The organism is Specibacter sp. NPDC078709 (assembly GCF_040686795.1).
Classification (GTDB): domain Bacteria; phylum Actinomycetota; class Actinomycetes; order Actinomycetales; family Micrococcaceae; genus Specibacter.
In genome coordinates this window covers 344,343-402,013 of sequence record NZ_JBFBLU010000002.1, presented here as the reverse complement: position 1 = coordinate 402,013, position 57,671 = coordinate 344,343, and the positions used below count along the sequence as shown (strand labels likewise).

Below are 57,671 nucleotides of genomic sequence, written 5' to 3'. Positions count from 1 at the left end.
ATAAGCGCTGGGATACCAGGACTCGAACCTAGAATGTCGGTACCAGAAACCGATGTGTTGCCAATTACACCATATCCCAATGGCTACGTTCTGCCGTGAAATCCGCGGGTTTCCCCGGTCTCTCTGCGGCCCTCGCGCCGGGATAAAACTATACCCGAGAGTTTCCGGATCGCCAAAACGAAAAGGGTCTTTTAGCGTGAGGCCTGCGTCACATCAGCCGTGCAGGCGCCGGGAGCCCCAGCATCACTCCAACTTCAGCCAGAGTCAGCACCTCTTGGATACCATCCAGAACATCAGAGCCAACTCCAAGCGCTCCGGGAGCCGGCACAGAATCCCTGTTCAACCACACACTGGACAGGCCAGCACAAACGGAACCAACGCCGTCGAGCATGTAGTTGTCCCCCACATAGAGGGTCTCTTCCGGAACAGTGCCCAGCTGACGGCACCCTTCCAGGAAAATCGCGGGGTTGGGCTTCGCCACTCCTACAGTGTCGATGCCAACCAGAACAGCAATGCGTGCCAAGCCTGCCTGGTCCAGCTTGGCGCGCTGGTAGTCGTGCACGTTGTTGCTGACAGCGCCGTAAGGGATCCCAGCGGCGTCCAGAGCGTCCAGTAGCGGCACCACATCGGCAAACGCGCGGATGGAGCGTGGCTGGGCCGCTTCAAAGTCCGCGATCCACTGCGCTTCGGTGTCAGCTGAAAAGTCCACGCCCAGTTTGTCGAAGACCACCCTGGCACGCAGACCACGCTGCTGGTGGAACGTGAATTCGCCGGCGACGTAGCGATCGTAGTAGCGCTGCTGATCAGCCATATACAATGCCGAAAAGTCATCCCACCCCGCGTCAGTGCAGCCGGGCAACAAGGCTGAGGAGGCAAGCACCATGGCGTCCTTCATGGCCGCCACAAGGTCTACGAGGGTTTCATCGATATCAAACAAAACACCGCTGACCCGCCCAACAAAAGGGGCGGGGTCAATGGTGTTCTTGTTGTAGGAAGCACTAAGCGTCAAAGCGTTTAGCCTTTGAACGAGCGCAGGCGGGTCAGCGAGGATTCCTTGCCCAGGATCACCATGGACTCGAAGAGCGGCGGTGAAATCTTACGCCCGGACAGTGCCGTGCGGACGGGGCCGAAGGCGAAGCGTGGCTTGATGCCAAGGCCCTCAACCAGTGCGGACTTCAGCGCGGTCTGGATGGACTCGGCATCCCAGCCCGGAAGCGCCTCCAGAGCTGCCAGGGCAGCATCCAGAACCTCAGTCAGGTTCTCCGGCATGCCCTTGAGGGAATCCTCGGCGACGTCAACGGCGTCGTCCTTCTTGAAAAGGAAGGCAATCATCTCAGGAGCCTCGCCCAGCAAGGTGATGCGCTCCTGGACCAACGGGGCGGCCTCGGTGAGGATTTCCTCCTCGCGCGGTGTCAAAACATCCCCCACCAGACCGGCAGCCTGCAGGTACGGAACCAAGCGGTTGCGGAAGTCAGTTGCTTCGAGCATGCGCACGTGCGTGCCGTTGATGGCCTCGGCCTTCTTGATGTCGAAGCGTGCCGGGTTGCCCAGAACATCGTGGATATCGAACTTCTCCACGAGCGTCTCCACGGTGAAGATGTCCTCATCGGCAGAGAGCGACCAGCCCAACAGCGACAGGTAGTTCAGCAGGCCCTCGGGGATGAACCCGCGGTCACGGTGCAAGAACAGGCTCGACTCGGGATCGCGCTTGGAAAGTTTCTTGTTGCCGGCGCCCATGACGTAGGGCAGGTGGCCGAACAGCGGCATGTACGCAGCAACGCCCACCGCGTACAGGGCCTCATACAAGGCAACCTGGCGGGGCGTGGAGGAGAGCAAATCTTCGCCGCGCAACACGTGAGTGACGCCCATCAGGGCATCATCGACGGGGTTCACCAGCGTGTACAACGGCGCACCGTTGGGGCGGACAATTGCGTAGTCCGGGACTGATCCTGCCTTAAAGGTGATCTCGCCCCGGACCAAGTCGTTGAACGTGATGTCGCGGTCCGGCATACGCAAGCGCAGCGCCGGTTGGCGACCCTCGGCCTTGAAAACAGCAATCTGCTCGGCGGTGAGGTCACGGTCAAAGTTGTCGTATCCAAGCTTAACGTCCCGGCCGGCAGCCTTGTGACGATCCTCCACCTCTTCGGGTGTGGAATAGGACTCATAGGCGTGCCCGCCGGCAACCAGCTTGGCGATGACGTCCGTGTAGATGTCACCGCGCTGCGACTGGCGGTACGGCTCGTGCGGGCCACCAACTTCAACACCTTCATCCCAGGTGATGCCGAGCCACTTCAGGGCGTCGAGCAGCTGGAGGTAGCTTTCCTCGCTGTCACGCTTGGCATCGGTGTCTTCGATGCGGAAGATCATCTTGCCGCCGGTGTGGCGGGCGTAGGCCCAGTTGAACAGGGCCGTGCGGATCAGCCCAACGTGGGGCGTTCCCGTGGGCGACGGGCAGAAGCGCACCCGGACAGGAGTTTCGGCGGTGACAAGGGGGATTAAGGCAGCGTTAGTCATGATGGAACCCAGTTTAGCCGCCCTGTCGATGCTTGCCCGCATTGGCTCCCCAGTTTCGAGTACGACGCCGGACCTTCCCACCTTGGGTGCCACGGCGCCGGCCGACTTGGGTGGTGCGCCCGAAAAAGACCTTGACATGGTTTTTCCGCGGGAGTAATCTGCAACCAAATGGTTGTAGATCAGCTCAGTGAAGAAACCGTCGACCGCCTGTTCCAGGCCCTCTCGGATGCCACCCGGCGCGACATTGTCCGGCGTGTTTCCGGTGCCTCGCTTTCAGTGTCCAGCCTCGCCGCGTTGTACGCCATGAGTTTCGCCGCGGTCCAAAAGCATGTGGCCGTACTGGAGCGCGCGTCCTTGGTCACCAAGGAAAAGCGCGGACGCGAGCAGCTGGTCCAGGCCAACCCGGACGGTTTAGTACTGGCCCAGCGACTGCTCGATGAATTCGAAGAGATCTGGCGGCAGCGCGCCGCGCGGATCACCAACATCCTGATGGAAGATCCCAAATCTCACACTAAGGAAATGTCATGACCGTCACCAGCTCCATCAAAAGCCCAGAGGCACTCACCCTCGCCATCACGGCAGAGTTCACGGCCGCCGTCGAACGCGTCTGGCAGATCTGGGAGGACCCGCGCCAGCTCGAGCGCTGGTGGGGCCCGCCGAGTTATCCGGCAACTTTTGAGGCCTTCGACTTCCAGCCTGACGGGCTGGCCAGTTACTTCATGACCAGCCCCGACGGCACGAAGCCGCGCGGCTGGTGGAAGTTCACAGCCATCACAGCGCCCTCCCTGCTTGAGCTCGACGACGGTTTTGCCGACGACAACGGCGATCCCATCACCGACATGGGGACTGCGCACATGGTCGTCTCCTTGGCGGAGCTGGACGGGCGCACCTTGATGACCATCACCACCACGTTCGAAAGCACCGAGCAGATGGAGCAGATGGTGGCCATGGGCATGGAAGAAGGCATGCGCGATGCCATGGGCCAGATCGACGCCATCCTCACGGAATAGCAGCCTTCACGCGAGCGTGACGGCGGCTGGCATCTCGCAGGCCTTTTTAGACAAAAGGGACGGCGCTTGCGGGAAAAGACGGTTGTCTACCGCCGTCTTTTCCCGCAAGCGCCGTCCCCACGAAAGTCCCCTTTGAAAAAGCATCCCGAACCCGGCAGGGTGACAAGAACGCTGCCAGCAACCGCTCCTGGCCGTCGAGTTGCGACATCAATGGCAACGGGCGCAAGGCAATTTTGGTAACAATTACATAACGGCCAACTTAACTTCAGCACCCTCATGTAGGTTACTCGTCAGTAGCTTAAGTTGTTAGCTACATCACATGCTGCCAACTTTCGTGAGGAACTGCCCATGCCCCGCAGCACTGCAGGCGCACCGTTGCATAGGTCCGCCAGACACCATTACATTGCCCACGCCATCCTTGGCCTGATGGTGCTGGGGCTCATCGTGTTCTTCGCCCTGACCACAACCAAAATTGCCACTGGTGCTTCACAGCTTCACGATGGCACCAAGCTCACCTCCGCAGGCGCCAACAAACTCAACCAGGGAGCCACCGACCTGGACGATGGCGCAGCGGCCTTGTCAAAGGGTGCAGCCACTGCGGCGGAAGGAGCCACGGCAGCCAACGACGGCGCCGCCAAACTTGCCAGCGGGGCAACGGCACTGCACCAAGGCATCGAGGACAAACTGGCACCGGGACTTGCCAGCGCCAACGACGGCGCCCTGGCCTTGTCCAACGGAGCAGCCAAGACTGCCGCCGACGTGCGCAACAAGCTTGCCCCTGGCGTCTACTCCGTGGACGACGGCGCAGATCAGCTTGCCGCCGGCGGGACCGAACTCAATGCCGGCGCAGCAACCATCGCCGACGGTGTGAAGAACCAACTGGCCCCGGGCATCTTTACGGCAAACTCCGGCGCCAAGGAACTCTTTGCCGGATCCAAGACGCTGAAGTCCGGTGCTGCCACCTTGGCCAACGGCGTTGCCACCCAGTTTGCCCCCGGCCTCGGCGCAGTGGACACAGGTGCGGGCAATGCGGCAGCCGGAGCCGGCACGCTCAATGCCGGCGCGCAACAATTGCGTGCAGGCGCCGCAGCAGCCGCCACCGGCGCATCAGCACTGGGTGCCGGGGCCGCGCAGGCCAATGCCGGGGCACAGCACGTTAGTGCCGGTGCGCAAGGGTTGGCAGCCGGCGTCGAGCAACTCTCGGCAGGGCTCACCCCCACTTCCACCGGTGCGGATCCGCAAAACCTTGCCGACGGCGTGAACCAGCTGGCGGCAGGGGCAATGCAATTGGCAGGCCACGGCTCCACTGCGGATGCTCCCGCACAGGGCGTCGCCGCCCTGAATGAGGGATTGTCCCAGCTCCTCGCCTATTCCACGGCCAATCCCGGCACGCCTGTGGGCGCGTTGCTGGACAAACTGGCGGCGTTGGAGGCAGGAGCCCAACAGGCTGCAACGGGCAGCTCCACTCTTGCTGCCGGAACCCAGCAACTCAAAGCCGGCTTTGGCGTATTGGGCCAGAAACTCAACAGCACCGACGCGAGCAATCCCGGACTTGTGGCGGGTGCACAGCAACTCTCAGCGGGAGCCCAACAGCTCGCCGGTGGCATGACACAAATATCTGCAGGGCTCAACGGTGTGCCCAATGACGCCACACAGCCCGGACTCGTCGCAGGCACCCAACAGCTCGCCGACGGCGCCTTGGAAGTTTCCAACGGAACCAAGCAGCTCGCCGAGGGCACCACGGCACTGCATGCCGGGACCCGGCAATTGATGGCCGGCCTCCACGGCCAGCCAAACGATGCCTCGCAGCCGGGCATTCTCAACGCAGTGAAAGCCCTCGCCGCCGGATCCAGCTCACTTTCCACGGGTACGGGGAAACTCTCCGATGGAACCGAACAAATCGCTGCAGGTTTGACAGGCACGGCGGGCAAGCCGGGTCTCATTGACGGCACCGCCGACCTTGCCGCTGGCAGCTCGACGCTGGCAGTAGGCACGCAAAAGCTCTCAGCGGGCACCCAACAACTGGTCTTCGGCATGAATGGCACTCCCGGAGATCCCGAGAAGCCCGGACTGCTCTACGCGACCCGCAACCTGGAATCAGGATCGGAGAAGCTCTCAGCCGGCACGCAGGCGCTCAATGAGGGCGTGGCGGGAACACCGGAACTCACCGGATCCGGCCTTCTGGCCGGCAGCAAGACGCTGTCCGACGGAGCCGGAAAACTCGCCGAGGGCACCACGGCCTTGGCAGAGGGAAACTCCAAGCTCGCAGCAGGCTCCACCGCGCTTGCCGACGGGGCAAGCCTCCTGTCTGAAGGAGCCGGAACCTTGGCAGAGGGCAACACCCAAGTGGCCGACGGCACCTCGGAACTGTACTCCGGCGTATCAGCGGTCACCCCCGCCGCAGCACCGGCACCCATCCTGGCCATCCTCGGCGTCATTCTGGTCGCCATTGCGCTGACGGTGATGCTTCGCCGCCGGGGCGCAACCCGCAAGGAATGAGCACCAACGCACGGCTGTAACACCCGCAGCTCCTGCCCACTTGCTCCGCACCAGCGGAGCTGAGGGCAGGAGCTGCGGCGTTGTGGGCTCAGCTCCCGGGCAGCTCCCGGGCCGTCCCCCACCAGGGAAACATCAGCTGAACAGTTCGCTCTTGGGCTCGTTCTTCTTCACGAACTGCCAGCCGAACCACAGCACCAGAGCCAGCACCGGAACCGTGCAGAGGGTCCACAGACCGAGGAGGAATTCTCCGCCGTCGGGCTTGGCCAGGGTGTCAAAGCCAATCAGCACGGTGATGACCAGCAGCGCACCGAGCCCGATCCAGCTGGTCCACGGGGAACCCGGCATCGGCAGCGAGGAGACCCTGCCCTTCTTCTTGCGCAGCATGATCTGGCAGGCAAAAATGGACGACCATGTGAAGATGACGCCGATCGATGCGGTGTTCAGTGCGAGGTCGAACGCATAGCTGCCGCCCAGCCAAATGTTCGCCAGCACACCCACCGCATACACGCCAGCGATGCTCAAAATCGCCGCGTACGGGACATAGCGCCCGGACATGCGGGTCAGCCAGGCCGGAGCGTGCCCGTTGTTGGCCATGGTGCGGAAGATCCGGCCAATGGAATACAGCCCCGAATTGCAGGACGACAGGGCCGCGGTAATGACCACGAAGTTCATGACCGAGCCCACCCAGTCCAGCCCCATCGTGGCGAACACCGTAACGAACGGACTCTCCCCCGACTTGTACTGATCCGAGGGCATCAGCATGGCCAGCAGTGAGACCGAGCCAACATAGAACACCACAATGCGAAGCACGACGGCGCGGATCGCCTTGGGCACTTCCCGTTCCGGATTCTTCATCTCACCTGCCGTGATGCCCACGAGTTCAATGGCATTGTAGGCAAAGATGACGGCGTTCAGGGCCAGGATCATGACGAGCCCGCCCTTGGGGAACATGGTGCCGCCATGGAACAAGTTGTTCACGGTGGCGTTCGTTTCCCCCACCTGGGCGTTCATGAGAACCATCGCGGCGCCCACCACCAGGAAGATCACCAGGGCGCCGACCTTCAGGCAGGCCGCCCAAAACTCAAACTCGCCAAACGCCTTGACGCTGAGCAAGTTCACAGCGACCAGCAGCGCCAGGGCACACAGGGCACTGATTTCCACCGGCACGCCCGGGAAGAAGTACTGGAAGTACAGGCCTATAGCGATCAGTTCGGCAATGCCTGTCATCGCCCAGTTGATGAAGTACATCCAGCCGGAGAGGTAGGCACCCTTCTTGCCAAACAACTCGCCCGCGTAGGACACAAAGGACCCCGACGTCTGCCGGTACATGATCAGCTCGCCCAGCGCCCGCATCAGCAGGTACGCGATGACCCCGGCGATGGCGTAGGAGAAGATCAGGGCCGGGCCGGTGCTGGCCAGCCGCCCGCCCGCCCCCATGAAAAGTCCGACGCCGATCGCCCCGCCCATGGCGATCATGGTCACGTGCCGCCGGGACAGCGTCTGCTGGTAGCCCTCCGCGGAAACTTTGTCTGCGTCTTGTCCGGGGCCCGCACCGTTCCCGGGGCTGCCTTTTCCGGTCCCGAATGGTGTGGGAGCAGTGTCGATGACGTCGTGTGACACGCAAAATCCTTAGGTTGGCGATCGTCCTGTCATGCACATCCCCGGGTTTTCGCGGAATTTCGCCACCTGGCGGGCAAAGGACTTGGAGAGTCTACTCCCGCAACCTTGGGGTCCCGGGCCCGCCTGCACGCTGAACCGTGCGCGTCAGTGGCGCGAATCGCGGAATAGCAGCGCCGCCTGCACCCGGTTTTCCAGCTCCAGCTTTGCCAGTATGCGCGACACGTGCGTCTTAACGGTCCCCTCACTCAGAAACAGGCTGCGCGCGATGCCGTCATTACTCATCCCCTGCGCCACCGCGTCCAGCACCTCCGCCTCACGCGCGGTCAGCAGCTCCAGCCGCGCCACGGCAGCGTTCGACCTCACCGCCGCAGCCCTCTCCCGCGTGCGCTCGATCAGCCGTCTGGTCACCGTCGGCGCCAGCATGCCCTCCCCCGCCGCGACCGCCCGGATGGCGTGGAACAGCCGGTCCGGATCCGTGTCCTTGAGCAGGAATCCGGCGGCGCCCGCCTCCAACGCGGCCAAAACATAGTCATCCAGGTCGAACGTGGTCAGCACCAGCACCTGCGGCGGGGTTGGCAGGGCGCGGAGATGGCCGGTTGCCGCGATCCCGTCCCCGCCTGGCATTTGCACGTCCATCAGTACGACGTCGGTCCGTTGGGTCTGCGCGCACCTCACCGCTTGCGGTCCGTTGGCGGCCTCCCCCACGACCTCCATATCGGGACGGGAATTGACCATCTTGACCAGGGCGGCCCGGACTAGTTGCTCGTCGTCCGCGACGATGACGCGGATCTTTTCCGTCACGGTGCACTCAATTCCTGATTGTCCCGACCCCTGGCAGCCTGCATCTTGAACGGGATGCGGGCCACCAGGTCAAAGCCGTTTTCGGCGAGTCCATGGGAAAGCGTGCCACCCAGCAGCTGGATGCGCTCGGCCAGGCCGACCAGTCCCAGACCCGCACCCAGCGCCGGTTCACTCATGGTTGACTTCCCGTTGGACACCGTGATGCGGAGTTCGGTCGCACGTGGTTGCACGCGGTGCAGTACAAGGGTCGCTTCTGCCGGTGCGCCGGGCGCATGGCGGGCCACGTTCGTGACGCCTTCCTGCACCACCCGGTAGGCGGCCCGGCTGACGGCATCGGGCAGCACACCGTCGAGGTCAGGGTTCGGCGCATAGTCAACGTTGATCCCAGCCAGCCGCCATCCCTCCAGTAGGCCCGCAATTTGTTCCACACCTGATGGCGCCGTGCGGATCGGACCGCCATCGGTCAGGCCGGCGTCCGTCTGACCGAGGTCGCCAGCCGGGTTGCCTACCGTGCGCCACTGCGAGGTGGTGGCGCCAGCTGTTTCACCGGCGCTGCCGTCCTCGTGCAGCACGCCGAGCACATCGCGCAGTTCGCTCAGGGCTGCGTGCGCTGTTTCGCGGATCAGCCGGGCCGAGCCGGTGGTTTCGGCGTCCGGGGCATCCACCTCCAGGGCCGCAGCCTGAACAGCAACCAGCGACATCCGGTGAGCCAGGGTGTCGTGCATTTCACGGGCGATCCGGTGGCGTTCGGCCAACTTGCTGCGTTCGACGTCGGCGGCGTGCCCGGCTTCGGCCTGTTCGGCGCGTTCCTTCAGCGATGACACCTGGTTTTCCCGGAGCCTGGCCCGCTGGCCGCGGTAGGCTCCCCACACCGCAATGGCACCCCATCCCACGGTGCCAAACAGAGCCACGTCCCAAGCCATGGGCTCACTGCCAACCAGCATTTCGGCTGCAACGGCCAAGGCAATGACAGCTGCCACCCACCAGTCGAGGCGGCGCCGGGCCAGCATGAACAAGGCAACGAAGAACGCGATTCCACTGAACGAGAGCGCACCCAGCACGGCCGCGGCGGCGGCCACGGACTTCGGGAAGCGGCTCCGCCAAATCAGCGCAACGGCGCCCAAGGGGGCAAGCACAGGCGCGATTCCGTAGCGGACCCACTCCAGGCCGGCACTTTCGGAGTCCGGGACCGTTCCGGATTCCAGCCCGAAACCGAGCACGGCCATCGAGAACAGGACATCGGCCGCGGCCACGACAAGGACCAGCAGTACTGTGCGCCAGGAACTTCCAACGGGCAACATTTTTATCTTCATGCTTCGAGCCTAATTTTCAGTGCGGTGCTGCCACATCCAACTAAAGTTGTCTTCTGCAGCACCCAGCATTCAGCTCCGGAGCTGCCGGGCGATAGGGGTGCCTCCAGCTATTTTCGGGCCCGGGACTTCGTCCACCGACGCAGCCGCAACCAGAAGCTGGCTGCCGCCAAGACCACGGCAATGCTGATCAAGACTTGAGCCAACAGCAAAGGCCCATCAGTCAGGAAGATGACCCGGGCGACAACACCCAAGATCGCGGCAGCCGCAAAAAACCACCCGGCAAACGCTTTAGGCGGCGGGTTTTTCAGGCGCCGTTGCGCCGCCTCGTTCATCGCCTGAGTGAAGCCGCGCCCAAAGGCGCGCTGCCCCCTCATGCCAAGTCCCGGCGTCGTGCTTCAACGACACCGGGACTTTGGATCTCAATCACCAACGAAGTCACTGCTAGCGGCGGACAACCGGGTTGGAGAGGCGGCCGATTCCCTCAATGTCAACGTCATAGCGGTCCCCGGCCTGCAGGAGGTCGACGCCGGCGGGGGTGCCGGTCATGATGACATCGCCCGGGAGCAGCGTGAACGCATGGGAGACGATCGAGACGAGTTCGCGGACGCTGCGCACCATCTGGTTGGTGCTGCCGTTCTGGCGCAGTTCGCCGTTGAGGAAGCCCTGGATGTAGAGGTCGTCGGGGTCCAGCTCGGTTTCGATCCACGGGCCGAGGGGCGCGGAGGTGTCGAATCCCTTGGCGCGGGCCCACTGGCCATCGCCGGCCTGAACGTCGCGGGCGGTCAAGTCATTGCCGCAGGTGTAGCCGAAGATGACCTCGTCGACGCGCTCTTCGGGAACGTCCTTGCAGATGCGGCCGATGACAACGCACAGTTCTGCTTCATAGGAGACTTCTTCGGAGAATTCCGGCAGCACGATCGGCTCGTTCGGGCCGATCACGCTGGTGTTGGGCTTGAGGAACATCAAAGGGCTTTCGGGGACCTCGTTGCCCAATTCGCGCGCATGATCGGCAAAGTTACGGCCAATGCCGATGACCTTGCTGCGCGGAATGATCGGGGCCACGAGGCGCACATCGATCAGTGGGTGCTTGACGGCGGTTCGTTCCACACCATTAAAGAAGGGATCGCCCTTGATGACAGTGACAATTTCACTGCCGGACTCCCCCTCCACAATGCCGTACATGGGGTCATTATCAACAACAAATCGGGCTATACGCATGTGTTTTAGTGTATCGGCAAAGTTGCGGCGGGCCCGCGTTGGGCAGGCGGCGACGTTGACTCATTACCTCACTACTGCGCGGACTTCTCCATTGCCCGGCGCTTACTGTCCTTTTTGAGCTGACTGACCCGGCCACTGGAAATACCAAGAAGGGCGGCCGCATCATTGGTTGTGATGTCCGCTGCCAGAATCATCTCGAGAACAGCGCGAGTTTCCTTAGCTGCCTGTTCCTGGGCTTTCTGTGCTGAGACAGAGGCCTCGCGAGATTTACGGATACGGTCCGCCAGCTCATCCGATGAAGGCTTGAGCTGGATCTTCCAGTTGGAATGATCCACTTCAGGGTGGAGAGTGTCGAGATAATCGCGCACTTGGCCAGCTGCTACCCATCAGCTGGCACGCGGGTCCCGATCGGTTTAGCGGTTGCGGGTCTGTGTCGCGGGGTCCAACTTGGGTGCGGAAATCGGCGTCGTTCTTGAGCGCGGTAGGGAAGGCCGGGACGGGACGAACTTGGACGGGCAGAGTGAATCCGCACTCAGCACAGGGTAACCCCGGAGGCCTTGGCGTTGAAGTTACTCCCAGAGTTCTCTGTCAGGCTCGACGGATGGATTCATTGGAAACAAGCATCATGCCCGTCCTGGCGATTGTGGCTGCGATCGTCGCTGCAATCGTGCTGACCTTTCTTTTGCGCTTCGCCGCCAATCAGACTTTCCGCAAGATTGCCGACTTCAAAGAACGCTCGAAGCTCGCCAGGGCCCCCGTGTTCGTGGTCCTATTGTCCTTAGGGTTGCGCCTTGCGCTGGGAGCAACAGCCACCGGCTACCCCTGGTTTGAACCAGTGGACTTTGCCCTGACTGTCGGTTTAATTGCCGCCCTGTGCTGGCTGGTGCTGGCGGCTCTTGTGGTGGCAGAACGGCTGGTGCTACGCCACTTCACGAGACGTGTCACCGATGGCAAACGCCGCCGCCGGCTCACGACCCAAATCAGTCTAGGCCGCCGCGTCATCAGTGCGCTGGTGATCACGCTTGCCGTGGCCGGGCTGCTGCTGACCATTCCCGAAGTCAGGACGCTGGGGACCGGAATTCTGGCCTCTGCCGGGCTGATCTCAATTGTTGCCGGTCTGGCCGTGCAAAGCTCGCTCTCCAACGTCTTCGCAGGCGTCCAACTGGCCTTTACCGACGCCCTCCGCATTGACGATGTGGTTGTGGTGGAGGGGCTGTGGGGTCGAGTGGAGGAAATCACCATGACCTATGTGGTGGTGCGTGTTTGGGATGAGCGGATGCTGATTCTGCCATCTACCTACTTCACCAGCACGCCGTTTGAAAACTGGACCAGGAACAGTCCCAAGATTATGGGCAGCGTGGAGTTCGACGTCGATTGGCAGGCCCCGGTGGACCAACTCCGCCAACATCTTCAAGATCTCTTATCCGGAACCCCGTTGTGGGACGGCCGCACCGGAAAGCTGGAAGTAACCGATGCCATCAACGGCCAAATCCGGCTGCGCATTGTGGTCAGCGCCAACGACAGCGGTGATCTCTGGGACTTGCGTTGCCTCGTGCGCGAATCGATGCTGGCGCACATTCAAAGGCTGCATTCAGTGTCGATCCCGCGTCAGCGCTGGGAATCCGAACCCCGGGCAGCTTAAAACCGCGCCCGTCCCCCAGTTCCGCGCCCGTATGAACGGGCGCGGAACTGGGGGACGGGCGCGGACAGTGCAGCCGGCCAGAAGACGAGCCGGCAACTAGCCCAGAAAGCCTAAGCCAAGCGGGTCAGCCAGCCGTGGAGGTCCTCGACGGCTCCGGTCTGGATACCCAGCAACTGCTCGCGGATGGCGGCCGTGACTTCGCCAATGCCCTGAGCCGGCGAGGCGATGGTGCCCTCGGCGGTTTTGAGCTCGCCGATCGGAGTGATGACGGCGGCGGTGCCGCAGGCAAACACCTCGGTGATATCGCCTGATGCCACCCCGGAGCGCCACTCGTCGATGGTGATTTTGCGTTCCTGTACAGACATACCGCGGTCAACAGCAAGCTGCAATACCGAAGAGCGCGTGATGCCGTGGAGGATGTGGCCGTTGAGTTCTGGCGTGACTAGTGTGCCGTCCTTGAACACGAAGAACACGTTCATGCCGCCGAGTTCTTCCACAGCGTTGTCGTTGAACGGATCCAGGAACAGCACCTGCTTGCAGCCGTTGGCCTCAGCTTCCATCTGGGCGATCAGCGATGCAGCATAGTTGCCACCACACTTGGCCTCGCCCGTGCCACCGGCGCCAGCGCGGGCGTAGGTGGTGGTCAGCCAGATCGAAACGGGCTTTAGTTCCCCGCCAAAGTAGTTACCGGCCGGGGATGCAATGACACGGTAGGACACTTCGCGGGCCGGACGCACACCCAAGAATGCCTCGGTTGCGATCATGAATGGACGCAAGTACAGCGCCTCGCCATCGCCCGACGGAACCCAATCCTGATCCACCGACACCAGCTGGCGCAGGGATTCCAGAAACGTCTCCGGCGGCAGTTCCGGCAACGCTAGACGGCGGGCCGAGGTGTTCAAGCGGGCCGCGTTCGCGTCGGCGCGGAACGTCCAAATAGAACCGTCGGCGTGACGGTAGGCCTTCATACCCTCAAAAATTTCCTGACCGTAGTGCAGCACCGCAGCGGCCGGGTCCATGAGGATGGGTCCGTACGGCTCAATGCGCGCGTTGTGCCAGCCGCCCTCGCCCTGGGCATCAACCTTGAAGTCCACCACGGCAGTGTGATCCGTAAAGTAGTCGCCAAAACCGGGGTTGGCCAAAATGGCGTCACGGTCTGCGCTGCTCTTCGGGTTCTCATTGAGCCGCTGGGAAAAGCTCAGCTCGCTGGCGTTCTGGGTCATGCTTCCTCCACAAGGTTATTCTCGCCGCTGCCATTGCGGGGCGGGATTGTGTGCCGTTCTGAGCACGTTGTCAGTGCCAGAAACCCTTCAGTTAGTGTGCACTCACTCTATTGGTTAAGCCTACTCCTGCCTAACACCTGTCCCGGGCCACGCCGGGCTCGCCACCCGCACCATGTACGACGCCGTTAGAGGGCTGCCGCGATGGCGTCACCAATCGCGCTGGTTGTGCGAGGGGACGACGCATCGCGGGTAGCGACGTCTGCAGCGACCGCGGCCTCGATCTTGGCCGCTGCGCCGTGGTGGCCCAGGTGGTGGAGCAACAGAGCCGCCGACAGGATGGCCGCCGTGGGGTCGGCCTTTTGCTGACCGGCGATGTCCGGGGCTGAGCCGTGGACCGGTTCAAACATGGAGGGCGCGGTGCGGTCCATATTGATGTTGCCCGAGGCGGCCAGACCAATTCCGCCGGTGACGGCTGCAGCCAGGTCGGTGACGATGTCGCCGAACAAATTGTCAGTGACAATGACATCAAAGCGGGCCGGATCGGTGACCAGAAAGATCATGGCTGCATCCACGTGCAGGTAATCAACGCTGACATCCGGGAACTCCTTCGCCACAGCCTCGACCGTGCGCTTCCACAAGTGCCCGGCGTAGACCAGCACATTGTGCTTGTGGACGTAGGTGAGTTTCTTGCGAGGACGCTCGTTGGCGCGGCGGAAACCGTCACGCACCAAGCGCTCTACGCCGAAGGCTGTGTTGACGGAAACTTCGGTGGCAACCTCGTGCGAGGTGCCCTTTCGCAGCACGCCACCGTTACCAACATAGGGACCTTCGGTGCCTTCGCGAACCACGACGAAATCGATGGTGCCCGGGTTCGCCAAGGGTGAGGCGACGCCGTCGTACAAGAAAGAAGGGCGCAGGTTCACATAGTGATCCAGGCTGAAGCGCAGCTTGAGGAGCATCTCGCGCTCAATCAAGCCGGACGGGATGGAGGTATCGCCGGGGGCTGCACCGACGGCGCCGAAGAGGATGGCGTCGTGACCGCGCAGGGCGTCAATGGTGGATTCGGGGAGCGTCTCTCCGGTGGCCAACCAGTGCTCGGCGCCGAGCAAGTAGTTGGTCAGTTTGAGCTCCACGCCTTCTGCGGAGGTAACCTTCTTCAGAACCTTCACGGCCTCTGCTGTTACCTCGGGGCCGATACCGTCGCCGGCAATTACGGCAATGTCAATGCCAGCTGTTTCAATGGTTGCGCTCATAGATTCAGCCTAGCCAAACTATCCACATGATGGGCAACTCATCTTACATAATGAGATCGCCGCTTGATAGATTAGGACGTGGTGGATTCAGCCTCGATGGAGGGCGTCTTGATGGAGGCATAGTCAGCAAGGGCATTCCGCCGACTTTCTTGCAGGTCCACCACAGGTTCGGGGTACTCCGGTGTGGCGATTTCTGGAACCCAAGCCGTGACGTAGCGGGCCAGGGGATCAAACTTCTTGGCCTGAGTCACCGGGTTGAAGATCCGGAAATATGGCGCAGCGTCGGCCCCCGATCCGGCTACCCACTGCCAGTTTGCCGGGTTTGACGCCGCATCGGCATCTACCAGCGTGTCCCAGAACCACTGCTCACCCAGCCGCCAATCGAAGCCTAAATTCTTGATCAAGAAACTGGCCACCACCATCCGAACCCGGTTATGCATGGTTCCGGTGTGCCACAACTCGCGCTGCCCGGCATCCACCAGCGGAATCCCGGTGGTGCCGCATTGCCATGCTGAGAGCTGCTCCGGCGCGAGATCGTCGGACTCGGCCGTCCGCCAGGGGAACGTATCAAACTGCGAGCGCAGATTCATTGTTGCTAGATCCGGATGGTGGAAGAGCTGGTGCCAGCAGAATTCTCGCCATCCGAGCTCGGCGGCAAAGACCTTCGCGCCAGGTGTTGCCTCTCCCACTCCCCCGGTTGCTGCCGAACCTCCCTTGCGGGACTCGGCGAGCGCCGCCCACACTTGGAACGGACTGATCTGACCCCACCGTAGATAGGGCGAGAGTCCGCTGGTGCCACGCTGGTCAGGGCGGTCGCGCGCATCCGAGTAGTCATTGACGGGGCCGTCGAGGAAATCGGCCAGCCGTTCTTGGGCCGCCGCTGCCGTGGGCCGCCACGTTTCACGCAGTCCGCCTGCCCAATCGGGTGAGGTGGGCAGTAGGGCCCAGCTCTCAAGCGGGTCGCTCGCTGGAGCGTCACTAAGTGGCAGCCTTCCGCTAAGTCCGCGTCCGGCGTCGGGCGTCCCTAGGGGTGCCCGAAAATCATGGCCCGAGACGGTGCGCCAGAACGGGGTGAAGACTTGATAGGGGTTTCCGGCTCCCGTGGTGACCGTCCAAGGTTCGTGCAGGAGGCTGGCCTGAAAACTCTCGGCGTGCAGGCCCTTTTCCAGCGCCCACTCCTTCAGTGCACCATCCACGGCACGTTCGGGGCCGCCATAGCGGCGGTTCCAATAGACGGCCGTGGCCCCCAACGTGGTGAGCAGCTCCGGCACAACGTAGGTTCCCGGGCCGCGGCGCAAAATGAGCGCGATCCCCAATGTTTGCAACTCGGCACGCAGATCTGCGAGCGCATGATGGAGCCACCACTTGGCTGCCCCGCCCAAAGGCCGGATGCCCTCCGACTCCTCATCCAGCACGTACAGGGCCACGGCACCGCCGTCGGCCGTGGCCGCGAGCAAGGCGGGATTGTCGGCGACTCGCAAGTCATCACGGAACCAGACCACTGAGACGTTCATGGTTGACCTTTCGGGGCGCGGGATTGTTGAGGGAATTGAACGGTTTTAGGGGCAGTGGTATTTAGCCGGTTGTCCGCAAGACCATCCAGATGAAGATCATGGTCACCAGGAATCCGGTCAGGTAGTTCAGCCATAGGAAGCGTTTCCATGCCTCGTTGGCTCGAGCCGAAGTGGCGTCAACCAGAGGCAGCGAAGGTGCAATGTTGATCAAATACGGTATGGCCAAGAGGGCGGCCACCGGAACTGACGTCAACAACATCAGCAAACCAGCACAGGCGTACGCAGCGAACGCGAACCAGACGGTAAAGCGCGCACCCAAGACTGTCCCGATGGAGGCAATTCCACCTTCCCTGTCGGGCACAATATCCTGAACCGCCCCGAAGGCGTGGCTGGCCATTCCCCAGAGGAAGAACGCCACCAGCACGGCCCAGAGTCCGGAGGTGAAATCCGCCTGCACCAGGACTAGCCCATACACGGCGGGAGAAACAAAGTGCGTAGCAGAGGTGATGGAATCCAGGAAGGGACGCTCCTTGAAACGCAGCCCCGGTGCACTGTAGGCAAGCACGGCAAAGATGGAGATCGCCAAGACAATATTGGCTGCTATCCCACCTTGCGTAGCGAGAACTGCTATGAAGGGCACCACCCCAAGGATGGAAGCCCACAGGATGAAACGATGGTGCTTGCGGTCAAGAACAGCACCCTCCACCCCGCCCTTGCGAGCGTTGAGCAGGTCAGATTCGTAGTCGAACACATCGTTGATGCCGTACATCAATAAGTTGTAAGGGATCAGGAAGAAGAGCGTCCCCACCACAAAGACCCAATCAATGCGCCCTGTCACCAGGAAATACGCGGCCGCAAAAGGATAAGCGGTATTGACCCACGATACCGGCCGGGAGGTCACGAACAAGTTCTTCATCGCTTCCCCTGACTAATAAACAAGATCCACAGCCCACTGAGCAGGAGCGCCCCACCCAGGGGATAAGCAAAGTCCTCGATGGGCGCCAGCCCCACACGGAAACCGTTGAGGGTGTGCCCCGCGTAGTCAAAGAGACCTGAAGCGATCATGACGTTGTCAAAAATGACCGTCAGCACCATAAGCACCACCACCGTGGATACCGTGGCAATCACCAGGTGGCCCTTGCATCGGCTACGCCAGAGACCGGCAAGGAAGACCACGGCCGCAACGGTCAGGAAGATGGCGTTGAGTTGGGCAAAGTTCACAGCTCGCCCCTGCCGTTGGGACGGCCACGACGGCGGCTGATCTGCAGAAAGCGCTGGGCCCCTGTAAGCAGGATCATGGTTTGGTAACACAGAAACAGCAGGAAGAATGCCTCCTCCAGGGGCAACTGCGGAGCAATCATGATCCCAGTCATGAGCGGGGAATCGCGGTGTAAGAAGATGCCTGCCTCGATGGCCGCCACGTCCCACAAAAGGAAGAAAGCAGTGCCTAGCAGCAGCACCAGTAAACCCGCCACAGGGCGGACAAAGACGAAGAGTTTCCACCGCGCATCGATCAAAACCATACATCCCAGAAGGAGCAATAGGATCAGCAAATAGATCATGAGGCGACCAACTCAGTAAGAGGTCCTGCACTGCTATCTCCGCGCACTAGTTTGAGCACAATCTCGGCACTGATCATGCACATGGGGACCCCGATCCCTGGCCGTACGGAACTGCCCGCATAGAACAGCCCCTCGACCTTGGAGTTAGCGTTTCCCGGACGCAGAAAAGCGCTTTGTGGCAGCGTGTGGGCAAGGCCCAAGGCACTGCCTTGCCACGCATTGAAATTGTCTTGGAAATCGGCGGGACCATAACTGCGCCGGACCACAATACGATCGGCGAGGTCGGGAGTATTGGTCCACGCAGCCACCTGGGCGATGGCAGCGTCGGCGACCTTTTCAATCTGAGCCGAGCCGCCGCCGTCGTACCCGCCTTTGCCCCACTGCGGCAAGGCTGGGGACGGGATCAGCAAGAACAGGTTTTCGCTTCCCTCAGGCGCGACCGAAGAATCAGAGGCACTGGGCTTACAGACGTAAAGGGATGTGGTGTCTGCGAGCGCGTGGCCGTCGGTGATGCGGGCAAAGTTATCCGCCCAATCCTCGGTGAACAGAAGATTGTGATGGGCAAGATCGGGCAGGGTGCCCCTGATGCCCAGGCAGAGCAGGACGGCGCTGATGCCAGGATCGGCTTTCTTCCACTTCTTGGCGCTGCGCATCTGTAAAGCCTCAGGAAGCAGAGCGGTTTCTACATGGTGCAAATCCGCGGCCCCCACCACCAGAGCGGCCTCGATGATGCGGTCCTTCCCATCGCTATCGCGCCAAGCAACAGCCTCGCAGCGGGGGCTGCGCTTCGGCTTGTTCAGCTTTAGCTCGCTGATTCTCGAGGTGGCCAGACCCGGATTGCCTGGCTCCGGTTCGGCCACGTGAATCTTGGTCGCCGTGGCTCCAGTAATGATCTCCACACCTGCGCCCCGCGCGACCCGTTCCATGGCATCCACCAGCGCGGCGAATCCACCCTGAGGGTAAAGCACCCCATCCTCTAGATCCAGATGGCTCATGAGGTGATAAATCGAAGGCGCCTTGTACGGGCTAGTGCCCAAGAAGACGGCCGGGTAGCCCAAGATCTTTTGTTGCAAAGGATGAGTGAAACTCGATGCCACAAAACTGTTCAGGTTCTGGGTCAATAGTTTCACTAACCGTGGGGCATGGCGCAGCACGGCCCGGCTGAGGAGCCCGCGCAGGGTTCCGAAGGGGTCGTACAGGAAGTGCTTCTTGGCTAAGTTGTAGGCTAGTTCTGCAGAATCCAAATACTGACCCAGCGCCTCCCCTGAACCCGCCTGCTGAGACTCGAAAAGGGCTTGTGTCTGCGTGCGTCCCGTGCGGACCTCAACGGAGGTGGCTGCCGTGTTCTGCGCCGCCACGCTCGACGGCGTGATTTTCGACGGCGCAGATGCGGCCGGCGCATAAGTCGCCGGCGCAGAGTTCCACAGTTTGTACGCCGGGTCCAGATGTGTCAGCTCCAATTCCGCTGCAGCGCTGGTTCCCATGAGCTTGAACCAATGGTCGATGACCTCCGGCATGAGGTACCAGCTGGGACCGGTGTCGAAGCTGAATCCATCGCGCTCAAAACGGCCAGCACGGCCACCCAATTGCGCTTCCTTCTCCAAAATCGTCACGCTGTGGCCGTCTTTTGCCAGCAAAGCAGCCGTTGCTAGGCCAGAGATTCCACCGCCAATCACCACAGCCTTCTGCGCTGCGAAGCTACGCTTGCCGCTCATGAGGAAACCGCTTGGGATAGTTCCTTGGTGGCGCTGGAAGATCCGGGGTTGGCTAGGACTCGCAAACCTATGAGGGCTTTGTGCCACCCAGGAACCCGAACCCTCCCCTGCGCTAGTTCGGCAGCAGGAACTTTATCTATCCGCTCCACCAGCGCCAAGAAAAGATCATGGGCCAGCCGCACCGAGCGTCGAGCCGGCGGCGCTAGAAACACCATGCCAGCCCGGGCGGCGGCAAGATCACTGCGAATATCGTTGAGAAGTTCGCGTTTGTGACTGTCGTTGAACGCGTCCGGATCAAGGCCGGGGAAGTAGAAGCGTCCCAGATCGGCACTGTCTGCACCCAGATCACGCAGGAAGTTCACCTTCTGGAATGCAGCGCCCAAGCTACGTGCCGCATTGACTAGCTGTGCATCATGGCCACTGGTGGCACCGGGCATAACTTGGAACACCTTCAAACACATTAAGCCCACTACTTCAGCAGAGCCATAAATGTAATCTGCCAAGGTGTCAGCGGAATGCACCGTCTTCAAGACATCGGTGCGCATAGATTCAAAGAACGGGCGTGTCAGGGCCGTGCCAATACCGGTTTCCCGTGCGGTGAGAGCGAACGCGTGCACCACCATGTTGGTGCTGTAGCCACAGCCCATGGCCCGCTCAGTTTCAGCTTCCAAATTATCTAACTGCCAGCACACGGCGTCAGTGTTGAGCCCTGCAGCCGCAGCTGCGCCGTCCACCACTTCATCAGCCACCCGCACCAGGGCATAGATGTTTTCTATATGGCGGCGATTCTTGGTGCCCAAAATCAAGCAAGCTAAGCCGAACGACGTCGAATAGCTGCCAATCACCACGCCGGCGCTGCGGGTGGCTGTGTCAGAATAATGTCCCAGTGGATCAAGTCTCATGTTCAGCTACTCCTTGTCAGCACGTAGTCGCACAGAGTGGAAAGTTCCGCATGTAGCGACGCCGGCAGATCAAGCTGCTGAGCCTTGTCTAGGGCATCTGATACCAACGATTCGGCCAGCCCCACGGCAAAGTTGGGCGCTCCCAACTGATGCAACACTGTCCGTAGGGCGTCAGTATCGACCTGTCCACGTCTAAAAGCTTCCGCCATTGATGTGAATTCTAGGGAACCGGCGGCGAAGGTGGTCAAGATGGTTCGCTTGCCCTCGCGCAGATCGGAGTCAACAGATTTTCCCGTCAACGTGGACTCACCAAAGGTGCCCAATACGTCGTCGATAATTTGGTAGGCGATGCCAATGTCACGTCCCACAGCCGCCAAAGCATCCGCGGTTGCAACTGACTCCCCGGCCAGAAGTGCGCCGGCTCGAAGTGGCATTTCAAAAGAGTAAACAGCAGTTTTCAGCCGTTCCATGTTCAGCACCTCTGGCATTTCTGCCCGCAACCCGCCCAACGAGAAAAGGAGATCATCCAACTCACCGGCAGCCGAGGCAAAAATTGCCTCATGCATGGTTTCAAGAATGGCACCACAATGGCGATGCCCCGCGGCGGCGGCCATGGCCATGCGCAGGGATCCGGTCAGCAATAAATCCCCGGCTATGATGGCCGCAGAATAGCCGGCGTGATCGGCGTCGTCCGCGGTATGTCCCAAGCCGGCTGCCACGTCACGATACTCCGCTCCTATGGTCGCGATGCCTCGTCGAACAAAATCCCTGTCGATGACGTCGTCGTGCACCAACAGTGCAGCATGGAGCAGCTCAAAGGCCGCGGCCAAATCCCCACACGCCTGGTGATCAGTTCCACCGAACGCCGAATACGTCAAAAAAACCAGGCGTGGCCGCATCCACTTACCGCCACGGGTGGTCTTGGACATGCTCGCCCACAACTGTTCAAAGGCCGGAGAGTAGGCCTCCGCCCGGGCACCATGGCTGAGGAAATACGTATCGAGCGAGGACTGAATCTGAGCTTTGAATCCCTCCCATTCGAGCGTTTCCGGCTGACGAGTTCCAAGGTTTTTCAGAGATTGCTTGATGGATGACATCACTGCTCGCCTTTCACTGTTCCTCTGTGCAGGTGATCGTACTTCATTTCAATCTCGCTCTCGAGGCTAGCAATCCGGCCGGTCATGGAATCGACCACTCCGGAGAGAAAATCAACTATCACGCGCTGTTCGTGTTCTTCATAGCCGCGCACTGCCTGGTCAACATCTAAAATCATCGGCATCAACATCTCCATGGCTGACTGCACCGACTCGTCGCTGGGGCTGATGACCCAGCGCCGTCGATCCGTCGGGTGTGGGGAGCGGTGCACGTGTCCCTTCGCCACCAAGCGATCAATCACGGTGGTGGTGGCGGCCGGGGTCAAATGCAGCATCTGCGAAAGCTCACTCGGTGACACGGAGCGCAGTTTCAGGAGGTGCTGCATGGCCTGAAAATCGGTTTCGTTGATTTCCATCTCACGCCGCATGATGAACTCCATGGTCTCGTTCAAGGCAAGCACCTGCCGCACAAGAGCCGACGCTGGATGCATCGAATCTCGAACGGGATCAACTTGTTCGCCACTCACGTATATCCCCTTGTTGATAATTAATCAATCATGTATATCAAAGTGTTGATAATAAGAAAATCTAACTACATAATGGAGGAAGAAAACAGATTTGTCGAGCTGGAGGCGCACCATGGCAAGAATCGCTGTCGCAGGAGCAACTGGTTATATTGGTGGGCGGCTCATTCCGCTACTCCTAGAAGCCGGGCACGAGGTACGGGTATTGAGCCGTAACCTGACAAAACTTAGAGATGTCCCGTGGCGAGATCAGGTCACCGCGGTGGAGGGATCCATTCAGGACTTCGAGACTGCTCGCGAACTCTGCCACGGCACGGAACTGGTCTATTACTTGGTGCACTCCATGTCTGGTGGAGCCGAGGCCGATTTTGAGCGGGTGGAACGTCTCTGTGCCATGAATCTGGGTCAGGCAGCCCGAGAGGCAGGCGTGCAACGACTGGTGTATCTATCCGGGCTCCACCCCCATGGAAAGCTCAGCCGCCATCTGGCTTCTCGCACCGAGGTAGGTAGTATTCTCATGGCCAGCGGAACACCCACCGTGGTGCTCCAAGCCGGGCTGGTGATCGGATCGGGTTCGGCCAGTTTTGAAATGGTCAGGCACCTGACCGATGTGCTCCCCGTAATGCCGGCCCCCAAATGGGTCATGAATAAGATCCAGCCCATAGCCATCCGAGATGCGCTGCACTATCTGGTGGGTGCAACATCGCTACCATCCGGGCTCAACCGCACCTTTGATATTGGCGGGCCTGAAGTTCTGCGCTATGCAGACATGATGCGCAGCTATGCGCAGGCCGCAGGATTCCGGCCTCCAACCATTATTCCTTTGCCGGTGTTAACGCCATGGCTGGCAGGCCAATGGGTCAATTTAGTCACTCCAGTCCCCCGTAGCCTGGCCATCCCACTGGTGGAATCCCTTCAGCATTCTTGTGTGACCAGTGAGAAGGACATTGCCGCCTTCATCCCCGACCCCGACGGCGGACTCACGCCCTACAAGCGGTCTGTAGAATTGGCGCTCCACAAGATCGAAACCGACGCGGTGGAGACAACGTGGGCAACTGCCCACGCCCTGAGCGCACCTGCCGAGCCTTTGCCGAGCGATCCAGACTGGGCCGGTTTGACTGTTTTCACCGATGAACGCAAAAAAACCACCAAGGTCCCTGCCCATCAGGTCTGGGCCGTGGTGGAAGGAATAGGTGGAGAGAACGGCTATTACTCTCTTCCATTCGCGTGGACTGTGCGTGGCTGGATGGACAAGCTCGCCGGTGGGGTCGGCTTGATCCGAGGACGACGCAGCCCCAATTCTCTCCAACTCAACGACACCGTTGACTGGTGGCGCGTGGAAACATTGGAGCGGGGCCACCTGCTACTCCTGCGTGCGGAGATGATTGTTCCTGGCAGGGCGTGGCTTGAATTTGAAGTCACGGATCTGGGGGAAGGACAAGGAAGCGAGTTCCGGCAACGGGCCATTTTCTTTCCGCGGGGCCTCTGGGGGCGGTTGTACTGGCTGGCTGTTTTGCCGTTCCACGGAGCAATCTTCAAGAATATGGCCAGCCGCATCACTGACGCCGCCGCACTCCGAGGTGGAGCGCAGTAGCGGCAACCAGAACCAGCCACCGCAAATCTCCACCCTGGGCAGGAGGCTATTGGAGGCGGTAGACCATAGGGTGGATACGTGATCATGCATTCCATTTACGACTGGTTCAGTCGGCACCGCTTCGCCGTGGACTTCGTTTTAATGTCGGTGCTGGGGCTCATGGTGATGCCCTTCAGTATTGCCGACGGCGGATATCGCCGAACCGGTCTGGAAATGCTGGTGGCGGGAGTCTTCGCAACGGCGCTGATTTTCCCGTTGGCGTGGCGGCGTACTCGCACAGTCATGGCTGGTTCCATCATTGCCGGCGTTGCCGTCTTGCAGTGGGCGCTCAATGTGGAGCCCATGGCGGCCAATATTTCTGTACCGCTCATTGTCTACGCGCTGGCGGCATTTGGCCCACGCTGGGCATCGCTGAGTGGGCTGGGCTTGGCCATGTTGGGCTCCATCATGCTGGTGACCCGCTACTTTTACGAGCTCACCATGGTCAGCTTGGCCGATCTGCCCTACACCATAGTCTTGATTCTCATGGTCTGGGTTCTGATCCTTTTCAGCTGGACAGCCGGTGACCTGACGCGAACCAAACGGCTCCGCGAACAAGCCCTTTCCGAGCGCGCCCACCGACTGGAAATTGAGGCCCAGCACGAACGTGAGCTCGCCGCCAGCGATGAGCGCGCCCACATTGCTCGCGAGATGCATGACATCGTGGCGCACTCGCTCTCCGTCATCATCACCCAGGCCGACGGCGCCCGCTACGCCGCAGTGGCCACCCCTGAAATCGCACCGCAAACACTAGCTACGATTGCCGCCACAGGCCGTTCTTCCCTCCAAGAAATGCGCCGCCTGCTAGGCGTTTTGCGTGGCGGAGACGAGGCCTCCACCCGGCCCCTCCCCGGCCTCGCGGACATCGACGAACTGCTGTTGGGCACCCGCGCAACAGGCCTACCGGTGGAGTTCACCGTCACCGGAACGGCCCGCCGCCAACTCCCACCCGGCGCGGAACTGACCGCCTACCGCATGGTCCAAGAGGGCCTCACCAACGTCATGAAGCACGCCGGACCCAACGTCCAATCCGCCGTCCACCTCGCCTGGAACGCGCGCGGCCTGGACATCACCGTGCGCGACGACGGCCGTGGCGCCACCGCCGCCCTGTCCACCAACCCCGTCTCGGTGCTGCCCACAAGACCCCCAGCGATTTCCGCCCAGGTGAGGAACGACGTCGTCCCTCACGCAGGCGGGCAGCCCACCACCGGGGCACTCAAGACTGCTTCACCCCAGACTGTGTCTCCCTCCGGAGCCCCGAGCGGAACCTCGGGCGGCAACGGCTTGCGCGGCATGGCCGAGCGCGTAAAACTCTACGACGGCAATCTTTCGGCCGGCCCGCTGCCTGGCGGCGGTTTCGGCATCAACGCATTCATCCCCTACACGGAGCAGTAACCATGACTTCCCTCTCCCCCATCCGCGTGGCCCTGGTCGACGATCAGCAGCTGGTGCGTTCCGGCTTTGGCATGCTGATCAATTCCCAGCCCGATCTGAGCGTGGTGCTGCAGGCTGGCAACGGCATCGAGGCGCTGGCCGGGCTCTCGGCAACGGCGGCCGATGTGGTCCTCATGGACGTGCGCATGCCCAGCATGGACGGGCTCGAAACTACCCGCCGGCTCATGGAACGCACCAAGGCTGCGCCGTCCGGATCGTGGTTGTCGGAGCTGAAGATCGTGGTGCTGACAACTTTTGACCTCGATGAATATGCTTTGGCCGCGATTCAGGCAGGGGCCAGCGGCTTCTTGCTGAAGGACGCCCCGCCGGAGGAACTACTCGGCGCCATCAGGACTGTTTTCGCGGGCGACGCCGTCATTGCCCCGTCCACCACGCGCCGGCTGCTGGATCATGTGGCGCCCATGCTCTCTGCCCCCAGCGCGGCCAACGACGCCCATGCCGAAGCGGTGGCCCGGCTTACGGCGCGCGAGCATGAGGTGTTTGTGCTGATCGCCAACGGTCTCTCCAACCCGGAGATCGCCGCGCAGCTGTTCGTTTCCGAGGCCACCGTCAAGACCCATGTGGGGCACATCTTGGCCAAGCTTAACGCCCGTGACCGGGTGCAGATTGTGGTCATCGCCTACGAGACCGGGATCGTCTCCCCGCGCTAACCGGCGCCCCTGCCCGATGCCGCACTTGCCGGGGCGTTTCTGCCGACGCCGCCGCAGGGACCCCGTCCGCCACTACTCCAGGGAGAGAAACACCGGTTTTAGCTTGGCCGAGTCGAGCTCGGCATCGTCACCGGCCAGGAATGTCGGCAGGGTGTGACGGGGGACCTACAGGTGCAGGCGGTAGAAGCGGAAGGCCGAGAATCCCTCGATGGGCAGGCGTTCCACCGCGGAATAGCCAGCCCCTGCCGCGTACCGTTCCAGCACCGATTGCCGCATCACCGTCCCCGTGCCCGCCGATCCCGGGATCGACAGGCTGTCGGGCAGGCAGATGAACAGGCTGTAGGCATACATGAGCCGCTCCAGTTCGTCCCCGGCCGGGCCAAACGCATCGGCGACGGCTTCATCCATGACCACCACCACGCCGTCGGACTTCACCATGGCGCGGACTGCGGCCAGCACCTGCACGGGAAACGGCATATCATGCAGCGCCTCAAAGATGAAGACGGCGTCCTGGCTGCCGGGCGCCCCGGCGTCTGCCGCGTCCGCGGCGTCGGCGTCCGCGGCGACGGCGTCCGCGGCGACGGCGTCCGCGGCGACGGCGGAGTCGGCGACGGCGTCCGCGGCGACGGCGGAGTCGGCGTCGGCGTCGGCGTCGGCGAGGCGGAACGTTGCCCGGCCCTCCAAACCGCGGCGGCGTGCGTTCTTCCGCGCCTGCTCGATCGAGGGCTCGTCAATGTCAATGCCGACGACGGCGGCACCCGGGTAGGCGTTCGCCAGCGCCAGCGTGGACCAGCCGAAGCCGGCCCCCAGATCGGTGATGCGCGCCCCCTGCCGGGACAGCACCTCGTGGATCTCCGGGACGGACGCCAAAGCGGTACCCAGCCGCTGGTCAAACCACGGTTTGTTGCCGGCCGCCTGCGACTCGCGTGCCTCGCTGCCGATCTCCGCCCAGCCCACGCCGCCGCCATGCCGGAATGCCTGCACCAGTTCCGGCAGCTGTGCCACCCCTGCCCGGAGCATGCGCACCATAGGCATGAGTGTTGTGAGGGAGTCCGGTTGCAGCAGCACCTCGGCAGCACCGGGCGGCAGTATGAAGCGGGGCCCGGCATCCTGAGCTGTTCCGGCGTCCTGCACCACTTCGACGAAGCCCGCCACGCTTTGTTGTTCCAGCCATTCCCGCGCGTAGCGTTCCTGCGTGCCGGTACCCGCTGCCAACTCAGCCGGCGTCAGCCCTGCTCCGCCGGCTTCGGCAAGTGCGGCATACCAGCCAAGCCCGTCACCCAACACAATGCTTGCCAGTTCCGCGTAGCCCAGCACGGCAGCGACCACCCGGTCCGAATATGCTGCCACGCCGTCATCCATCGCCTGGACCATGCTGACAATTCTCCTCTTCCCAACGGATTCTAGAAAGCGGAACTTTGCCCTCAGGAAATCGTCCTCCCGCACCCCAGCGGCAGCCGCCTCCCACTACGGTAGGAGGGACCGGCGTCGAACATTCCAAAGATCTCCAACCGTGCTCCGATCCGCGCCACCCCATCCGAAATTAGGCTGGAGCCATGACCATCACAACAGAGCACAATCAACGCACATTGGCGGTTCAGGCCCGCGGTTTGCGCAAGACCTACGGCAAGGGCGAAACCGAGGTGACAGCGCTCAAGGGTGTGGACCTGGAGTTCCCGGCCGGCCAATTCACCGCCATCATGGGGCCCTCAGGTTCGGGCAAATCCACACTGATGCACTGCTTGGCGGGCCTCGATTCGGTCACCAGCGGCACCATCCACTTGGGCGACACCGAGCTGACATCGCTCAACGACAAGGCGTTAACCCAGCTGCGCCGTGACCGGATCGGCTTCGTCTTCCAAGCCTTCAACTTGGTCCCAACCCTGACTGCGGAAGCCAACATCACCCTTCCCGTGGCTCTGGCCGGCGGCACCGTGGACAAGGAATGGTTCACCTTCATCACCAAAACACTGGGTCTGGTGGATCGCCTGGCGCACAAGCCGCATGAGCTCTCCGGCGGCCAGCAGCAGCGCGTCGCCGTGGCCCGCGCCCTGCTCACGCGCCCCGATGTGATCTTTGGCGACGAGCCCACCGGCAACCTCGATTCCCGTTCCGGCGCCGAGGTGCTGGGCATGCTGCGCCGCTCCTCGCGCGAAATGGGCCAGAGCATCATCATGGTCACCCACGACCCCGTCGCCGCCTCCTACGCCGACCGCGTGGTACTCATGAACGACGGCGCCTTGGTGGGGACTCTGGACAACCCGACCGCCGAATCCGTGCTGGCTTCGCTGGCCTCCTTGGGGGCGTAAGCCATGCTGCAGGTCGCCCTTAGCCAACTCAAAACTCACTCCAGACGGTTCATAGCCATCACCTTAGCGGTGCTATTGGCCGTCGCGTTCCTCTCCGCAACCCTGATGGTCAACGCCTCCACGCAAGCATCGCTGAAGGCTAGCATTGGGCAGGCTTATGCCTCGGCGGATCTCGTCATCTCCCCTCCTGGCAATCCACCACTGACGACGTCGGCCGCTGCTGCCGTGGCTGCCTCACCTGACGTCGTGGAATCGTATGCGCAGCGCTCCTTGTATGTTCAGACCGATCTGGGTAGCGCCTCCGCCGCCGCATTCTTGCGCAATATGCCCTCTTTCCCGTCATTGGAACCTGTTGAGCTGCGCTCCGGCGCGTGGCCTTCCAACGACCAGGAAGTGGTGGTGGACTCCAAAACCGCCGAACGCAATGCGCTAGTTGTAGGCAGCAAAACTACGCTCACCGGGCAGGCTGTCGCGGATGCTTCAAGCGCAACTGGGCAGGGAGCTGGGCCGCAGCTCGTCGCCACCGTCTCAGGCATCATGGCAGCATCGGCTGACCCAATGTCATCAGGGATGGCCCAGTTTGTGGGCACACCGGCGGCCGTTGATAAGCTCAGCGGCCCGGACGCCGGATTCAGCAGCATCTCGGTGAACCTCAAGGCCGGTGTTTCCATCGCCGCAGCGAAGGATTCCCTGGCGAGGTCTCTCGATCAGCGGGTCGAAACCATCCTGACCCCTGACGAGAAAACCACTGAAGAAGTCTCTCGGTTTACCGGCGGATCGGACCAGCTGACCATCATCTTGCTGGCGTTCGCAGCCGTGGCCCTGCTCGTCGCGGCACTGGTTGTCTCCAACACCTTCTCGGTTCTGGTCGCCCAGCGAACCCGCGAACTCGCCCTGCTGCGTTGCATTGGAGCGAGCCGCAAACAGGTGCGCAACTCCGTCATTGTGGAGGCCCTGGTGGTTGGGGTCGTTGCCTCGGTACTGGGTGTGCTGGCGGCCACGGGAACCATGGCGTTGGTTTTGACCTTACTGCGCCAGAATCCCGACTTTAGCTTCGCCACGTTGGCGGTGCCGCCGTCGGCCATTATTGCTGGCATCCTCATCGGCACTCTACTGACGGTGCTGGCAGCACTGGTTCCGGCCCGCGCCGCAACGGCCGTGGCTCCGCTGGCCGCGCTTCGTCCTGTGGACGATACCACCGTCCACACTACGGGTGGACGGGTTCGCCTGGTCATTGGCGTGGTGCTCGTCTTGGCGGGCGGCGTTGGCCTGGTTGTTGGCGGGATCTCCGCGAATCTGCTCTTGGCACTTCCCTCGGGGGCTGCGTCATTTGTTGGCTTCCTGATGGCGGCCACGCTGTTCGTGCCCAAGCTCGTCTCACTCGCCGGAACGCTGGCGCGTCCTGCTGGTGTGCCGGGCAAGATGGCTGCTGCGAACGCCGTGCGTAATCCGCGCCGCACCACCGCGACCGCCTCGGCGCTGCTCATTGGCGTCACCCTCGTGACCATGATGATGACCGGTGCCGCCACTGCCCGGCATGCCTTCGACACTGAGCTCGACGGCGTCTATCCGGTGGATATCACTGCGCAGTCGTACGCGGACCAAGATACTGTTACAGATTCCCAAATGGCTACGGCGGCAGCTCTTCCGGGAGTTGAGCACATTGCCCGGCTCCAGTTGGTGGGTTTGGTGAATGCGGGTGATACTGAGCTACCTGCTTACGGTATTTCCGATGCCGATGCGGCCGCTGTTCTGGCCAACCCCGCCAACCGGCCAACCCCGACGTCGGCCGTGTTGCCCAAGGGCCTGATCCCCAAGGACACCACCAGCACCTCAGCCAGCCTCGTTGCTGGGACGCAAACAACCAACCTCACCGGAACCGCTGCAACCACCAACGGGACCTACGCTCTGGTGTCGTTGGACGCGTTCGGGCCAGTGGCCGCCGACGATCCACTGCGCATGCAAGCACCTAACCCGTTATGGATCAAGGTGCACCCGTCCCTGGACGCCAACGCTTTGTTGGACCTGCGTCAGTCCATAGCCACAGCTTTAGGGCTCGACGAATACCAGGTCTCTGGTGCTGTTCTGGAAAAGGTCACGTTCGGTCAGGTCATCGACATGTTGCTGCTGGTCGTCACCGGGCTGCTGGCCGTGGCCGTATTCATTGCCCTGATCGGTGTGGCCAACACGCTCTCGCTGTCGGTGCTGGAACGGACCCGCGAGAACTCGTTGCTCCGCGCCTTGGGCCTGACGCGTGGACAGCTCCGTGGCATGCTGGCTCTGGAAGCGGTTCTCATTGCCGGCGTCGCAGCCATCATCGGCTCGGTTCTAGGCACCGTGTACGGCTGGGCGGGAGCGCAATCGGCTCTTGGCAGCTTCGCGTCCGTCACCGCCGTCATTCCGTGGGGTCAGATCCTGGCGGTGGTTGCTGTGGCAGCAATTGCCGGGCTGCTCGCCTCCGTAGTGCCGGCCCGCCGTGCTGCCAAGCTCTCCCCCGTTGAAGGTCTGGCCATGGATTAGCTGCTGAAGCTCCTGCGGCTCCTGCCGCTCCGCTGCCACGCGGATTCGGATGGCGCTTGCGGGAAAAGACGGCTGTATACGGCCATCTTTTCCCGCAAGCGCCGTCTGAATGCAATGTTGGGGCTCAGTTACGGACTCCAAAGTTATCCACAGGCATCACATCTGTACGTCTCGCGAGCATCTTTGCAGTGAGACGCTGGGACTATGAGCATGCCACGACTGATTCTTCCATCGGACTTTGAAAAGTCCGGCCGGGACCGCCGGCAGCTGGTGGAGCTATGCAAGAGCGGGGAACTCACCCGTGTGCGCCGTGGCGTTTACGCAAAGACTGCTTCCGTCCGCGAACTCAGCCCTTTGCAAAACTATGGACTAAAGATTCTGGCATTTCAGGCACTGACCTCACGTCAGCCCGTACTCTGCCATGCGAGCGCGGCACTACTGTGGGGACTGTGGATTGTGGGTACTCCCCGACGTCTGCATGTCATGACAGAAGTGATGGTGGGCGGGCGAAACGAAAACGGTGTGATCAGGCATCGCGGCTCCATGACTGATGGACTCCAAAGGTGTGGCCCATTCCTGCTCACTGACAAATTGACCACGGTAATGCAACTGATCCTCTCGCTCGATTTTCCCTACGCCGTTGCCATCTGTGATTCAAGCTTGCGGGCACCCGACAGGAAACATCAGTTCAATCACTTCACGCCGCCCCTTGTGGACTCCCCACAATTCGACCCCTTGTGGCAAAGTACCTACCCACAGGGACAAGCATTGCGGCGCGAAGATCTCATGGTCGCAGCCGACAAACTGCCCACCGCCAGCGCCCGCAGACGGGCACTAGCCGTCATCAGTTTCGCTAACCCACTGTCCGGCTCTGCTGGGGAATCAATCAGCCGAGCCAAGATGCATTTGTTGGGTTTCCCCGCCCCGATACTCCAACAACGGTTCATCCTTCGTGATGGCAGCGACGCTTTTACTGACTATTGGTTCGAGAAGATCCGGCTCGTCGGCGAATTTGACGGCCAAGGCAAGTACTTGCGCGACGACTGGGGCGGAGGCCTATCCATTCAGGACCGTGTCATGAAGGAAAAGCGACGCGAGAACCAAATCCGAGCCCAGGTCAGCGGTTTTGTCCGATGGGAATGGAACGAAATGATGAACCAGGAACGCTTCATCAGCCTGTTGCGGGAGGCTGGACTGCGACAGCAATAGACCGTTCAGCCAAAAGGACGGCGCTTGCGGGAAAAGACGGCGGTATACGACCATCTTTTCCCGCAAGCGCCGTCCGAATCCAAACGGGCACGAAACGGGCGCGAAACAGGGCCGCGACTACGCGGAGGCGGGCTCTTCGTACCGTGGGAAGATCGGCGTCGGGGCGGGCAGGACCGTTCCAGCAACCAGCGGTGTGGCGATGGCAGCAAACTCACGCAGCGCCGAGTCCGCGGAGGTCCCCTGTCCCAGAACCGTCAGCAGCTTCGCGGCGGCGTCCGGCATAACCGGCTGAATCAGGATCGAGACCATGCGCAGTACCTCGAGGGTTACGTACAGCACGGTTTCCATGCGGGGAACGTCCGTCTTGCGCAGCACCCAGGGGGCCTGATCGGCGAAGTAGGCGTTGGTATCGCCCAAAACGTGCCAGATCTTTTCCAGAGAACCGTGGAAGTCCTGCACCTGGTACGCGTTGCGGGAAATCTCCAACAAACCAGCGGCAGCAGCCATCATGGCCTCGTCCGCAGGCGTGAAAGCGCCCGGCGTCGGCACCACACCGGCACAGTTCTTGGCCACCATGGACAAGGAGCGCTGAGCCAGGTTACCCAGGTTGTTGGCGAGGTCGGAGTTCATCCGGCCCACCACGGCGTCGTGGTTGTAAGAACCATCGGCGCCGAAGGGAACTTCGCGCAGAAGGAAGAAGCGGACCTGGTCAAGACCGTACTGGGCAACCCAATCCGCCGGAGCCACAACGTTGCCCAAGGACTTGGACATCTTCACGCCGTTGTTGTGCAGGAATCCGTGGATCATGACGCGCTTGGGCAGCTCGATCCCGGCCGACATCAAGAATGCTGGCCAGTACACGGCGTGGAAGCGGGAGATGTCCTTGCCAATGACGTGCACGTCAGCCGGCCAGTACTTCTGGAACGCCTCAGACGACACATCCGGGTAGCCAACGCCGGTGAGGTAGTTGGTCAGCGCGTCCACCCACACGTACATGACGTGCTTGTCGTTTCCGGGGACAGGAACGCCCCAGTCGAAGGTGGTGCGGCTGACGGAAAGGTCTTCCAAGCCACCCTTGACGAAGCTGATGACCTCGTTGAAACGGGTGCGAGGGGCGCCGAATTCGGGCTCAGCCTCGTAGAGCGCCAGCAATTTTTCCTGATAGTTGGACAGTCGGAAGAAGTAGCTTTCCTCTTCGGTCCAGGTCAACTCGGTGTCGGTGACCTTGGAGTAGCGCTTGCCGTCTTCGCGCAGTTCCGTCTCGTCTTCGCCGTAGTAGGCCTCGTCGCGGACAGAGTACCAGCCCTCGTACTTGCCCAGGTAGATGTCCCCGGCCTCCTCCATCTTTTTCCAGATGGCCTGCGAGGCGGCGTAATGATCGGCGTCCGTGGTGCGGATGAAGCGGTCGTAGCTGATGCCGAGGGCGGCGTGCGCTTCCTTGTAAATGGCGGCGTTTCGGTCCACCAGCTCCTTGGGCGTGACGCCCTGATCCTCGGCGGCTTGAGCAATCTTCATACCGTGCTCATCGGTCCCGGTCAGGAACATCACGTCGAACCCGTCCAGGCGCTTAAAGCGTGCCATGGCGTCGGTGGCGATGTACTCGTAGGCGTGCCCGATGTGCGGAACACCGTTCGGGTACGTGATGGCAGTGGTGAGGTAGTAAGGCGTCTTGGCCGATTCAGTAGATGTCACCCTACGAATTTACCGTGTCCGCAGTGTTTCTCCCATTTCCTGCCCAAATCTTCGCTCTCTTCCAACGAACGACGGCGGCGTCCCCACCAAAGTGGGAACGCCGCCGTCGTTTGTGAAAAGGGAAGGTTAGTCTTCCAGGTCGACCTCGCGGGCCATGGTGGCGCCGATTTCGGTGCGGATGGAATCCAGCAGCGCCTGCGGTACGGAGCTGTCAACCGTGATGAGGGCCAGCGCCTGGCCACCTTCGGTATGGCGGGCAACCTGCATGCCGGCGATGTTGACGTTGTTCTCGCCGAGGAGGCGGCCCAAGGAACCGACCACGCCGGGACGGTCGGCGTAAGAGATCACCAGGAGGTGATCACTCATGGGGATTTCGAGTTCGTAGCCGTTGACAGCGACGATCTTCTGGATCTGTTTCGGGCCGGTCAGGGTACCCGATACGGAGATCTGCGAATCGTCGGACAGGGCGCCGCGGATGGTCAGCACGTTGCGGTAGTCGGCTGATTCCAGCGTGGTGATCAGGTTGGTTTTGATACCGCGCTGTTCGGCCAGAATCGGTGCGTTGACGTAGGAGACCTGCTCGGAGACGACGTCCTTGAAGACGCCCTTCAGAGCAGAGAGTTCCAGTGCCTTGACGTCGAGGGCGGCAATTTCACCGGCAATTTCGACGTCGATCTGGGTGACCGAGGCGTGGGTCAGCGCGGTGAAGATGCGGCCCAGCTTCTCGATCAGCGGGATGCCCGGGCGGACGTCGGCGGCAATGACGCCACCGGCAACGTTCACGGCATCCGGAACCAGCTCGCCGGCAAGTGCCAGACGAACAGACTTGGCGACGGAGACGCCGGCCTTTTCCTGAGCCTCGTCGGTGGATGCACCCAGGTGCGGGGTGGCGATGACGTTGTCGAGTTCCAGGAAGTCGACGTCGGTGGCCGGCTCCTTGACGAACACGTCAATGCCGGCGCCGGCGATTTCGCCTTCGCGCAGCGCAATGTTCAGGGCTGCCTCGTCAATGAGACCGCCGCGGGCCACGTTGATGACGTAGGCGCTCTTCTTCATCTTTGCAAAAGCCTCAGTGCTGATCATGCCCAAGGTTTCGGGCGTGCGCGGCATGTGGATTGTGATGAAGTCGGACTGTTCCAGCAGCTCGTCCAGGGAGAGCAGCTGCACGCCGAGGCTGGCGGCGCGGGCGCTGGTGACGTAGGGATCGTAAGCAACGATCTCCATGCCAAAGGCCTTGGCACGTTCGGTAATCAGGGCGCCAATGCGGCCCAAGCCGATGATGCCGAGCTTCTTTTCCAGCAGTTCGGTGCCGGTGTACTTGGAGCGCTTCCACTCCCCGTTCTTCAGGGCGGTGCTGGCAGCCGGGATGTGGCGGGCCAGGGAAAGAATGTGGCCGATGGTCAGCTCGGCTGCGGAGACAATGTTCGAGGTAGGTGCATTCACGACCATGACGCCAGCCTGTGTTGCGGCCTTGATGTCAACGTTGTCCAGCCCCACACCGGCACGTGCGATCACCTTCAAGTTCTTCGCTGCGGCAATCGCTTCAGCATCCACCTGAGTTGCGGAGCGAACCAGGATCGCATCGACGTCAACAATGGCGGACAGCAGCGCGGAACGGTCCGCGCCGTCAGCATGGCGGATCTCGAAATCGGGACCCAATGCCTCGATCGTGGCGGGAGAAAGTTCCTCAGCGAGGAGTACTACTGGCTTGGTGGCTGTCACCGGTGACCTCTTTAGCTCTCGTTAGTGTTCTTGTGGGGATTTTGGTGAATGGTTCTCATGCTGCGAATTCAGCAGAAAAGCCGGACTCCAGTTTATGGGAGACCGGCTTCGGTGCCGTAACAAATACCGGGAAGTGCGACGCAAGCGACATAAATCACATGATCCATGCCACCTTTGTTCATCTAGTTGCGCTCTTAATGCACGACGGCGCCTGCCGCGCCCGTGCGGGTCCGGCAGGCGCCGTCGGAAGTGCTTAGACCCACGCTAGAAGCGTTTGGGCCCACGCGCCCGAGCCCGAGGGCCCAAACGTTGGGCCCACGCTTGCCAGGTTCCCGAGCAGAGACGCGCCAGCAGCTCTACTCGGGCCGGCAAGTGGGGATTAGCGGGCTACGGAGCCTTCGGTGTAATCGTCGCTGTTGCTGATCCAGGAGAAGAGTCCACGCAGTTCGCGGCCGGTGGCCTCGATGGGGTGCTCTTCGCCCTTCTTGCGCAGCGCCTTGAATTCAACGCCGCCGTTGTCCTGGTCCTCGATGAAGCGCGTTGCGAAAGCACCGCTCTGGATGTCGGCCAGAACAGCCTTCATGTTTTCCTTCACCTCGGGGGTGATGACGCGCGGGCCGGAGACGTAGTCGCCGTACTCTGCGGTGTCAGAAACGCTCCAGCGCTGCTTGGCAATGCCACCTTCCCACATGAGGTCAACGATGAGCTTGAGCTCGTGCAGTACCTCGAAGTAGGCGATTTCCGGCTTGTAGCCGGCTTCGGTCAGAACTTCAAAGCCGTACTGAACCAGCTGTGAGGTACCGCCACAGAGAACTGCCTGCTCGCCGAAGAGATCGGTTTCGGTCTCTTCGGTGAAGGTGGTCTCGATGACGCCGGCGCGCGTTCCGCCGATGCCCTTGGCGTAGGACAGGGCCAGAGCCTTGGCATTACCTGTGAAGTCCTGCTCAACAGCGATCAGGTCGGGGATGCCACGGCCGGCTTCGAATTCGCGGCGTACGGTGTGACCCGGAGCCTTCGGAGCAACCAGAGCCACGTCAACATCAGCCGGGGGCGTGATGTAGCCGAAGCGGATGTTGAAGCCGTGGCCGAAGAACAGGGCGTCGCCAGCCTTCAGGTTCGGTGCAATGTCCTCGGCGTAGACGAAGCGCTGAACCTGGTCCGGGGTCAAGATCATGATCAGGTCGGCTTCGGCGGTTGCTTCTGCAACGCTGAGTACGCGCAGGCCCTCTGCCTCTGCCTTAGCGATGGACTTGGAGCCCGCCTTGAGGCCGACGCGTACGTCAACACCGGAATCGCGCAGGCTCAGTGCGTGGGCGTGGCCCTGGCTGCCGTAACCAATAACGGCGACCTTGCGACCCTGGATGATGGACAGGTCGGCGTCGTCGTCGTAGTACATGTCAGTCACTGTGGAACTCCTTGAATAACGTGAATAAATGGGGTGTTGCATCATGGATAAGTATTTCGCCCAGAACCCCTGACTTGCCGGGTTCTGGTGGGCCGTGCGCTAGGAAGCGCGCAGTGCCCGGTCGCTCATGGAACGGGTTCCCCGCCCAATGGCCAAGGTGCCGGATTGCACAATTTCCCGGACCCCGAAGGGTTCCAAGACGTTGAGCAAGGCTGCTAGCTTGTCAGCGTAGCCGGTGGCTTCAATGGTCAATGAGTCTGTGGACACATCAACCACGGAAGCCCGGAAGAGATCTGCAGCTTGGGTTACTTGCAGTCTCGTAGCGGCATCCGCACGCACCTTGACCAGGATGTGGTCCCGCTGCACGGAATTCTCTGCAACCAGTTCAACGATCTTGATGACGTTGACTAGTTTGTTCAGCTGTTTGGTGACTTGTTCAATCAAGTCACCGTCTGCGTCAACCACCACTGTCATGCGGGAAATCCCGTCAATCTCGGTGGGGCCAACGGCAAGTGAGTTGATATTGAAGGCGCGGCGGGCAAACATGCTGGCCACGCGGGTCAATACGCCGGGCTTATCTTCAACCAGTACGGAAAGAGTATGTCGAGTCATTTCTAGTCCTCCTCGTCCCACACCGGGGTCATGTTCCGGGCAACCTGAATCTGATCATTGCTGACCCCTGATGGCACCATCGGCCACACCATGGAATCGGGGCTGACCACGAAGTCGATGATGACGGGGCGGTCATTGATAGCCAAGGCAGCCTGGATGGTTGCGTCAATGTCCTCGACGCGTTCGCAGCGCAAACCGACACAGCCGTAGGCGTCTGCCAACTTCACAAAGTCGGGGACACGAATGGTGTCGTGACCGGTGTTCAGATCGGTGTTGGAGTAGCGACTGTTGTAGAACAGCGTCTGCCACTGGCGCACCATGCCCAAGGAGGAGTTGTTGATGATGGCAACCTTGATCGGAATGTTGTTGATCCGACACGTTGCCAATTCCTGGTTGGTCATCTGGAAGCAGCCGTCACCGTCGATGGCCCAGACCACGCGGTCCGGGTTACCCACCTTGGCACCCATGGCTGCGGGAACCGAGTAGCCCATGGTTCCGGCACCACCGGAGTTCAGCCAGGAACGGGGACGCTCGTACTTGATGAACTGTGCGGCCCACATCTGGTGCTGGCCAACGCCGGCAACGTAGACCCCTTCAGGACCGGTCAGTTCACCAATACGTGAGATGACGCGCTGCGGGGACATGAGCCCGTCTTCGGGTTCGGTCCAGCCCAGCGGGTAGGTGTCGCGCAGGTTGCCCAGGAACGCCCACCAATCGCCGAGATCAGGGGTCCCGTTGCTCTCAAATTCCGTCTTCACGGCGGCACTCAGGTCCGGAATGATTTCCTTCAGTGAACCAACAATCGGCACATCAGCCGTGCGGTTCTTGGAAATTTCTGCCGGGTCAATATCGGCGTGGATGACCTTGGCGTGCGGGGCGAAGCTGCTCAGGACGCCTGTGACACGATCGTCAAAGCGCGCACCCAAGGTGATGAGCAGATCGGATTGCTGCAAGGCGGTCACGGCCGAAACCGTGCCGTGCATGCCGGGCATGCCGACGTGCAGAGTGTGCGAATCCGGGAAGGCGCCGCGGGCCATCAGCGTGGTGACCACGGGAGCGCCGGTCAGTTCGGCCAGAATCAGCAGCTCTTCGGATGCATTGGCCTTGATCACGCCACCACCGACGTACAGTACGGGCTTCTTGGCTTCGCGAATCAGGCGTGCAGCTTCACGCAACTGCTTCGAGTGACCGCGGAACACGGGGCGGTAGCCGGGCAGGTCAATGACCGGCGGCCAGGAGAAGGTCATCTGAGCCTGCTGCGCGTCCTTGGCGAAGTCCACCAGCACGGGGCCGGGGCGACCGGTCGAGGCGAGGTGGAATGCCTCGGCCATCACGCGAGGGATGTCATTGGGGTCCGTCACCAGGTACGAGTGCTTGGTGATCGGCATGGTGATACCAACAATGTCGGCCTCCTGGAAGGCGTCGGTGCCGATCACGGTGCTGGAAACCTGGCCGGTAATGGCCACCAGGGGAACCGAGTCCATGTGCGCATCCATGATGGCGGTGACCAAGTTGGTGGCACCTGGACCGGAGGTGGCGATACACACGCCAACATCTCCGGTGACCATGGCGTAACCCTGTGCAGCGTGGCCCGCACCCTGTTCGTGGCGCACCAGAATGTGGTTCAGATCCGATGCCATCAGCGGGTCATACGTAGGAAGAATGGCGCCACCAGGCAATCCGAAGATGTCCTTGACACCTAGCTCTTCAAGTGAACGGACAAGCGCCTCGGAGCCGGTCATCTGGATGGGAGCCACAACATTGTTGGGACCCACGACGGCGGATGCCGGGCTTACGGTGCTGACCACACCGGAGTGGGTGCTCGCTTGTGCACCGTGCCCGGGGGACTTGGCTGCCATCAGCGCTGGGCTGGCGGGCGTTCCTTTGCTCATCGGTTCTTCCTTTGGGGAACTCATGCTTGGGTAATTCTTCTGTAGCTGCGTTTGGTGCAGGGTGGATCACGCAGTATTACAAGTTGCCGCTGGTGGTGGAAACAAAAAAACCCCTCTTGCCCATAAGGCGTTCATCGAGGGGTTTGCACGTGTTGTGGCGTTCTTTCATCTAAAGAAAGCCACAAGCCAATAACCATGGGTGTGGTCATTGCGCGTCACGTGCTAGCTAATGACGGCTAGGAGCTCTCGTTGCATGTGTTTAGTCTCCCGTTTATGGCTCTTGAGTGTCAAACGCGCCACACCGGCATCTCACTATTTGGACATGGTGTCCACTCTGTGGTCATGGCGCCGCTCATCCCTGAGATTCCGGGGCTGAAGAGACGATTCCGGGGCTGCAGAGGCAGGGCTAGCTGCAGTAGGCGCCGGTTGAGGCACTGTTGACGAGCTTTGCGTACTTGGCCAGGACACCCGTAGTGAACTTGGCCGGCAGCGGTTCCCAGCCCACCCTGCGCGCTTCGAATTCCGATTCCTCCACCAGTAGATCAAAGGTACGCGCAGCAATATCCACGCGAATCTTGTCTCCGTCGCGCACAAAGGCGATGGGCCCGCCGTCGACCGCTTCAGGGGCAACGTGGCCAATACATAGCCCGGTAGTACCTCCGGAGAAACGCCCATCGGTCAACAGCAGCACGTCCTTGCCGAGTCCGGCACCCTTGATGGCGCCGGTGATGGCGAGCATCTCGCGCATGCCCGGGCCACCCTTGGGACCCTCATAACGGATCACCACCACGTCTCCTGCGTGGATCTCCCCGCGGTCAAGGGCTTCCAGTGCCCCCTGCTCGCGTTCAAACACTCGCGCAGAACCCTCAAAAACGTCCAGGTCGAAGCCCGCACTCTTCACCACTGCGCCGTCGGGGGCCATGGAGCCGTGCAAGATGGTGATGCCACCGGTCTTGTGGATGGGGTTGTTCATGGCGCGCAGAACCTTGCCGTCAGGATCCGGCGGGTTGATCGCGGCCAAGTTCTCGGCCACTGTTTTGCCGGTGACGGTGAGGCAATCGCCGTGGATGAGTCCGGCGTCGAGCAGTGCTTTCATGATGACGGGGACTCCTCCGATCTTGTCGACGTCGAACATCACGTAGCGGCCAAAGGGCTTCAGATCCCCCAAGTGCGGGACCTTGTCGCCGATGCGGTTGAAGTCGGCCAGAGTCAGATCCACCTCAGCTTCGCGCGCGATTGCCAACAGGTGCAGGACCGCATTGGTGGAACCACCGAACGCCATGGTGACGGCGATGGCGTTCTCAAAGGCCTTCTTCGTCATGATGTCGCGAGCGCGGATGCCTTGCTCCAGCAGATGGACCACAGCTTCGCCTGACTTGCGCGCGTACATGTCACGACGGCGGTCGGCGCTGGGCGGGGCGGCCGAGCCGGGGAGGGACATACCCAGCGCTTCACCAATGCAGGCCATGGTGTTGGCTGTGTACATGCCGCCGCAGGCACCCTCACCCGGACAGATGGCGCGCTCAATGGCGTCCAGATCTTTCATGCTCATCTTGCCAGCGGCACAAGCACCCACAGCTTCGAAGGCGTCGATCAGGGTGACTTCTTTTTCCGTGCCGTCCTCCAATTTGGCGAAGCCGGGCATGATGGAGCCGGCGTAGAGGAACACACAGGCGAGGTTCAGCCGTGCCGCGGCCATGAGCATGCCGGGCAGGGACTTATCGCAACCAGCCAGCAGGACCGAGCCATCGAGCCGCTCAGCCATCATGACCGTTTCCACCGAATCGGCAATGACTTCACGGGAAACCAGGGAGAAGTGCATTCCCTCGTGGCCCATGGAAATGCCGTCAGATACTGAGATGGTGCCGAACTGCATGGGGAACCCGTCGGCCGCGAAGACACCTTCCTTCGCGCCCTGAGCCAAGCGGTTCAGCGAGAGGTTACAAGGAGTGATCTCGTTCCACGAGCTGGCCACACCAATTTGCGGCTTCCTGAAATCGTCATCGCCCATGCCGACTGCGCGGAACATGCCGCGAGCTGGGGCGGCGTGAATGCCGTCCGTAACAACTCGGCTGCGCGGCTTGATGTCCGGCTTGCCATCGGGGGTGCGTACAACAGTGTCTTCCGGTTCAACCGGATTAGTCTCGACGCTCATGAGCGCCAGTCTAGGTCCGAAAAGTAAAGTAAGCCACAGTATCGTCACGCAAGTCGGGCCACTGTTGCCGTTGTGACTGCTATTACTGCGCGGACCGTGCCGCTGCCGACCCTTACACCTAGCGTGTCCACTGCGTGCCTCTAGCGCGGCGCCTAGCGTGCCGCCCAGCGCGTCGCCCAGCGCGTCGCCCAGCGCGTCGCCCAGCCAGACACTCCCCCTGAAAGCTCACCGCGAGCTCCTGGCTGAACAATTTCCAAATCAAACGTGGGCCGAGATTCCGCGCAATGACGCGCTTTCTGCGGCCCCAAAGTGTGATCCCTGACGCAAAGTGGCCGAAAAGCTATTTCTCGATTTCACACCCGCCCAAAAAAGCCGTATAGTTTCATGTCGTTGCAAAGAACACGACGGACACAATCTCTCGCGCTTCACCGCAACGAAAAGATGCACCTCTAGCTCAATTGGCAGAGCAATTGACTCTTAATCAATGGGTTTCCGGTTCAAGTCCGGAGGGGTGCACAAAGTAGGGCTGTTCCAACACTGGTAACAACCGGTGTTGGAACAGCTTTTTACTGCAGTAAAAAGATGCACCTCTAGCTCAATTGGCAGAGCAATTGACTCTTAATCAATGGGTTTCCGGTTCAAGTCCGGAGGGGTGCACAAGGGTAAAACCGCTCCAACACTGGCTAGCGCCGGAGTTGGGGCGGTTTTTTGTTGCCCCTTAACCTCTCTAGTTGCCCCTTTGCCCCATTCCTCGGGTTAGCGGCCAAAATGTGTGTACAGCCCGGGCGTGTCAGTGGCTTCCACGATCACCATCTTCGAGTCGCCATATCTGGCCCCGAAAATGCGATTAAAAGGGCCATATCTTGGGACTCAGGGTTAGCGGTAAAACGGGGTTAGGGGTTAGCGGCCAAAATGTGTGTACAGCCCGGGCGCGTCAGTGGGTTCTGCTTCGAAACAGCAGATGATGCGCTGAACCAGCTCGAGACTGCAGAATACGCGACAAATCCGCGGTTTTCATCGCATCATCTGCGTTTTCAAATCCGGCCCGTAACCACATGGAGGCCGCCCCGTCCAGCGCAGCCACCGTCCAGCGTAGCCACCACCAAGCGAGCGCCGCCAATCCCGGGTACCAATTTAGCCCCTGCCGGCAACTCGCCTAGGCTGAATTCAGAGTCCACACCACTTCCCCGACCACGCCCTTGGCGCAGCGACGGGACGAACAAGGAGATCCCCATGACCGAGCGCCTGACCGCCGGAGATCCAGCCCCCACCTTTAGCCTGCCCAACGCTGATGGTGGCACCACCTCATTGGCCGACTTTGCTGGCCGCAAGCTCATTGTTTTCTTCTACCCTGCCGCCATGACACCTGGTTGCACCAAGCAGGCCTGCGATTTCCGCGACAGCCTGGCCTCTTTGCAAGCTGCAGGCTACGAAGTAGTGGGCATTTCACCTGACTCAGTGGCCAAGCTGGAAAAATTCGTGGCCCGCGACGCGCTCAGCTACCCGCTGCTCAGCGACGAAGACCACGCTGTGGCCGAGGCCTATGCTGCCTGGGGCGAGAAGAAAAACTACGGCAAAACCTATGAGGGCCTGATCCGGTCCACCATTGTCATTGACGAAGCTGGCGCAGTGGCCTTGGCCCAGTACAACGTGCGCGCTACCGGTCATGTGGCCAAGCTGCGACGCGATTTGCAGCTCGACGCCGCTTAGCCAGTCACCCCAAAGCGGGGTTAGCGGTTAGGCCCCGGGTTAGCGGCCCAAGAAAAAGCAAACGCCCCGCCGATCTTTTGATCAGCGGGGCCTTTGCAACTGTGCGCAAGAGGGGACTTGAACCCCTACGCCCGAAGGCACAGGTACCTAAAACCTGCGTGTCTACCAATTCCACCACTCGCGCAGGTGCATTGAAGCATGAACCATACTACAGCGTGTGAAGCGTACTTTTAACCACACTTCACACCGCGGACACAGCAATCCACCGGCCGCCCCCAGAATGTCCCACTATGATGAGTGGCTGATGGACAGTCCGTGCTGCAAGGAGAACCCCGAACGTGCCTAGCCCTGCCAGCCCACTGCGCATGGTGATCCAGCGAGCGTTGGCTCTGTCCGCCGTCGTTCTTCTGGGCGTCACGGCCTGCACCGCGGCACCTCCCGTTCTCCCAAGTACGACGCCGGCACCCACCCAGGCGCCTACCCCCACCCTTTTCACGTTCGGTACCGGAACGGACCCGCTGGGTTTTGATCCGGCGCTGGTTTCTGACACGGAGTCGTACCGGGTGACGCGGCAAGTCATGGAGGGTCTGCTGACGGTCAATGCCGTCACGGGCGATCCCGCACCGAGCCTGGCCACGGAATGGACCGAGGGCGATGGCGGGCTGAAATACACCTTTACCCTGCGTCCGGATGTGCTCTTCCACGACGGCACCGCGTTCGACGCCGCTGCAGTGTGTGCCAACTTTGAACGTTGGTACACCATGCCGGTTTCCACGCGCGGCGATGGTTCCTCCTCCATGTTCAAGCAGGTTTTCCGGGCCTTCAGCGATGACTCGGAGAACTCACTGTATGACGGCTGCACCGTTGGCTCTGCACTGCAGGTGACACTCGGCCTGAAAACTCGACTCACCGGGTTCCTTCCCGCCCTGACGTTGCCAGCGTTCGCGATCTCCTCCCCCACCGCGTTGAAGGCCAACACCGCTAATGTGTTGGATCAAACTTTTGCGAGCAACAAGGTCTCCCGTTACGGGCTGCATCCGGTAGGCACCGGGCCATTCACCTTTGCCGAAGCCTCCGCCGGCTCTGTCACGATGAACGCCAATAAGGATTACTGGGGGGAAAAAGGGCAGATCACCACCCTGAAATTCAAGACGTTCGAACAACCGGCAACCCGCCTGGCTGCTTTGGAAGAGGGATCCATTGACGGCTACGACCCCGTCACCCCCGATAACTTGGACAAACTCATCAAGAGCGGCAAACAGGTCCTGCAACGCGATCCCTTCTCCGTCATGTATGTAGGCATCAACCAAAAGATCCCGGTACTCCAAGATGTGAAGGTGCGCGAAGCGATCGCTGCCGCCATTGACAAGTCGTTATTGGCCAGTAACTTCTTCATCGGCGGAACAGCCACTACGGCCCAGTTCATCCCACCCAAGCTCAGCGGTTTCAACAATGCTGTGGAGGGAATTGCTTACGATCCGCAGAAGGCAAAAACCCTCCTCGCCGCCTCCAGCTACAACGGTGAAGAGCTCCCCTTCTACTACCCCACCAATGCCGCACGTACCTATCTACCCACACCGGAAAAGGTCTACGCCCAGATAGCCGTTGAACTCACCAAGGCCGGTTTCAACATCAAGCCCGTGCCCATACCCTGGAATGAGGGCTATCTAACCGCTGTTACCCGCGATGGCAACCACGCCCTGAGCCTCATGGGATGGAATGGCAGCTACGCAGATCCGGATAACTTTGTGGGCCCCCTTTTCGGCTCCCCTGGTGCTGAACTGGGCATGGATGATCCCCAATTGACGTCCAAAATCACCCGTGCCCGCAGCATGCCCAACGGTCCGGACCGCGTTGCCGCCTATGAGTCCATTAGCAAACAAATCGCCACCACGGTGCCGGCCATCCCCATTGTCTTTCCGATCTCTGCCATCGCCTTATCGGACCGGGTGCAAAGCTACCCGCTGAGCCCCGTACTGAACGAAGTCTTCAATCAAGTGAAGCTGGTGACGCCTACCACAGACTAAGGGGAGGCAAGCGCTGATTTATGCATCCGGCGTGTGCCGCGATACGCTTCTAGCGCTAGGAAGAGCCTCTACCGGAGTTGACTGTGACCTTCATTTCGAACACCAAAGACGCTGACGTCGTCCTCATCGGAGGCGGCATCATGAGCGCCACGCTGGGCACCATGCTCAAGCAACTCGAACCAAACTGGAAGATTGTGCTGTTTGAACAGCTCGATACGCCAGGATTGGAATCCTCCAGCCCGTGGAATAACGCCGGTACCGGCCACTCCGCGCTCTGCGAGCTCAACTACTCACCGGCGGCCAAAGACGGCTCCGTAAACCCGGCCAAGGCCATTCACATCAACGAGCAGTTCCAGCTCTCGCGCCAGTTCTGGTCGCATCTGGTGGACGAATCGCTGATTGGATCTCCCAAGGGCTTCATCAACACCGTCCCGCACATGAGCTTTGTCATTGGCGAAGCGCACCGCAAATTCCTCAAGGCCCGGCATGAAGCACTGAAGCCGAACCCGGTCTTCGCCTCCATGGAATACTCCGAGGACCCGGCGACCATCGCCAAGTGGGCTCCGCTGGTCATGAAGGGACGCGACCCCCAGCAATTGGTCTCGGCCACTCGCTCCGCCGAGGGAACCGACGTCGACTTTGGCGCCCTGACCCGGGAACTGATCGGGTACATGGGCAAGAGCGGCGTCGAGATCAACTACGGCACCACCGTCACCGATGTTGCTCGCACCTCCGACGGCGGCTGGGACGTTGCGCTCAAGCACCCCAACTCCGGTGAGTACGGCAAGATCAAGGCCAAGTTTGTCTTCATCGGTTCCGGTGGCGGCGCCCTGCACCTGCTGCAGAAGTCCGGCATCCCCGAGGGCAAGGGCTTTGGCGGGTTCCCCGTCTCAGGCCAGTTCTTCCGTTGCACCGATGAAAAGGTCGCTGCCAAGCACAGCGCCAAGGTGTACGGTCAGGCGTCAGTGGGCGCCCCGCCCATGTCTGTGCCTCACTTGGACACGCGCTACGTTGGCGGCAAGCGCTCTTTGCTGTTCGGCCCGTACGGCGGATTCTCCACCAAGTACCTCAAGACCGGTAGCTATATGGACCTGCCCGGTTCCATCCGTCCCAACAACATCATCCCGATGCTGGCAGTGGGCAAGGACAACCTGGATCTGGTCAAGTACCTGGTCTCCGAAGTCACCAAGTCCCGCGCCGGCAAGGTGGAGGCGCTCCACGAGTACTTCCCCGAAGCCGATGGCAAGCAGTGGGAACTGATTACCGCTGGCCAGCGTGTGCAGATCATCAAGAAGGATGCCAAGAAGGGCGGCGTGCTGCAGTTCGGCACCGAGGTCATCACGGCAGCTGACGGTTCACTCTCTGCACTGTTGGGCGCCTCACCGGGTGCCTCCACGGCCGTGCCGATCATGCTTGAACTGCTGCAGCGTTGCTTCCCGCGCAAATTCAAGCTGGAATGGCAGGATTCATTGCGCACCATGATGCCCACCTACGGCACCAAGCTCAATGACAATGCCGAGCTCTTTGAGAAGAGCCTGGCTGCCACGGCAGCCTCGTTGCAGCTGAAGTAAGAGTAGTAAAAACTGAAGTAGAGACGGCCTGAATTTCGTTTGAACTGGCCCGGGTTCAACCGGCCTGAAGCAGCATGAAGCAGTGGGAGTGGTTTGATGTTCAATTTGGCCAAAATGTCATTGGGGAACCGGGCCCTGATTGCTCTGATCACCATTTTTGCGATGGTGTTCGGGGTGATCACCCTCGGTTCCCTCAAGCAGGAACTCATTCCCAGCATTGAGTTCCCGCAGATCACCGTGGTCTCGGCTATGCCCGGGGCCTCCCCCGCGGTGGTCGACAAACAGGTCAGCGAACCACTTGAGGCCGCCTTGAACGCGGTGGAGGGGCTGGAATCCAGCACCTCCACCTCCCGCAGCGGGGTCTCCACCATCAACCTCGCCTTCACCTACGGCACCAACTTGGACCGGGCCCGGAACCAAATTGACCGAGCCATCTCGAACGTCAGCCAACGACTGCCTGATGGTGTGCAGCCGCAACCTATTGCCGGCAGCATTTCCGATTTTCCCATCGTTTTCTTGGCCGTCTCCTCGGATCAGGACCTCGCTGCTCTGAACACGGATCTGGCGCGCATTGCCGTCCCCAAGCTCTTGAAGATTGACGGCGTCCGCAGCGCCGACGTGACCGGAGCAAACTCCCAACACATCCAGATCCTTCCGGACCCCGCCAAGATGGCTGCCGCCGGTGTGAATCCCGGCGATATCGCCCAAGCGCTGAAAAACAACGGCACCTTGGTCCCTGTCGGTTCCTTGAATACCGATGGCACCACGCTTTCCATCCAGGCCGGTAGCCCCGTCGATTCCCTCGACGCCGTCAAGGCCTTGCCGCTCGGTGGCTCTAGTGCAACCATCCCCACGATCGCCTCGGTGGCAACCGTGACGGTGGCTGATGACCCCACCACCTCCATCACCCGCACCAACGGCAACGCCACGCTGGCCTTGTCCATCACCAAGAAGCCCGAGGCCGACACGGTTTCGCTCTCTCAGCAGGTCAACGAGATGCTGCCCGAGATCGCGGCATCCATGGGCAATAACACCACGTTCACTACGGTCCTGGACCAGGCCCCCTTCATTGAAAAGTCCATCCACGATCTCACCGTAGAAGGCCTGCTGGGGCTCGGCTTCGCAGTGGCAGTCATCTTGATCTTCTTGATGTCTGTGCGCTCCACCCTGGTCACCGCCATCTCCATCCCGCTGTCCTTGCTGGTGACGTTCATCGGGCTCTGGGCCACCGGCTACTCGCTGAACATCCTGACCCTGGGCGCGCTCACCATTGCCATTGGCCGGGTGGTGGATGACTCCATTGTGGTCATCGAAAACATCAAGCGGCACCTCAGCTACGGCGAGGACAAGAAGACCGCCATCCTGGCCGCCATTCGCGAGGTTGCCGCGGCCATCACCGCCTCCACGCTGACCACTGTGGCCGTGTTCTTGCCCATCGCCTTTGTGGGCAGCCTGGCCGGCGAGCTCTTCCGCCCGTTCGCGCTCACCGTGACCTTCGCGCTGCTCGCCTCACTCCTAGTCTCCCTGACCATTGTTCCGGTGCTGGCCTATTGGTTCCTGAAATCCACTCCCGTTGTTTCCTCCAGCCCTACTGCAGCGAACGACGCCGGAACCCCCTTGCGTGGGCAGGCTCTGCTGAGCGCTGTGGAAGAGAAAGAGCGCTCCTCTTGGCTGCAGCGCGGCTACCTGCCGATCCTCGCCAAGACCCAAAAACACCCCGTCGTAACGCTGATTGCTGGTGGCATCATCTTGGCCGCCACGCTTGCCATGACCCCGCTGCTGCCCACCAACTTGCTGGGCGATACCGGCCAGAACAGCATGAGCATCCAGCAGGACATGCCTGCTGGAACTAGCCTCGAGGTCACCAATACGGCTGCGGAAAAAGTTGAAAAAGTCTTGACAGGCATCGAGGGCATCACCGACGTTCAGGTGACAGTGGGCAATGCCTCGGGCGGTTTCTCCGCGCTGCTCTCATCGGGAGCCTCCAGCGCAGCGTTCCAGGTCATCACCGATCCCGACGCGGATCAGGTCGCCCTGCAAGACACGGTACGGACTGCCGTTGCGGGCATCAAGGACGCCGGCACCATCAGCCTCGGCTCTCAAGGTGGTGGCTTTGGCATGTCCTCCACCGTGGATATCACCGTCAAGGCAACCACTGGCGAAGAACTGCAACAAGCCAGTGACGCCCTGGTCAAGGCCATGACTGGGATCCCCGGTGCCCAGTCGGTGGAGAGCAACCTCAGCGGCACACAGCCCGTTGTGCAGGTGAGCGTCGACCGCGCCAAGGCTGTTGCGGCAGGTCTGGATGAACAACAAATTACCGGCCTGCTGGCCGCCACAGTCAGCCCCATTCCGGGTGGCACTGTCCGGATCGACACTACCGATTACAAGGTCCAGATTGGTTTGGGCACCCAGTTTGATTCGGTGGCCGCACTGGCCGCAGCTCAGATTCCTACTGCGGCCGGTCCCGTGCCGCTTTCGCAGGTGGCCACTGTTGCGGAAGTTCAGACACCACTCACCGTGACCTCCTCCAATGGCCAGCGTACGGCGACCGTCTCTGTAGCACCGGAAGGTAATGCCCTGGGTTCGCTCAGTGCAGAGGTGCAGAAGACGCTGGATTCCACCGAGCTGCCTGCAGGCACCATTGCCACTATTGGTGGTGCGGCAACTCAGCAGGCCGAATCATTCCAGCAGTTGGGCCTGGCCATGCTGGCCGCCATCGCCATTGTCTACGTGATCATGGTGGCGACGTTCAAGTCGCTCATCCAGCCATTGATTTTGCTGGTGTCCATCCCGTTTGCAGCCACCGGCGCCATCGGCCTGTTGCTCATCACGGGCATCCCGCTGGGCTTGCCGTCTTTGATCGGCATGTTGATGCTGGTAGGCATTGTGGTCACCAACGCCATTGTGCTGATTGACCTGATCAACCAGTACCGGCAACCAGCCGGCGACCGGCCGGCCATGAACGTTGCCGACGCCATTGAGCATGGCGCCCGTCAGCGTTTGCGTCCCATCCTCATGACGGCACTGGCTACCATCTTTGCGTTGACCCCCATGGCTCTTGGTCTCACAGGTGGCGGCGGTTTCATCTCGCAGCCGTTGGCCATTGTGGTGGTGGGCGGACTGGTTTCCTCCACGGCGCTGACGCTGATCCTGGTGCCGGTGCTGTACCGGTTGGTGGAAGGGCGCAAGGAACGCCATGACCTGATCAAGGCGCTCAAGGTGGTGCACGCCCCGGCCAATGCCGCGCCAGCAAGCAAGGACGCAACCGCTACGGACACAGCCGGCAAGGACACAAGCGCTAAGAGCGCCGCTCCCCAAGAGGCAAAGCCTGTAGCTGAGTTCCAAGACTGGACCACCGGCGCCATCCCGAAGGTGCGGGGCCGACGGGCCGCCGACTGACGGCGCCACAGCCCGATCAAGTCTCTAGTAGTACGACAAGCATTACGACGGCGGGGCTGTCAGCCACCTTGGCTGACAGCCCCGCTTTTGTTTCAGTTATTACGCTTTACCGCGCTTGTTATTTGCTTGTTGTCTATTGCTTCCACTTGTTGATGCGGTAGGAGTTGGCCAACTTTTCGAACGTGCCGGGATTGGCATCCCAATAGCTCTTGTGGCCGCTGACGCCGACCCGCTGCGGCGTTCCCCACGGTGTGACGGAGAAGAGATTGACTGCTTGGATGTCCTCTCCGGCCGCGGTTTTACAGGTGAATCCCACCACCACAGCCAGTCCACGGCGGAACTCTCGGGTCTCCGGGGTGCTGTGCTGGAACCCGGAAGCGCATTTGTGTCCGACCAATTGCTGCATCAGCTCAGCAGCTGTTGCAGCTGACAATTTGTCCTCGACAGCTTGGATGGCTGCTTTTACCTTCGCCGGGTCAGAACCGAACTTGCCCTCATCGGTTTCGGCAAAGAAGGCAAAGGCTGTGGAGATGCCATCAGCATCCAAATCCTTGGTGCCTTGGGCAACCTGCTGCATCTCCTTGCCTGTCTCGGGATCGGTGGTCTTACCGAAGGTGCCGTCGTAGTCCCACGACTTCAGGTACTGGAATGAGGACTCGCCGGTGACGAATTTCGAGAACAACGGATCTCCATCCGCTGGAATGTTACTGGGTCCGTTCAGGGCATCCCAGCCGGCTGGCAGTGCCGTTGCACCAGCGGGTAACCCGTCTGCGGCATCGGTCTCAGCATTGCCATCTGTATCTGTTGGGGCGTCGCTCGGGGCTGATTCCGTTGCGGTCTCGGTCGCCGACTCGGAGCTTGACGCGCTCGACGCCGGCTGGCTCGCGGAGCTCGTAGCTACGGAATCGCCTTCATTTGTTCCCTTGGTCAATGCAGGGATGACCCATACAAACAGGGCGATCAGAGCAAAAAACAGTACAACGGCAACTGAACCGAGAATGATAAAGAGGGTCTTGCGATTGCCTGGCTGAGGCGCAGGCATGGGTACCCCTTGATTCGGAAAGTGACTCGGTGGCGGCGGCGCCCCGTTGTAATTGCTCATGAATGTGCCTTTCCAGGTTTCTTGTGCGCCACCAGGGCTTGAGTTGTTTCAAGCTGTACGAGTTTCAAAGCTCTACTGGTTTCAAAGCTCGACTAGCTTCAAGCCATGGCCCAGCGCGGACTGGCGGTCGTGTTCGCCTTCAACAGGGTATCGGAGCACTTCTTCGCGCCAAGCGGTGGCCAGCGTGTCGTCACCGGAACTATCCGTCCGGACAATCTATCGGCACAACCTGTCGGCACAATCTGTCGGCATGCTCGGTGGAACCCTCAATCCACCGGCAGGGTGGGCCCGAACGCCAGTTTCGGGACAAAGTACAACGCCACCGCCGCCACCAAAGCCGTGACACCGCAAATGGTCCAGACCAGCATGTACCCCTCCAACGGGGCAGCCGTCGAACCAGTGTCTGATGTCAATGAACCCAATGCCTGGCCGGCCAGCGCAATGCCGAAGACACAAGAGGCAAAAGCCCCGCCAACAGTCTTTGTGGCATTGGTCAACCCGGTCGCCATGCCCGTCTGAGTCAACGGTGCAGCGGCCGCGGCAGCCGAGGGCAGTGCCGCCACCAGAGCACCGCTGCCAAGACCGGCAATCGCCATGTTGACCAACACCTGTGTCATCGTGTCGTGGAACGGAAGGAACAGCAGGTAACCAACAGCAACGAGGAAAGCCGCCCCCATCAAGGTGATTCTCGGCGTCGTCCATCTGGTGACGAGCGGGTAGAGCAGGGCGCCGATCAGCAGACCCAGGACATAGACGCCGATCAGGACCGAGACCAGGGACGCGCTGGCACCCAGGCCATAACCTACTTCGGCGGGGTCGGTACGGGCGAAGGTGGACAGCGGTGCCTGCGCGCCTAGGACCGAGACGCCGAACAGGAACGCTGTCAGCTGCACCGGCCACATGCTGGGTTGGCGGAGCAAGCGGATGTCGATCAGCGGATCCTTGTGGCCCAATTCGTAGCGCGTGAACGGCACCAGTGCCAGAATTCCAAGCACGACCGCGGCCCACGCCCACCAAGTGCCAGGGCCGTTGATCCGCATGAATGTCAGGCCGGCGGTGATGAGCAGCAGTCCCGTAGACAGTAGGGTCAGGCCCATGAGATCGAGTTTTCCACCGGTGCGGTTCTCGGATTCGGGCACGCCGAACAGAATCACGAAGAAGCACAGTGTTACGGCGATGGCCGGGATCATCAGGGTCAGCCAGAGCTTGTCCGGCAGCGCCCCGCCAATAAATCCGCCGGCCAGGGCGCCGACAATGACGCCGAATTCGAGGCCTGCAACGAGGATGCCCGCGGACTTTCGGGTTAGCGCAGCACCGTCTGGGCGTTGGTGGGAGCGGCTGTAAATCAGTGCGATTTCCAGCGGCAGCCAGACTACGTAGAAGCCTTGGAGCGCCCACGCCGCCAGGAAAAACCAGAAGTTGGGGGCGAACGCCACACCCCAGGAGGCTGCCGCGGTCAGAGCTGTGGAGATCAACAAGACTTTTCGGTGGCCGATCATATCGCCCAGTTTTGCCAGCACCGGCACCACAAGGGCACTGACCATAAGTTGGGCGGCTTCGAACCAGTTGACGTCGGCGTCGTGGATACCCAAATGCCTGGCGATGTCGGTCAGCAGGGGCGTGTAGTAACCCTGAAGAATACCGCTGGTCAGTTCAACCAAGACCAGAAAACCCACAATGGCCGTGGCCGTGGGTGCGAGCCTAAGACCGGCGCCAGCCATGCCACGCTGCAGTGCTGCCACGATCAACCTCCACGAAAGTTGTGACTTGGATTACTTGGCCCTGTGAGCATCCTAACGGCAGGCCCTCACTGGGAACATATTGGCGCACCCGCGAGTTGGCCCATATAATAGATACAAACGCATATACCTTCCGGGGAGCCGGTTGCTAAGGAGCAGATCATGCAGTTCGGAATTTTCAGCGTCGGAGACATCACCATGGATCCGACCACAGGGCGCACCCCCACCGAACACGAGCGTCTGAAGGCGATCATCACCATCGCCAAGCACGCCGAAGACATCGGCATGGACGTCTTCGCCACCGGCGAGCACCACAACCCGCCGTTCTACCCCAGCTCTCCCTCGACCATCTTGGCCTACATCGCGGCGCAAACGGAGAAGATCATCCTCTCCACGAGCACCACCCTCATCACCACCAACGATCCGGTTAAAATCGCTGAAGACTTCGCCACCCTGCAGCACCTGGCCGACGGCCGTTCTGACATTGTTCTGGGCCGCGGCAACATGGGCGCCGTCTACCCCTGGTTCGGCAAGAACAACCAGGATTCCGTGGAACTGACAGTGGAGAACTACGCGCTGCTGCGCCGCCTCTGGGATGAAGAAGTAGTGAACTGGGAAGGCAAGTTCCGTACCCCGCTGCGCGGCTTCACCTCCACACCCCGCCCGCTCGACGGCGTTGCCCCCTTTGTCTGGCATGGTGCCATCCGCACGCCCCAGGTTGCCGAGATCGCCGCCTACTACGGTGACGGCTTCTTCGCCAACAACATCTTCTGGCCCAAGGAACACTACATCCAGCTGATCAACCTCTACCGTGAGCGCTATGCACACTACGGTCATGGAACCCCGGAACAGGCCATTGTTGGTTTGGGCGGTCAGTTCTTCATCCGTAAGAACTCGCAGGACGCCGTCAATGAATTCCGCCCCTACTTCGACAACGCTCCCGTCTACGGCCACGGCCCGTCCATGGAGGACTTCACCTCACAGACGCCACTGACCGTTGGTAGCCCGGCGGAAATGATCGAGAAGACGCTGGCGTTCCGTGACTACTTCGGCGACTACCAGCGCCAGCTGTTCCTGGTGGACCACGCAGGTCTGCCGCTCAAGACGGTCCTTGAGCAGCTGGATCTCTTCGGTTCCGATGTTCTGCCCACACTCCGCGAGGAGTTCGCCAAGAACCGTCCCGCGTCCGTCCCCGAAGGCCCCACCTTCGAGGCTCGCCGCGCCGCTGCCCAGGCAGCTGCCGCCGTCGAAAGTTCCGCTGCTTCCACAACAGGGGTGAAGTGACATGACTGCGGCAACACCAAGTCACCGCAGGCTGGCCACAGATTCCTGGGAGTCGCTGCTGACATCGCAGGTGGCCATGATGCGTGAGTTGCAGAAGGAGCCCTTGTTCAAGGAGCTGGGCAGCCGTGAGTACGACATTTTGTATCAGCTCTCGCGCTGCTCCAGCGGCTGGCTGCGACTCAACGAACTCAACGAGCATGTGCTGCTGACCCAGCCGAGTATTTCGCGGATGGTGGACAGGTTGGAGTCGCGTGGCCTGATTCAGCGCAAGTCGGCCGAGGACGACAAGCGCGGTGTTTTGATCGGGCTCACCGAGAAGGGCGCCGCCAAGCAAAAGACCGTGGGGCGTGCGCATGTGCAGCGGATCATGGAGCTGATGGAAGTGGCTCTGACGGACGATGAAATGCGCACCTTGCAGGATCTCACGAGCAAACTGCGGACATCAGTGGCAGGGCATTAGTGTCTCCGCGATGAACGCCCCGGCTAACTGCGAATAGCCGGGGCGTTTTATTTTTTGCGAGACTTCTTGATGAGGAGTCCGTGGTGATAGGTGTTGCGCCGAGGCGTTTGGCTGGGGTCGACCAGATAAGGAGCGATGAAATGAGGCGTTCCGTCGATCATTTTCATGGTCCAGTCGCTGTGATGAATCTTGGTGTGGTGATGACTACAGACGAGAGCAGCGTTCGCGATACTGGTTTCACCGCCCTCCTGCCAAGGGATCACGTGGTGAGCTTCGGTCCACGGTGCCGGGCGCATGCAGTCGGGGAACGAACATCCTAGATCCCGGGCCAAAAGGATCTTGCGTTGTGGAGCCGTGAAAAGACGCTGGGTCCTGCCGAGGTTGAGGATCTCTTGCCCTTCACCCATCGATAGATAGGTGATCTCGGGATCGCAGAGGGACTCCGCGAACAATGCCAGCGGCACGGGACCCGTAAAGGTCGTAAACGCCGTACCGGTCCCATCTCGCCGGTCCAAGTCTGTCTGGGTGGTAGTAATCATCAACTGGGTCTTCAGACCACCGTTGAGGGGCAACTTGTCAGTGCGAGCCGCCAGCTTCACACAGTCCAGGAGACCGTCGAGAAGCTTTTGCCCGTGAGTACGTGTGTCCTTGGAGACTGGATCGACGCTGTCAGGGTCTCGAGAATCCAAGCCCTCGAGAGAATCGTCCTGTCCCGGAAGTGGAATCCTCACTCCATCAATGGTCCTGGACTCGGTGGCACCAGGGCCTTCCGCTTCTGGGCTGATGAGCGGGCCGCTGTTGTTGAACAGACCACCGCCAAACACTCCACTATCGTGTGCTCTGGCGTCATTTTGACCGGAGTCCCAACCCTGAGTAGCGGTGCTGGCTTGATTGAACCAGAACCATTTCTCACCTTCATATACCGGGGCGACGGCGTCCGGCGGGGCGTGCTCTGGTCGAGGCGGAATCTCCCATGGTTTGTAAGTATTTTGTTGGTTGCTCTGTGAGTGACTGGCAGTCTGGTGCTGTGGCTTGGTTCGGGTGTGACTCTCCCATGGAATTGCCTCCGCCGGTTGGTGTGAGTGCGCTGTCTTGGATATGTCCACTCGGGCCGGGTTCAGCATCGGTTCTGTCTACTGCCCTGGCTTGATTAGAAGCATGCCCGCCAAGAACACTGGTGTGGCTCATTACAGACCTGCCAAGCGGTAACCCCTATCGATGCGCCACATGACTGGCAGCAACCGTCGACATTGGAGGAAACATGAGCATCGTTGCCGAAAAATTCAGCTTCGTCGTAGGAATTGATACTCACGCAAAAACGCATACGTTCGCGATCATCAACACCACTACTGGTGAGGAAATCGCTAACGAAACTTTCCCCGTCACCGTTCCAGGAGGCAAACGCGCTCTTTCCTGGATACAACGACGTTCTCAAGGAACCAAGGAAAACATCCTGCTGACGATGGAAGGTACAGGATCCTATGGCGCAAAATTCCGTCACCAGGCTACGGAGGCAGGGTTTCAGGTCACTGAAGCCCCCTTCCCTCACCGCAGGTTAGGGAGATTGAGAGGGAAGTCGGATGCCATTGATGCGGCGCGAGCAGCACGGGCCACGATGGGCATTCCTCTTGAGAAAGTTAGGGTTCCGCGAGCTGGCGGGGTGCAGCTGGCCTTGCGGGTGTTGACGACAGCTAGGGAATCTATGTCACGGGAGCGCACGGCAGCGATCAATTCTTTGACCGCTTTGTTGCGCGCAGTCGAGCTGGGATTTGATGCACGCAAAGCGCCCTCAGTTACCCAGATCAATGCCGTGGCAGCATGGCGGGAACGAGAGGAGGATTTCAGCCTGCAGATCAGCCGCCGCGAAGCAGTACGACTGGCTGGCCGGATCATTACGTTGACAGACCAATTGAAGCAAAACCATGCCGAACTCCAACGCCTGATACAGGCTGAACATCCAGAATTGTTGGAGGTGTTTGGTGTCGGTCCTGTCATTGCGGCCATCATTCTTACTGCCTGGTCGCATCCAGGGAGAGTGAGATCAGAGGCGGCGTTCGCAGCCCTGGCAGGAACTTGCCCGGTTCCGGCCTCTTCTGGGAGCACAACCAGGTTCAGGCTCAATCACGGTGGGGATCGTCAGCTCAATAAAGCGCTCTACACCATCGCCTTGATTAGGATGCACTGGGACCAAACAACCAAGGACTACGTCGCAAAACGAACAAGCCAAGGGCGGACGAAGAAAGAGATCATCCGTAGCCTCAAACGTTACATAACCCGCCAGCTCTTTCGAACACTCAAAACAGCAGTTTCACAGCCTGCGCTCGTTCCTGCTCGGGTCGACTCGCCAGCCTAGAACCATGGCGGGGAAGTGTGAGGGTTTGAGGGTCCGCATCTGTGCGTCAACGGGCATCGTCGCCCACCTCACAATATGTCGCTGAATTTCATCGGGTGCAGGTGTCCCATCCGGGGGCTTTCCGCTTCTTCGGAACTGGAACACTGCCAAGAAGTAGTCCAACGTTGAAAATCCGGGCTGACTTGGTGATCAAAAGCCCGTCAAGGAAATCTGCTGCGCTAAGGCCGTAGCGTGGCCTATTTGCTGTTGAGGTCCTGAATGAAGGTGTCGGCGCGTTTGAGATTGAGAGCAAGCTTGTCTCGTTTTTCGTTTGCGCGTTGGACATATTGGGCAAGAAGTTCCCGGGCGTCGTTGTTTTCTGGATC

The 57,671-nt window shown here is 60.9% G+C and carries 47 protein-coding genes and 4 tRNA genes (1 of these 51 only partly in view); 20 read left to right on the top strand and 31 right to left on the bottom strand.

What is annotated here, in order from left to right:
* Window positions 1–7: 7 nt before the first annotated feature.
* The 3 genes from AB0P14_RS05895 to gltX all read right to left on the bottom strand — a co-directional run bounded on the left by AB0P14_RS05895 (window position 8) and on the right by gltX (window position 2,514).
* Window positions 8–79 (bottom strand) — tRNA-Gln (locus tag AB0P14_RS05895).
* A gap of 129 nt (window positions 80–208) precedes the next feature.
* Window positions 209–1,009, bottom strand: a complete 801-nt coding sequence (locus AB0P14_RS05890) for an HAD family hydrolase (protein ID WP_363838976.1) — start codon at window positions 1,007–1,009, stop codon at window positions 209–211.
* Between the two features lie 5 nt (window positions 1,010–1,014).
* Window positions 1,015–2,514, bottom strand: coding sequence for a glutamate--tRNA ligase (gene gltX / locus AB0P14_RS05885; protein ID WP_363838974.1), 1,500 nt, complete (start codon window positions 2,512–2,514; stop codon window positions 1,015–1,017).
* Between gltX and AB0P14_RS05880 the strand changes: the two genes are divergently transcribed.
* The 4 genes from AB0P14_RS05880 (at window position 2,513) to AB0P14_RS05865 (ending at window position 6,023) form a co-directional block, all read left to right on the top strand.
* Window positions 2,513–2,671 carry a hypothetical protein gene (locus AB0P14_RS05880; RefSeq protein ID WP_363838972.1) on the top strand — a complete coding sequence of 53 codons (159 nt, stop codon included), beginning with the start codon at window positions 2,513–2,515 and terminating at the stop codon, window positions 2,669–2,671. The genes gltX and AB0P14_RS05880 overlap by 2 nt on opposite strands.
* A gap of 11 nt (window positions 2,672–2,682) precedes the next feature.
* Window positions 2,683–3,042 carry a metalloregulator ArsR/SmtB family transcription factor gene (locus tag AB0P14_RS05875; protein WP_363838969.1) on the top strand — a complete coding sequence of 120 codons (360 nt, stop codon included), beginning with the start codon at window positions 2,683–2,685 and terminating at the stop codon, window positions 3,040–3,042.
* On the top strand, window positions 3,039–3,524 hold the full coding sequence (locus AB0P14_RS05870) for an SRPBCC domain-containing protein (RefSeq protein ID WP_363838968.1): 486 nt from the start codon (window positions 3,039–3,041) through the stop codon (window positions 3,522–3,524). The genes AB0P14_RS05875 and AB0P14_RS05870 overlap by 4 nt, the downstream gene beginning before the upstream one ends.
* A gap of 348 nt (window positions 3,525–3,872) precedes the next feature.
* Window positions 3,873–6,023 carry a hypothetical protein gene (locus tag AB0P14_RS05865; protein WP_363838964.1) on the top strand — a complete coding sequence of 717 codons (2,151 nt, stop codon included), beginning with the start codon at window positions 3,873–3,875 and terminating at the stop codon, window positions 6,021–6,023.
* Between the two features lie 132 nt (window positions 6,024–6,155).
* Here AB0P14_RS05865 and AB0P14_RS05860 read toward each other — a convergent pair whose 3' ends face one another.
* The 6 genes from AB0P14_RS05860 to AB0P14_RS05835 form a co-directional block, all read right to left on the bottom strand.
* On the bottom strand, window positions 6,156–7,643 hold the full coding sequence (locus AB0P14_RS05860) for an amino acid permease (protein WP_363838961.1): 1,488 nt from the start codon (window positions 7,641–7,643) through the stop codon (window positions 6,156–6,158).
* Window positions 7,644–7,787: 144 nt separating this feature from the next.
* Window positions 7,788–8,444, bottom strand: coding sequence for a response regulator transcription factor (locus tag AB0P14_RS05855; RefSeq protein ID WP_363838958.1), 657 nt, complete (start codon window positions 8,442–8,444; stop codon window positions 7,788–7,790).
* Window positions 8,441–9,757, bottom strand: coding sequence for a histidine kinase (locus AB0P14_RS05850; protein WP_363838955.1), 1,317 nt, complete (start codon window positions 9,755–9,757; stop codon window positions 8,441–8,443). Before AB0P14_RS05850 ends, AB0P14_RS05855 begins: the two co-directional genes overlap by 4 nt.
* Before the next feature lie 107 nt (window positions 9,758–9,864).
* A complete protein-coding gene (locus tag AB0P14_RS05845; RefSeq protein ID WP_363838953.1) occupies window positions 9,865–10,131 on the bottom strand; it encodes a hypothetical protein in 267 nt (88 codons plus the stop codon).
* 67 nt (window positions 10,132–10,198) lie between these two features.
* A complete protein-coding gene (locus AB0P14_RS05840) occupies window positions 10,199–10,975 on the bottom strand; it encodes a fumarylacetoacetate hydrolase family protein (protein ID WP_363838950.1) in 777 nt (258 codons plus the stop codon).
* Window positions 10,976–11,046: 71 nt separating this feature from the next.
* On the bottom strand, window positions 11,047–11,343 hold the full coding sequence (locus tag AB0P14_RS05835) for a hypothetical protein (protein WP_363838948.1): 297 nt from the start codon (window positions 11,341–11,343) through the stop codon (window positions 11,047–11,049).
* 233 nt (window positions 11,344–11,576) lie between these two features.
* On the opposite strand from AB0P14_RS05835, the gene AB0P14_RS05830 reads away from it, so the two are divergent.
* Window positions 11,577–12,617, top strand: coding sequence for a mechanosensitive ion channel domain-containing protein (locus AB0P14_RS05830; RefSeq protein ID WP_363838945.1), 1,041 nt, complete (start codon window positions 11,577–11,579; stop codon window positions 12,615–12,617).
* Window positions 12,618–12,727: 110 nt separating this feature from the next.
* On the opposite strand, the gene AB0P14_RS05825 is transcribed toward AB0P14_RS05830, so the two are convergent.
* From AB0P14_RS05825 to AB0P14_RS05780, 10 genes are all read right to left on the bottom strand, one after another.
* Window positions 12,728–13,840, bottom strand: coding sequence for a branched-chain amino acid aminotransferase (locus tag AB0P14_RS05825; protein ID WP_363838942.1), 1,113 nt, complete (start codon window positions 13,838–13,840; stop codon window positions 12,728–12,730).
* A 185-nt stretch (window positions 13,841–14,025) separates the two neighbouring features.
* Complete coding sequence (locus AB0P14_RS05820; protein ID WP_363838939.1) at window positions 14,026–15,093, bottom strand: 3-isopropylmalate dehydrogenase; 1,068 nt, start codon at window positions 15,091–15,093, stop codon at window positions 14,026–14,028.
* A gap of 71 nt (window positions 15,094–15,164) precedes the next feature.
* Window positions 15,165–16,607: a deoxyribodipyrimidine photo-lyase gene (locus AB0P14_RS05815; RefSeq protein ID WP_363838936.1), complete on the bottom strand. Its 1,443-nt coding sequence runs from the start codon at window positions 16,605–16,607 to the stop codon at window positions 15,165–15,167.
* A 61-nt stretch (window positions 16,608–16,668) separates the two neighbouring features.
* Window positions 16,669–17,523 (bottom strand): prenyltransferase, encoded by an 855-nt coding sequence (locus AB0P14_RS05810; RefSeq protein WP_363838934.1) that lies wholly within the window; start codon window positions 17,521–17,523, stop codon window positions 16,669–16,671.
* Window positions 17,520–17,828 (bottom strand): lycopene cyclase domain-containing protein, encoded by a 309-nt coding sequence (locus tag AB0P14_RS05805; RefSeq protein WP_363838931.1) that lies wholly within the window; start codon window positions 17,826–17,828, stop codon window positions 17,520–17,522. Before AB0P14_RS05805 ends, AB0P14_RS05810 begins: the two co-directional genes overlap by 4 nt.
* Window positions 17,825–18,130, bottom strand: coding sequence for a lycopene cyclase domain-containing protein (locus tag AB0P14_RS05800; RefSeq protein WP_363838928.1), 306 nt, complete (start codon window positions 18,128–18,130; stop codon window positions 17,825–17,827). Before AB0P14_RS05800 ends, AB0P14_RS05805 begins: the two co-directional genes overlap by 4 nt.
* A gap of 35 nt (window positions 18,131–18,165) precedes the next feature.
* The gene (gene crtI, locus AB0P14_RS05795) at window positions 18,166–19,884 is read right to left on the bottom strand and encodes a phytoene desaturase family protein (protein ID WP_363838925.1); all 1,719 of its coding nucleotides are present in this window, start codon (window positions 19,882–19,884) and stop codon (window positions 18,166–18,168) included.
* Window positions 19,881–20,786, bottom strand: coding sequence for a squalene/phytoene synthase family protein (locus AB0P14_RS05790; protein ID WP_363838922.1), 906 nt, complete (start codon window positions 20,784–20,786; stop codon window positions 19,881–19,883). Before AB0P14_RS05790 ends, crtI begins: the two co-directional genes overlap by 4 nt.
* Before the next feature lie 2 nt (window positions 20,787–20,788).
* Window positions 20,789–21,883, bottom strand: a complete 1,095-nt coding sequence (locus AB0P14_RS05785) for a polyprenyl synthetase family protein (protein WP_363838920.1) — start codon at window positions 21,881–21,883, stop codon at window positions 20,789–20,791.
* Entirely contained in the window at window positions 21,883–22,320 is a 438-nt protein-coding gene (locus tag AB0P14_RS05780) for a MarR family transcriptional regulator (protein ID WP_363838917.1), read from the bottom strand. The genes AB0P14_RS05785 and AB0P14_RS05780 overlap by 1 nt, the downstream gene beginning before the upstream one ends.
* 199 nt (window positions 22,321–22,519) lie before the next feature.
* Between AB0P14_RS05780 and AB0P14_RS05775 the strand changes: the two genes are divergently transcribed.
* The 3 genes from AB0P14_RS05775 (at window position 22,520) to AB0P14_RS05765 (ending at window position 26,142) form a co-directional block, all read left to right on the top strand.
* Window positions 22,520–23,998, top strand: coding sequence for an SDR family oxidoreductase (locus tag AB0P14_RS05775; RefSeq protein ID WP_363838915.1), 1,479 nt, complete (start codon window positions 22,520–22,522; stop codon window positions 23,996–23,998).
* A gap of 84 nt (window positions 23,999–24,082) precedes the next feature.
* The gene (locus AB0P14_RS05770) at window positions 24,083–25,432 is read left to right on the top strand and encodes a histidine kinase (protein ID WP_363839366.1); all 1,350 of its coding nucleotides are present in this window, start codon (window positions 24,083–24,085) and stop codon (window positions 25,430–25,432) included.
* Between the two features lie 2 nt (window positions 25,433–25,434).
* Window positions 25,435–26,142 carry a response regulator transcription factor gene (locus tag AB0P14_RS05765; RefSeq protein WP_363838912.1) on the top strand — a complete coding sequence of 236 codons (708 nt, stop codon included), beginning with the start codon at window positions 25,435–25,437 and terminating at the stop codon, window positions 26,140–26,142.
* A gap of 165 nt (window positions 26,143–26,307) precedes the next feature.
* Here AB0P14_RS05765 and AB0P14_RS05760 read toward each other — a convergent pair whose 3' ends face one another.
* Window positions 26,308–27,516, bottom strand: a complete 1,209-nt coding sequence (locus tag AB0P14_RS05760; protein WP_363838909.1) for a methyltransferase domain-containing protein — start codon at window positions 27,514–27,516, stop codon at window positions 26,308–26,310.
* Between the two features lie 182 nt (window positions 27,517–27,698).
* Between AB0P14_RS05760 and AB0P14_RS05755 the strand changes: the two genes are divergently transcribed.
* From AB0P14_RS05755 to AB0P14_RS05745, 3 genes are all read left to right on the top strand, one after another.
* Entirely contained in the window at window positions 27,699–28,451 is a 753-nt protein-coding gene (locus tag AB0P14_RS05755; RefSeq protein ID WP_363838907.1) for an ABC transporter ATP-binding protein, read from the top strand.
* A gap of 3 nt (window positions 28,452–28,454) precedes the next feature.
* Window positions 28,455–30,971, top strand: coding sequence for an ABC transporter permease (locus AB0P14_RS05750; RefSeq protein WP_363838904.1), 2,517 nt, complete (start codon window positions 28,455–28,457; stop codon window positions 30,969–30,971).
* Between the two features lie 204 nt (window positions 30,972–31,175).
* Window positions 31,176–32,180, top strand: a complete 1,005-nt coding sequence (locus tag AB0P14_RS05745; RefSeq protein WP_363838901.1) for a type IV toxin-antitoxin system AbiEi family antitoxin domain-containing protein — start codon at window positions 31,176–31,178, stop codon at window positions 32,178–32,180.
* Between the two features lie 117 nt (window positions 32,181–32,297).
* On the opposite strand, the gene metG is transcribed toward AB0P14_RS05745, so the two are convergent.
* The 6 genes from metG to ilvD all read right to left on the bottom strand — a co-directional run bounded on the left by metG (window position 32,298) and on the right by ilvD (window position 41,658).
* Entirely contained in the window at window positions 32,298–33,872 is a 1,575-nt protein-coding gene (gene metG, locus AB0P14_RS05740; RefSeq protein WP_363838899.1) for a methionine--tRNA ligase, read from the bottom strand.
* A gap of 126 nt (window positions 33,873–33,998) precedes the next feature.
* Window positions 33,999–35,594 carry a phosphoglycerate dehydrogenase gene (gene serA, locus AB0P14_RS05735; RefSeq protein WP_363838896.1) on the bottom strand — a complete coding sequence of 532 codons (1,596 nt, stop codon included), beginning with the start codon at window positions 35,592–35,594 and terminating at the stop codon, window positions 33,999–34,001.
* Between the two features lie 379 nt (window positions 35,595–35,973).
* On the bottom strand, window positions 35,974–36,999 hold the full coding sequence (gene ilvC / locus AB0P14_RS05730) for a ketol-acid reductoisomerase (protein WP_363838893.1): 1,026 nt from the start codon (window positions 36,997–36,999) through the stop codon (window positions 35,974–35,976).
* A 99-nt stretch (window positions 37,000–37,098) separates the two neighbouring features.
* Window positions 37,099–37,611 (bottom strand): acetolactate synthase small subunit, encoded by a 513-nt coding sequence (gene ilvN, locus AB0P14_RS05725; protein ID WP_363838890.1) that lies wholly within the window; start codon window positions 37,609–37,611, stop codon window positions 37,099–37,101.
* A 2-nt stretch (window positions 37,612–37,613) separates the two neighbouring features.
* Window positions 37,614–39,503, bottom strand: coding sequence for an acetolactate synthase large subunit (locus tag AB0P14_RS05720; RefSeq protein WP_363838888.1), 1,890 nt, complete (start codon window positions 39,501–39,503; stop codon window positions 37,614–37,616).
* A gap of 406 nt (window positions 39,504–39,909) precedes the next feature.
* Window positions 39,910–41,658, bottom strand: coding sequence for a dihydroxy-acid dehydratase (gene ilvD, locus AB0P14_RS05715; protein WP_363838885.1), 1,749 nt, complete (start codon window positions 41,656–41,658; stop codon window positions 39,910–39,912).
* A gap of 443 nt (window positions 41,659–42,101) precedes the next feature.
* Here ilvD and AB0P14_RS05710 point away from each other — a divergent pair.
* The 3 genes from AB0P14_RS05710 to bcp all read left to right on the top strand — a co-directional run bounded on the left by AB0P14_RS05710 (window position 42,102) and on the right by bcp (window position 43,368).
* Window positions 42,102–42,174 (top strand) — tRNA-Lys (locus tag AB0P14_RS05710).
* Window positions 42,175–42,242: 68 nt separating this feature from the next.
* Window positions 42,243–42,315: transfer RNA gene (locus AB0P14_RS05705), tRNA-Lys, on the top strand.
* A 576-nt stretch (window positions 42,316–42,891) separates the two neighbouring features.
* Entirely contained in the window at window positions 42,892–43,368 is a 477-nt protein-coding gene (gene bcp, locus AB0P14_RS05700) for a thioredoxin-dependent thiol peroxidase (protein WP_363838882.1), read from the top strand.
* 102 nt (window positions 43,369–43,470) lie between these two features.
* Here the strand turns inward: bcp and AB0P14_RS05695 are convergent.
* Window positions 43,471–43,552, bottom strand: a tRNA-Leu gene (locus AB0P14_RS05695).
* A gap of 154 nt (window positions 43,553–43,706) precedes the next feature.
* Here AB0P14_RS05695 and AB0P14_RS05690 point away from each other — a divergent pair.
* The 3 genes from AB0P14_RS05690 (at window position 43,707) to AB0P14_RS05680 (ending at window position 50,368) form a co-directional block, all read left to right on the top strand.
* Entirely contained in the window at window positions 43,707–45,395 is a 1,689-nt protein-coding gene (locus tag AB0P14_RS05690; RefSeq protein WP_363838879.1) for an ABC transporter substrate-binding protein, read from the top strand.
* A gap of 83 nt (window positions 45,396–45,478) precedes the next feature.
* Window positions 45,479–46,966, top strand: coding sequence for a malate:quinone oxidoreductase (locus AB0P14_RS05685; protein ID WP_363838877.1), 1,488 nt, complete (start codon window positions 45,479–45,481; stop codon window positions 46,964–46,966).
* 96 nt (window positions 46,967–47,062) lie between these two features.
* Window positions 47,063–50,368 carry an efflux RND transporter permease subunit gene (locus AB0P14_RS05680; protein ID WP_363838874.1) on the top strand — a complete coding sequence of 1,102 codons (3,306 nt, stop codon included), beginning with the start codon at window positions 47,063–47,065 and terminating at the stop codon, window positions 50,366–50,368.
* A 133-nt stretch (window positions 50,369–50,501) separates the two neighbouring features.
* Here AB0P14_RS05680 and AB0P14_RS05675 read toward each other — a convergent pair whose 3' ends face one another.
* Window positions 50,502–51,410: a hypothetical protein gene (locus AB0P14_RS05675; protein ID WP_363838871.1), complete on the bottom strand. Its 909-nt coding sequence runs from the start codon at window positions 51,408–51,410 to the stop codon at window positions 50,502–50,504.
* A 326-nt stretch (window positions 51,411–51,736) separates the two neighbouring features.
* Window positions 51,737–53,191, bottom strand: a complete 1,455-nt coding sequence (locus AB0P14_RS05670) for an MFS transporter (protein WP_363839363.1) — start codon at window positions 53,189–53,191, stop codon at window positions 51,737–51,739.
* A 180-nt stretch (window positions 53,192–53,371) separates the two neighbouring features.
* Here AB0P14_RS05670 and AB0P14_RS05665 point away from each other — a divergent pair, with 180 nt between their 5' ends.
* The gene (locus AB0P14_RS05665) at window positions 53,372–54,493 is read left to right on the top strand and encodes a CE1758 family FMN-dependent luciferase-like monooxygenase (RefSeq protein WP_363838868.1); all 1,122 of its coding nucleotides are present in this window, start codon (window positions 53,372–53,374) and stop codon (window positions 54,491–54,493) included.
* A 1-nt stretch (window position 54,494) separates the two neighbouring features.
* Window positions 54,495–54,953, top strand: a complete 459-nt coding sequence (locus AB0P14_RS05660; RefSeq protein WP_363838865.1) for a MarR family transcriptional regulator — start codon at window positions 54,495–54,497, stop codon at window positions 54,951–54,953.
* A 47-nt stretch (window positions 54,954–55,000) separates the two neighbouring features.
* Here AB0P14_RS05660 and AB0P14_RS05655 read toward each other — a convergent pair whose 3' ends face one another.
* On the bottom strand, window positions 55,001–55,684 hold the full coding sequence (locus tag AB0P14_RS05655) for a DUF222 domain-containing protein (RefSeq protein ID WP_363838863.1): 684 nt from the start codon (window positions 55,682–55,684) through the stop codon (window positions 55,001–55,003).
* A gap of 530 nt (window positions 55,685–56,214) precedes the next feature.
* Here AB0P14_RS05655 and AB0P14_RS05650 point away from each other — a divergent pair.
* A complete protein-coding gene (locus AB0P14_RS05650) occupies window positions 56,215–57,306 on the top strand; it encodes an IS110 family transposase (protein ID WP_363838860.1) in 1,092 nt (363 codons plus the stop codon).
* A 236-nt stretch (window positions 57,307–57,542) separates the two neighbouring features.
* Here AB0P14_RS05650 and AB0P14_RS05645 read toward each other — a convergent pair whose 3' ends face one another.
* Window positions 57,543–57,671, bottom strand: partial view of a MerR family transcriptional regulator gene (locus AB0P14_RS05645; protein WP_363838857.1) — the 3' end only. 264 nt of this gene lie beyond the right edge of the window; the window shows 129 of its 393 coding nt (coding positions 265–393); its start codon lies beyond the right edge, outside the window; its stop codon occupies window positions 57,543–57,545.

Bases quoted from the DNA above. Each gene is read 5' to 3' on its own strand.
- AB0P14_RS05880 (WP_363838972.1), top strand. From the start codon at position 2,513: ATGATGGAACCCAGTTTAGCCGCCCTGTCGATGCTTGCCCGCATTGGC.
- gltX (WP_363838974.1), bottom strand. From the start codon at position 2,514: ATGACTAACGCTGCCTTAATCCCCCTTGTCACCGCCGAAACTCCTGTC.
- AB0P14_RS05875 (WP_363838969.1), top strand. From the start codon at position 2,683: ATGGTTGTAGATCAGCTCAGTGAAGAAACCGTCGACCGCCTGTTCCAG.
- AB0P14_RS05870 (WP_363838968.1), top strand. From the start codon at position 3,039: ATGACCGTCACCAGCTCCATCAAAAGCCCAGAGGCACTCACCCTCGCC.
- AB0P14_RS05865 (WP_363838964.1), top strand. From the start codon at position 3,873: ATGCCCCGCAGCACTGCAGGCGCACCGTTGCATAGGTCCGCCAGACAC.
- AB0P14_RS05850 (WP_363838955.1), bottom strand. From the start codon at position 9,757: ATGAAGATAAAAATGTTGCCCGTTGGAAGTTCCTGGCGCACAGTACTG.
- AB0P14_RS05845 (WP_363838953.1), bottom strand. From the start codon at position 10,131: ATGAGGGGGCAGCGCGCCTTTGGGCGCGGCTTCACTCAGGCGATGAAC.
- AB0P14_RS05840 (WP_363838950.1), bottom strand. From the start codon at position 10,975: ATGCGTATAGCCCGATTTGTTGTTGATAATGACCCCATGTACGGCATT.
- AB0P14_RS05830 (WP_363838945.1), top strand. From the start codon at position 11,577: ATGGATTCATTGGAAACAAGCATCATGCCCGTCCTGGCGATTGTGGCT.
- AB0P14_RS05825 (WP_363838942.1), bottom strand. From the start codon at position 13,840: ATGACCCAGAACGCCAGCGAGCTGAGCTTTTCCCAGCGGCTCAATGAG.
- AB0P14_RS05820 (WP_363838939.1), bottom strand. From the start codon at position 15,093: ATGAGCGCAACCATTGAAACAGCTGGCATTGACATTGCCGTAATTGCC.
- AB0P14_RS05815 (WP_363838936.1), bottom strand. From the start codon at position 16,607: ATGAACGTCTCAGTGGTCTGGTTCCGTGATGACTTGCGAGTCGCCGAC.
- AB0P14_RS05810 (WP_363838934.1), bottom strand. From the start codon at position 17,523: ATGAAGAACTTGTTCGTGACCTCCCGGCCGGTATCGTGGGTCAATACC.
- AB0P14_RS05800 (WP_363838928.1), bottom strand. From the start codon at position 18,130: ATGGTTTTGATCGATGCGCGGTGGAAACTCTTCGTCTTTGTCCGCCCT.
- crtI (WP_363838925.1), bottom strand. From the start codon at position 19,884: ATGAGCGGCAAGCGTAGCTTCGCAGCGCAGAAGGCTGTGGTGATTGGC.
- AB0P14_RS05790 (WP_363838922.1), bottom strand. From the start codon at position 20,786: ATGAGACTTGATCCACTGGGACATTATTCTGACACAGCCACCCGCAGC.
- AB0P14_RS05785 (WP_363838920.1), bottom strand. From the start codon at position 21,883: ATGTCATCCATCAAGCAATCTCTGAAAAACCTTGGAACTCGTCAGCCG.
- AB0P14_RS05780 (WP_363838917.1), bottom strand. From the start codon at position 22,320: ATGGAGTTCATCATGCGGCGTGAGATGGAAATCAACGAAACCGATTTT.
- AB0P14_RS05775 (WP_363838915.1), top strand. From the start codon at position 22,520: ATGGCAAGAATCGCTGTCGCAGGAGCAACTGGTTATATTGGTGGGCGG.
- AB0P14_RS05770 (WP_363839366.1), top strand. From the start codon at position 24,083: ATGCATTCCATTTACGACTGGTTCAGTCGGCACCGCTTCGCCGTGGAC.
- AB0P14_RS05765 (WP_363838912.1), top strand. From the start codon at position 25,435: ATGACTTCCCTCTCCCCCATCCGCGTGGCCCTGGTCGACGATCAGCAG.
- AB0P14_RS05760 (WP_363838909.1), bottom strand. From the start codon at position 27,516: ATGGTCCAGGCGATGGATGACGGCGTGGCAGCATATTCGGACCGGGTG.
- AB0P14_RS05755 (WP_363838907.1), top strand. From the start codon at position 27,699: ATGACCATCACAACAGAGCACAATCAACGCACATTGGCGGTTCAGGCC.
- AB0P14_RS05750 (WP_363838904.1), top strand. From the start codon at position 28,455: ATGCTGCAGGTCGCCCTTAGCCAACTCAAAACTCACTCCAGACGGTTC.
- AB0P14_RS05745 (WP_363838901.1), top strand. From the start codon at position 31,176: ATGAGCATGCCACGACTGATTCTTCCATCGGACTTTGAAAAGTCCGGC.
- ilvN (WP_363838890.1), bottom strand. From the start codon at position 37,611: ATGACTCGACATACTCTTTCCGTACTGGTTGAAGATAAGCCCGGCGTA.
- AB0P14_RS05720 (WP_363838888.1), bottom strand. From the start codon at position 39,503: ATGAGCAAAGGAACGCCCGCCAGCCCAGCGCTGATGGCAGCCAAGTCC.
- ilvD (WP_363838885.1), bottom strand. From the start codon at position 41,658: ATGAGCGTCGAGACTAATCCGGTTGAACCGGAAGACACTGTTGTACGC.
- bcp (WP_363838882.1), top strand. From the start codon at position 42,892: ATGACCGAGCGCCTGACCGCCGGAGATCCAGCCCCCACCTTTAGCCTG.
- AB0P14_RS05680 (WP_363838874.1), top strand. From the start codon at position 47,063: ATGTTCAATTTGGCCAAAATGTCATTGGGGAACCGGGCCCTGATTGCT.
- AB0P14_RS05675 (WP_363838871.1), bottom strand. From the start codon at position 51,410: ATGCCTGCGCCTCAGCCAGGCAATCGCAAGACCCTCTTTATCATTCTC.
- AB0P14_RS05670 (WP_363839363.1), bottom strand. From the start codon at position 53,191: ATGGCTGGCGCCGGTCTTAGGCTCGCACCCACGGCCACGGCCATTGTG.
- AB0P14_RS05665 (WP_363838868.1), top strand. From the start codon at position 53,372: ATGCAGTTCGGAATTTTCAGCGTCGGAGACATCACCATGGATCCGACC.
- AB0P14_RS05660 (WP_363838865.1), top strand. From the start codon at position 54,495: ATGACTGCGGCAACACCAAGTCACCGCAGGCTGGCCACAGATTCCTGG.
- AB0P14_RS05650 (WP_363838860.1), top strand. From the start codon at position 56,215: ATGAGCATCGTTGCCGAAAAATTCAGCTTCGTCGTAGGAATTGATACT.